The 50,525-nt window shown below is 70.2% G+C and carries 55 protein-coding genes and 1 riboswitch (1 of these 56 running past the window's edge); of the genes, 18 read left to right on the top strand and 37 right to left on the bottom strand.

The annotated features are described in order from the left end of the window. The 11 genes from AC1Q7O_RS23560 to AC1Q7O_RS23610 form a co-directional block, all read right to left on the bottom strand. Positions 1-126: the start of a PilN domain-containing protein gene (locus tag AC1Q7O_RS23560; protein ID WP_492661257.1), read on the bottom strand. Its footprint begins 561 nt before the window's first position; 126 of the gene's 687 nt are visible here — the first part of the coding sequence; the start codon lies at positions 124-126; its stop codon lies beyond the left edge, outside the window. After that, complete coding sequence (locus tag AC1Q7O_RS23565; RefSeq protein WP_492661256.1) at positions 126-1,121, bottom strand: hypothetical protein; 996 nt, start codon at positions 1,119-1,121, stop codon at positions 126-128. The genes AC1Q7O_RS23560 and AC1Q7O_RS23565 overlap by 1 nt, the downstream gene beginning before the upstream one ends. Beyond that, entirely contained in the window at positions 1,121-5,104 is a 3,984-nt protein-coding gene (locus AC1Q7O_RS23570) for a botulinum neurotoxin N-terminal receptor binding domain-containing protein (protein ID WP_492661255.1), read from the bottom strand. The genes AC1Q7O_RS23565 and AC1Q7O_RS23570 overlap by 1 nt, the downstream gene beginning before the upstream one ends. Beyond that, a complete protein-coding gene (locus AC1Q7O_RS23575) occupies positions 5,101-5,553 on the bottom strand; it encodes an agglutinin biogenesis protein MshP (RefSeq protein WP_492661254.1) in 453 nt (150 codons plus the stop codon). Before AC1Q7O_RS23575 ends, AC1Q7O_RS23570 begins: the two co-directional genes overlap by 4 nt. A 2-nt stretch (positions 5,554-5,555) precedes the next feature. Then, entirely contained in the window at positions 5,556-6,548 is a 993-nt protein-coding gene (locus AC1Q7O_RS23580) for a PulJ/GspJ family protein (RefSeq protein ID WP_492662755.1), read from the bottom strand. Beyond that, positions 6,526-7,098, bottom strand: coding sequence for a type IV pilus modification PilV family protein (locus AC1Q7O_RS23585; RefSeq protein ID WP_492661252.1), 573 nt, complete (start codon positions 7,096-7,098; stop codon positions 6,526-6,528). Before AC1Q7O_RS23585 ends, AC1Q7O_RS23580 begins: the two co-directional genes overlap by 23 nt. A gap of 38 nt (positions 7,099-7,136) precedes the next feature. After that, positions 7,137-7,595, bottom strand: a complete 459-nt coding sequence (locus AC1Q7O_RS23590) for a pilus assembly FimT family protein (protein WP_492661251.1) — start codon at positions 7,593-7,595, stop codon at positions 7,137-7,139. Continuing rightward, on the bottom strand, positions 7,595-7,987 hold the full coding sequence (locus tag AC1Q7O_RS23595; protein WP_492661250.1) for a prepilin-type N-terminal cleavage/methylation domain-containing protein: 393 nt from the start codon (positions 7,985-7,987) through the stop codon (positions 7,595-7,597). Before AC1Q7O_RS23595 ends, AC1Q7O_RS23590 begins: the two co-directional genes overlap by 1 nt. A gap of 153 nt (positions 7,988-8,140) precedes the next feature. After that, entirely contained in the window at positions 8,141-9,373 is a 1,233-nt protein-coding gene (locus AC1Q7O_RS23600) for a type II secretion system F family protein (RefSeq protein WP_492661249.1), read from the bottom strand. Further along, positions 9,370-11,094 (bottom strand): GspE/PulE family protein, encoded by a 1,725-nt coding sequence (locus AC1Q7O_RS23605; protein WP_492661248.1) that lies wholly within the window; start codon positions 11,092-11,094, stop codon positions 9,370-9,372. Before AC1Q7O_RS23605 ends, AC1Q7O_RS23600 begins: the two co-directional genes overlap by 4 nt. Beyond that, on the bottom strand, positions 11,091-13,613 hold the full coding sequence (locus AC1Q7O_RS23610; protein WP_492661247.1) for a GspE/PulE family protein: 2,523 nt from the start codon (positions 13,611-13,613) through the stop codon (positions 11,091-11,093). Before AC1Q7O_RS23610 ends, AC1Q7O_RS23605 begins: the two co-directional genes overlap by 4 nt. An 81-nt stretch (positions 13,614-13,694) precedes the next feature. On the opposite strand from AC1Q7O_RS23610, the gene pcp reads away from it, so the two are divergent. Then, positions 13,695-14,342, top strand: coding sequence for a pyroglutamyl-peptidase I (pcp, locus tag AC1Q7O_RS23615; RefSeq protein ID WP_492661246.1), 648 nt, complete (start codon positions 13,695-13,697; stop codon positions 14,340-14,342). Here the strand turns inward: pcp and AC1Q7O_RS23620 are convergent, their stop codons facing one another. Then, a complete protein-coding gene (locus tag AC1Q7O_RS23620) occupies positions 14,343-14,537 on the bottom strand; it encodes an anti-sigma factor family protein (RefSeq protein ID WP_492661245.1) in 195 nt (64 codons plus the stop codon). Continuing rightward, positions 14,534-15,109 carry a sigma-70 family RNA polymerase sigma factor gene (locus AC1Q7O_RS23625; protein WP_492661244.1) on the bottom strand — a complete coding sequence of 192 codons (576 nt, stop codon included), beginning with the start codon at positions 15,107-15,109 and terminating at the stop codon, positions 14,534-14,536. Before AC1Q7O_RS23625 ends, AC1Q7O_RS23620 begins: the two co-directional genes overlap by 4 nt. A gap of 101 nt (positions 15,110-15,210) precedes the next feature. On the opposite strand from AC1Q7O_RS23625, the gene AC1Q7O_RS23630 reads away from it, so the two are divergent. From AC1Q7O_RS23630 to AC1Q7O_RS23645, 4 genes are read left to right on the top strand one after another with little or no spacing between them, the layout of a single operon-like run. Next, positions 15,211-15,474: a BufA1 family periplasmic bufferin-type metallophore gene (locus AC1Q7O_RS23630; RefSeq protein WP_492661243.1), complete on the top strand. Its 264-nt coding sequence runs from the start codon at positions 15,211-15,213 to the stop codon at positions 15,472-15,474. 2 nt (positions 15,475-15,476) lie between these two features. Next, positions 15,477-16,316 (top strand): MNIO family bufferin maturase, encoded by an 840-nt coding sequence (gene bufB / locus AC1Q7O_RS23635; protein WP_492661242.1) that lies wholly within the window; start codon positions 15,477-15,479, stop codon positions 16,314-16,316. Beyond that, complete coding sequence (locus tag AC1Q7O_RS23640; protein WP_492661241.1) at positions 16,310-16,996, top strand: HvfC/BufC family peptide modification chaperone; 687 nt, start codon at positions 16,310-16,312, stop codon at positions 16,994-16,996. The genes bufB and AC1Q7O_RS23640 overlap by 7 nt, the downstream gene beginning before the upstream one ends. Beyond that, positions 16,993-17,481, top strand: coding sequence for a DoxX family protein (locus AC1Q7O_RS23645; protein WP_492661240.1), 489 nt, complete (start codon positions 16,993-16,995; stop codon positions 17,479-17,481). The genes AC1Q7O_RS23640 and AC1Q7O_RS23645 overlap by 4 nt, the downstream gene beginning before the upstream one ends. Here the strand turns inward: AC1Q7O_RS23645 and tolA are convergent. The 18 genes from tolA to AC1Q7O_RS23735 all read right to left on the bottom strand — a co-directional run bounded on the left by tolA (position 17,465) and on the right by AC1Q7O_RS23735 (position 32,186). Beyond that, positions 17,465-18,325, bottom strand: a complete 861-nt coding sequence (gene tolA, locus AC1Q7O_RS23650) for a cell envelope integrity protein TolA (protein WP_492661239.1) — start codon at positions 18,323-18,325, stop codon at positions 17,465-17,467. The two genes, AC1Q7O_RS23645 and tolA, sit on opposite strands and share 17 nt — an antisense overlap. Before the next feature lies 1 nt (position 18,326). Then, entirely contained in the window at positions 18,327-18,761 is a 435-nt protein-coding gene (tolR, locus tag AC1Q7O_RS23655) for a protein TolR (protein ID WP_492661238.1), read from the bottom strand. Beyond that, entirely contained in the window at positions 18,762-19,436 is a 675-nt protein-coding gene (gene tolQ / locus AC1Q7O_RS23660; protein ID WP_492661237.1) for a protein TolQ, read from the bottom strand. Then, on the bottom strand, positions 19,433-19,828 hold the full coding sequence (ybgC, locus tag AC1Q7O_RS23665; RefSeq protein ID WP_492661236.1) for a tol-pal system-associated acyl-CoA thioesterase: 396 nt from the start codon (positions 19,826-19,828) through the stop codon (positions 19,433-19,435). The genes tolQ and ybgC overlap by 4 nt, the downstream gene beginning before the upstream one ends. Then, positions 19,825-21,015, bottom strand: coding sequence for a pyridoxal phosphate-dependent aminotransferase (locus tag AC1Q7O_RS23670; protein WP_492661235.1), 1,191 nt, complete (start codon positions 21,013-21,015; stop codon positions 19,825-19,827). The genes ybgC and AC1Q7O_RS23670 overlap by 4 nt, the downstream gene beginning before the upstream one ends. Next, complete coding sequence (gene nusB / locus AC1Q7O_RS23675) at positions 21,015-21,518, bottom strand: transcription antitermination factor NusB (protein ID WP_394510015.1); 504 nt, start codon at positions 21,516-21,518, stop codon at positions 21,015-21,017. Before nusB ends, AC1Q7O_RS23670 begins: the two co-directional genes overlap by 1 nt. Further along, a complete protein-coding gene (ribH, locus tag AC1Q7O_RS23680) occupies positions 21,515-21,988 on the bottom strand; it encodes a 6,7-dimethyl-8-ribityllumazine synthase (RefSeq protein WP_492661234.1) in 474 nt (157 codons plus the stop codon). Before ribH ends, nusB begins: the two co-directional genes overlap by 4 nt. Before the next feature lie 16 nt (positions 21,989-22,004). Further along, positions 22,005-23,102 carry a bifunctional 3,4-dihydroxy-2-butanone-4-phosphate synthase/GTP cyclohydrolase II gene (gene ribBA, locus AC1Q7O_RS23685; RefSeq protein ID WP_492661233.1) on the bottom strand — a complete coding sequence of 366 codons (1,098 nt, stop codon included), beginning with the start codon at positions 23,100-23,102 and terminating at the stop codon, positions 22,005-22,007. 24 nt (positions 23,103-23,126) lie between these two features. Then, positions 23,127-24,158 (bottom strand): bifunctional diaminohydroxyphosphoribosylaminopyrimidine deaminase/5-amino-6-(5-phosphoribosylamino)uracil reductase RibD, encoded by a 1,032-nt coding sequence (gene ribD / locus AC1Q7O_RS23690; protein WP_492661232.1) that lies wholly within the window; start codon positions 24,156-24,158, stop codon positions 23,127-23,129. A gap of 25 nt (positions 24,159-24,183) precedes the next feature. Further along, on the bottom strand, positions 24,184-25,521 hold the full coding sequence (locus tag AC1Q7O_RS23695) for a type IV pilus modification PilV family protein (RefSeq protein ID WP_492661231.1): 1,338 nt from the start codon (positions 25,519-25,521) through the stop codon (positions 24,184-24,186). A 5-nt stretch (positions 25,522-25,526) separates the two neighbouring features. Then, positions 25,527-26,828 carry a PilX N-terminal domain-containing pilus assembly protein gene (locus tag AC1Q7O_RS23700; RefSeq protein ID WP_492661230.1) on the bottom strand — a complete coding sequence of 434 codons (1,302 nt, stop codon included), beginning with the start codon at positions 26,826-26,828 and terminating at the stop codon, positions 25,527-25,529. Beyond that, positions 26,825-27,559: a PilW family protein gene (locus AC1Q7O_RS23705; protein WP_492661229.1), complete on the bottom strand. Its 735-nt coding sequence runs from the start codon at positions 27,557-27,559 to the stop codon at positions 26,825-26,827. The genes AC1Q7O_RS23700 and AC1Q7O_RS23705 overlap by 4 nt, the downstream gene beginning before the upstream one ends. Next, complete coding sequence (locus AC1Q7O_RS23710) at positions 27,556-28,149, bottom strand: pilus assembly FimT family protein (RefSeq protein WP_492661228.1); 594 nt, start codon at positions 28,147-28,149, stop codon at positions 27,556-27,558. Before AC1Q7O_RS23710 ends, AC1Q7O_RS23705 begins: the two co-directional genes overlap by 4 nt. Before the next feature lie 2 nt (positions 28,150-28,151). Next, on the bottom strand, positions 28,152-28,628 hold the full coding sequence (locus tag AC1Q7O_RS23715; protein WP_492661227.1) for a type IV pilin protein: 477 nt from the start codon (positions 28,626-28,628) through the stop codon (positions 28,152-28,154). Positions 28,629-28,732: 104 nt separating this feature from the next. Further along, positions 28,733-29,278, bottom strand: coding sequence for a pilus assembly FimT family protein (locus tag AC1Q7O_RS23720; protein ID WP_492661226.1), 546 nt, complete (start codon positions 29,276-29,278; stop codon positions 28,733-28,735). Between the two features lie 156 nt (positions 29,279-29,434). Continuing rightward, positions 29,435-29,878, bottom strand: coding sequence for a transcriptional regulator NrdR (gene nrdR, locus AC1Q7O_RS23725; protein ID WP_492661225.1), 444 nt, complete (start codon positions 29,876-29,878; stop codon positions 29,435-29,437). A 9-nt stretch (positions 29,879-29,887) separates the two neighbouring features. Further along, entirely contained in the window at positions 29,888-31,141 is a 1,254-nt protein-coding gene (gene glyA, locus AC1Q7O_RS23730) for a serine hydroxymethyltransferase (protein WP_492661224.1), read from the bottom strand. Positions 31,142-31,199: 58 nt separating this feature from the next. After that, positions 31,200-31,320: riboswitch (ZMP/ZTP riboswitch) on the bottom strand. Between the two features lie 8 nt (positions 31,321-31,328). Further along, a complete protein-coding gene (locus AC1Q7O_RS23735; RefSeq protein WP_492661223.1) occupies positions 31,329-32,186 on the bottom strand; it encodes a lytic transglycosylase domain-containing protein in 858 nt (285 codons plus the stop codon). A 220-nt stretch (positions 32,187-32,406) separates the two neighbouring features. Between AC1Q7O_RS23735 and ubiD the strand changes: the two genes are divergently transcribed. After that, positions 32,407-33,945: a 4-hydroxy-3-polyprenylbenzoate decarboxylase gene (ubiD, locus tag AC1Q7O_RS23740; RefSeq protein WP_492661222.1), complete on the top strand. Its 1,539-nt coding sequence runs from the start codon at positions 32,407-32,409 to the stop codon at positions 33,943-33,945. A 152-nt stretch (positions 33,946-34,097) separates the two neighbouring features. On the opposite strand, the gene AC1Q7O_RS23745 is transcribed toward ubiD, so the two are convergent. Continuing rightward, the gene (locus tag AC1Q7O_RS23745; protein ID WP_492661221.1) at positions 34,098-34,892 is read right to left on the bottom strand and encodes a YdcF family protein; all 795 of its coding nucleotides are present in this window, start codon (positions 34,890-34,892) and stop codon (positions 34,098-34,100) included. A 39-nt stretch (positions 34,893-34,931) separates the two neighbouring features. Here AC1Q7O_RS23745 and AC1Q7O_RS23750 point away from each other — a divergent pair, with 39 nt between their 5' ends. Genes AC1Q7O_RS23750 through AC1Q7O_RS23765 form a run of 4 tightly spaced genes read left to right on the top strand, consistent with a single transcriptional unit; the run spans position 34,932 to position 40,846 of the window. Continuing rightward, on the top strand, positions 34,932-38,396 hold the full coding sequence (locus tag AC1Q7O_RS23750; protein ID WP_492661220.1) for a DUF748 domain-containing protein: 3,465 nt from the start codon (positions 34,932-34,934) through the stop codon (positions 38,394-38,396). 10 nt (positions 38,397-38,406) lie between these two features. Then, entirely contained in the window at positions 38,407-38,934 is a 528-nt protein-coding gene (gene msrA, locus AC1Q7O_RS23755; RefSeq protein ID WP_492661219.1) for a peptide-methionine (S)-S-oxide reductase MsrA, read from the top strand. After that, a complete protein-coding gene (locus AC1Q7O_RS23760) occupies positions 38,934-39,656 on the top strand; it encodes an ATP-binding cassette domain-containing protein (protein ID WP_492661218.1) in 723 nt (240 codons plus the stop codon). Before msrA ends, AC1Q7O_RS23760 begins: the two co-directional genes overlap by 1 nt. Then, positions 39,653-40,846 carry an ABC transporter permease gene (locus AC1Q7O_RS23765; RefSeq protein WP_492661217.1) on the top strand — a complete coding sequence of 398 codons (1,194 nt, stop codon included), beginning with the start codon at positions 39,653-39,655 and terminating at the stop codon, positions 40,844-40,846. The genes AC1Q7O_RS23760 and AC1Q7O_RS23765 overlap by 4 nt, the downstream gene beginning before the upstream one ends. On the opposite strand, the gene AC1Q7O_RS23770 is transcribed toward AC1Q7O_RS23765, so the two are convergent. Further along, entirely contained in the window at positions 40,818-41,246 is a 429-nt protein-coding gene (locus AC1Q7O_RS23770) for a VOC family protein (protein ID WP_492661216.1), read from the bottom strand. The genes AC1Q7O_RS23765 and AC1Q7O_RS23770 overlap by 29 nt on opposite strands. Before the next feature lie 126 nt (positions 41,247-41,372). Here AC1Q7O_RS23770 and AC1Q7O_RS23775 point away from each other — a divergent pair, with 126 nt between their 5' ends. Next, complete coding sequence (locus AC1Q7O_RS23775; protein ID WP_492661215.1) at positions 41,373-42,086, top strand: helix-turn-helix transcriptional regulator; 714 nt, start codon at positions 41,373-41,375, stop codon at positions 42,084-42,086. Between the two features lie 31 nt (positions 42,087-42,117). Then, positions 42,118-42,600: a DUF3299 domain-containing protein gene (locus tag AC1Q7O_RS23780; protein WP_492661214.1), complete on the top strand. Its 483-nt coding sequence runs from the start codon at positions 42,118-42,120 to the stop codon at positions 42,598-42,600. Here the strand turns inward: AC1Q7O_RS23780 and pdxH are convergent, their stop codons facing one another. Then, positions 42,601-43,236 carry a pyridoxamine 5'-phosphate oxidase gene (pdxH, locus tag AC1Q7O_RS23785; RefSeq protein WP_492661213.1) on the bottom strand — a complete coding sequence of 212 codons (636 nt, stop codon included), beginning with the start codon at positions 43,234-43,236 and terminating at the stop codon, positions 42,601-42,603. Positions 43,237-43,503: 267 nt separating this feature from the next. On the opposite strand from pdxH, the gene AC1Q7O_RS23790 reads away from it, so the two are divergent. Beyond that, positions 43,504-44,109, top strand: coding sequence for a nucleotidyltransferase family protein (locus AC1Q7O_RS23790; protein ID WP_492661212.1), 606 nt, complete (start codon positions 43,504-43,506; stop codon positions 44,107-44,109). A 1-nt stretch (position 44,110) separates the two neighbouring features. On the opposite strand, the gene AC1Q7O_RS23795 is transcribed toward AC1Q7O_RS23790, so the two are convergent. Then, positions 44,111-44,734, bottom strand: coding sequence for a gamma-glutamylcyclotransferase (locus AC1Q7O_RS23795; RefSeq protein ID WP_492661211.1), 624 nt, complete (start codon positions 44,732-44,734; stop codon positions 44,111-44,113). 133 nt (positions 44,735-44,867) lie between these two features. On the opposite strand from AC1Q7O_RS23795, the gene edd reads away from it, so the two are divergent. Both edd and eda read left to right on the top strand, forming a co-directional pair. Further along, on the top strand, positions 44,868-46,697 hold the full coding sequence (gene edd, locus AC1Q7O_RS23800) for a phosphogluconate dehydratase (RefSeq protein WP_492661210.1): 1,830 nt from the start codon (positions 44,868-44,870) through the stop codon (positions 46,695-46,697). A 62-nt stretch (positions 46,698-46,759) separates the two neighbouring features. Next, entirely contained in the window at positions 46,760-47,380 is a 621-nt protein-coding gene (eda, locus tag AC1Q7O_RS23805; protein WP_492661209.1) for a bifunctional 4-hydroxy-2-oxoglutarate aldolase/2-dehydro-3-deoxy-phosphogluconate aldolase, read from the top strand. Here eda and AC1Q7O_RS23810 read toward each other — a convergent pair. Both AC1Q7O_RS23810 and AC1Q7O_RS23815 read right to left on the bottom strand, forming a co-directional pair. Continuing rightward, on the bottom strand, positions 47,366-47,914 hold the full coding sequence (locus tag AC1Q7O_RS23810; protein WP_492661208.1) for a PaaI family thioesterase: 549 nt from the start codon (positions 47,912-47,914) through the stop codon (positions 47,366-47,368). The genes eda and AC1Q7O_RS23810 overlap by 15 nt on opposite strands. Before the next feature lie 66 nt (positions 47,915-47,980). Then, complete coding sequence (locus AC1Q7O_RS23815; RefSeq protein WP_492661207.1) at positions 47,981-48,400, bottom strand: DUF4902 domain-containing protein; 420 nt, start codon at positions 48,398-48,400, stop codon at positions 47,981-47,983. Between the two features lie 87 nt (positions 48,401-48,487). Between AC1Q7O_RS23815 and AC1Q7O_RS23820 the strand changes: the two genes are divergently transcribed. The 3 genes from AC1Q7O_RS23820 to AC1Q7O_RS23830 all read left to right on the top strand — a co-directional run bounded on the left by AC1Q7O_RS23820 (position 48,488) and on the right by AC1Q7O_RS23830 (position 50,452). Further along, the gene (locus AC1Q7O_RS23820) at positions 48,488-49,216 is read left to right on the top strand and encodes a LuxR C-terminal-related transcriptional regulator (protein WP_492661206.1); all 729 of its coding nucleotides are present in this window, start codon (positions 48,488-48,490) and stop codon (positions 49,214-49,216) included. Between the two features lie 184 nt (positions 49,217-49,400). Then, entirely contained in the window at positions 49,401-49,715 is a 315-nt protein-coding gene (locus tag AC1Q7O_RS23825) for a hypothetical protein (protein WP_492661205.1), read from the top strand. Between the two features lie 89 nt (positions 49,716-49,804). Continuing rightward, positions 49,805-50,452: a CatA-like O-acetyltransferase gene (locus AC1Q7O_RS23830; RefSeq protein WP_492661204.1), complete on the top strand. Its 648-nt coding sequence runs from the start codon at positions 49,805-49,807 to the stop codon at positions 50,450-50,452. Positions 50,453-50,525 lie beyond the last annotated feature (73 nt).

Genomic DNA, 50,525 nt, shown 5'->3' on the forward strand with positions numbered 1-50,525 from the left:
CAGCCACAGCGCGGCAGCCAGGCCGGCCAGTAGCAGCAGCGCCGTGGCCTGCAGCAGCGCCAGCGCCGAGAAGTGGCGCCTGGGGGCCAGCAGGATGGGCGTGAGGAGGTTGATCTGCTGGGCCATCAGAGCTTCCTGGTGTCCGTGCGCAGCGCCGCACCCAGCAGCGGCAGGCAGGCGGCCAGCGCCTGGGCGGCATCGCCCTCGGGCGCAGGCGCTGGGGCAGCAAAGGCGGCGAGCGCGTCCAGCGCCACGGTGCGCTGCCCCAGCTCGCGCTGGATCAGCAGCGCCAGCTCGGGGGCATGCGCGGCGGTGATGACGTACAGCCGCGCCAGCGGCAGGTCGGGCCAGCTGCGCTCCCACACGTCGATGGAGCGTTGCAGCTCCACGACCAGCGGCGACTCCTGCGCGTCGCCGCCATCGAAGGTGCCGCCGGGCTGGTACTCGAAGCCCAGCGGCAGCTCGGCGGCGGGCGCGTCGGCCTGGTCGCCACGGGCCCGCGCCAGCAGCTTGGGGTCGCCCTCCAGGCGGCGCGTGTAGAACAGCTCGTCGCCGGCGCAGACCACCAGCAGGCAGTGCTGCGCGTCGATGAGCACGGCCGCGCAGGCGCGCGCGGCGAGGTCGTCGGCACGCGCCTGGCGGGCCAGCAGGTTGCGCAGTGCCGTCTCCCAGATGTCGACGATGCCGATCTGCTCGCTGATGCCGGCGGCGCCGTCGGTCAGTGCCTTGATCGCGCGGTTGCGCGCCGCGACGACGAACAGCTGCCGCGCACTCGTGGCGTTGGGGCGCTCGACGTCGCCGCCCACGTGCATGACGTCCAGCGTCAGCTCGGCGGCGTCCACGTCCACCAGCTCCTTGACCTGCCAGCGCGCCGCGGCCTTGAGTTCGTCCTGCGGCACCTGCGGCGTGTCGACCTTCAGCACCTGGTAGTCGGCCGGGTCCAGCAGCGCGATGGCCTCGCCGGCGGCGACAGGTCTTGCCTCGGGTAGCAGGCCCCAGCGCAGCAGCCGGGCCGGGGCGTCGCCGGGTGGGCCGTCGGTCAGCACGAAAGCGTGCTGGCCGCCGACGCGGCGCAGCAGCAGGCGCTGGCCGCTGCGGCGGGGTTGCCAGGGCCAGCGCATCAGTAGTTCTCCCGCTGGTAGACCACGCCGTCGGCGCCGCGGTAGGCGCCCCAGGTCGCGCGGGCGCTGGGGTCGCGGGTGGCGCTGCTGCCGCACCAGGCGCCGCGCAGCGCGTCGAGGTTGGCGCCGGCGGTCGCCGCGATGGCCGGTGTCCAGCCCAGGCAGGACGCGTCGGTGCTGTTGGCGCCCAGCGCGAGCGCCACGTCCAGGCTGCCCGCACGCCCGCCGCCCGGCGCCGCCAGCGTGACGTAGGCCGGCTGCGTGGGGTTGACCGTCACGCTGGCGGGACTCATCACCGCATCGGCGGTCGTCAGCCCCTTGCGGAGGTTGCCAAAGCTCAGGTTGGCGGCGGTGATCCGGGTGCAGGAATCCAAGTCGTTGGTCTTGTAGGTGGAGGTGGCACTGTCCCAGTACTGGGCCGTCAGCGGCAGGCGCAGCACGCGGTTGGCGGCGCCTATCGCATTCTGCAGGCGCAGGCGGCCGTAGCGCAGCGGCACTTGCCCCAGTAAGGCGCGGTCCGCCCCGTCGGCGGGGGCGTCGGTGTCCAGGTTCAGCGTCAGCATGGCCACGTTGTCGCTGTCCACCGGCGCGATGCCGAACTGTGCATTCGGGTGGGGGCCGTCGGGTGCGCTGCCGCGCTCGGCGGTGGCGGTCAGGCTGATGTTGGCGACGCCGTTGCTCCAGCTGCCGCCGGCGGACTTCGTCGTCATGCGGCCACCGGGCTTCCACAGCGTGCTGCCGGAGATGCCGGCGACGTTGAAGCCGGCCGTGTTGGTGGGCGAGAGCTTGGCGAAGCTGCCGGTGTAGTTCTGCGTGGTGGCGCCGGGGGCGTTGCGGGCGGTCAGCGTGAACGCGAAGGTCATGGCCTCGCCCTCGTAGCTGAACGCGGAGGCCGGCGTGCAGGCCAGCGCGTTGCGGTGCGTGACGGTGAAGCCGCTCACGTCGAAGCCGGCGGGGATGAAGCGGCCCACGCGTGGCTGCTGCGAACCGGCGGCGTTGAAGACGAGGGCGTCCAGGTTGACGCCGGCTGTGCCCAGGTAATTGCCGACGACCGCCGACGTGTTGAGCAGGAAGCTGCCGACCTCGCTGTAGCTGACATTGGCGGCCGTGACGGTGCCGCTGCTGAAGCCGCTCAGCACGTTGTTGGCCAGCGTGCCCAGCACGCCGCCGGCCGGTGTCTGCGAGCCCGCCAGCGGCGTCAGCGACACGCTGGCGCTGAAGCCCGTCGCCGCGCCGCCGGCCGACACCTGCGCCAGCGTCACGCCGGTGTCGGGCACGCCGTCGTTGTTGGCGTCGGCGCCGCTGCTCCAGCGGTAGGCGGTGACGGTGGCAGAGAACGGCGCGCCGGCCTTGGCGAACACGCTGCCGGTGTCGACGCTGGCGCCGGGGTTGGCGGTGCCGCTGGCGGTCAGGCCGGTGATGGCCAGCGTGAACGGGCGCACCGTCAGGTCGGTGCTGCTGCCGCTGACGGTGGTGGCGGCGTAGGCCAGCGAGTCGTCGTCGAGGCTGAACGCGTACTTGCCGACGTTGGTGGTCGCGAGATTGAAGTTGGCCACGCCGCTCGTGAAGGCCAGCGTCAGGTTGTTGGCGCCTGGCTTGCCGGCCGGCACGCTGAGCGCGGGGCTGACGACGCTGGGCGCCGTCCAGGGGCCGCCGTTGTCGGTGCGCCAGAGCTTGAGGTTGCGGTTGCCGGTGTAGTCGGTGGCGACGCTGCAGTTGCCGGTGCTCGCGTCCTTCTTCCACAGCGACACCCGCATGTCGTGGCTGCGGCCAGCCACGGCGACGAAGCTGCCGGTGACGAGGTTGCCGGTGTCCTCGGTCCAGACGAAGGCGTTGTCGCGGTAGGTGATGGCGGCCGACGTGCTGCTGGTGGCCGGCACCACGCTGTCGACGGCCGTGACGGTGACGTTCTGCGCCAGGCTGTGCGTGAGCCTGAGCCGGACAACGCCGGCGTCGCCGGCCGCGAAGGTGTAGCTGGCCAGGCCGCTGTTGGCGCTGCCGGCCAGCAGCGTGCCCGAGGGCGCGGGACCGGTGCCGGCGCTCCAGTCGCCGCCGCCCGAGCTGGTGCTGAGGTTGATGGTGCCGGTGTAGCCCGTCAGCGTCGCGCCGTTGCTGTCCTTGGCCGTGATGGTCAGCGTCTGCGGCGAGCAGGTGGACGCGCTGCCGGTGCCGCTGATCGTGAAGCTAGTGATGGCCGGCACCGGGCAGCTGCGCGAGCGCGACAGCTGCGCGCTGATGGCGCTGCTGCTCAGCAGCCCGGTGTAGACCTGCAGCTCGTCGATGTTGCCCAGGAAGTGGAAGCCGCTGGTCTGCCCTTCGCTGGAGCTGGCCGACTCGCCGCCGATGGCCGTGCCGCCGCTGCCGGCCACCCAGCTGCCGGTGAAGGCCGACGAGGCGCTGGCCAGCAGCGTGCCGCTGGTGTTGTAGATGAAGGTCTGCACCTGCTTGTTGACGGTGTCGACGGTGGCGGCGACGTAGTACCAGGTGTTGGCCGCGATGATGGGCGCGCTGTCCAGACAGAAGGTGCCGCCGCTGCAGGCGGCGGTGCTGGCGCCGGCCCCGCTGCTGCCACCGATCGTGACGCTGCCGCTGGCGTTCAGGTTGCGGTTGAACAGGCGCAGCGACGCGCTGCCGGCATCGCCCAGGCTCAGTGCCCAGCCGTTCTGGTTGTCGTCGTTGACGAGGATGCGCTGGCCCGACTGCGCCGGCGACGTGCTGCGTATCCAGGCCAGCACGGTGAAGTTGCCGGTCATGGACGGGAAACCGCCCGGCAGCTGCACGTAGGTGTAGGCCGCGTTGACGGGCGTGCTGCGGCTGAACAGGCCGTAGCCGCAGCTGCCGTTGCTGGTCGTGCCGTAGGCCGGCGAGCCGCTGGCCGTGGTGGCCACCGGCGTGCCGGCCGACGCCGTTGCGGACTGGCCGTGATAGCCGTTGCCGCTGGCGTCCTTCACCTCGGCGGCCGTGCCGTTCCAGGCGGTCGTCTCATCCATGCGGTAGTCGGCCACCAGCGCCGTGGCGCCCGCGCAGGCCGGCGGCATCGCGTAGGTGGAGTTGTTGGCCACGCAGCTGGTGCTGCAGCTGGCGCCGCAGCAGACGCTGTTGATGTTGCTCTGGTAGCCCAGCGTGATGCTGGCGCTGCCGGTGGACTTGACGCAGGCCGAGGCGGTGGCGGCCTGCTCGAAGTTGATGGTGCCGCTGCTGGTCGTCAGCGTGCCGACGACGGTGGCCGCGTAGCCCACCGACACGTTGCCGGCGCCGCCGGTGATGCTGCCGCCCACGTAGGACTCCTGGCCCGTCGTGATCGCGCCGGTGGTGCCCAGGTTGCCGTTCACGCGCGAGCGAAAGCCCAGGCTGACGCTGCCCGCGCCGGCGGCCACGTTGCCGGAGACGACGGCGCTCTGCACGACGCTGATGCTGCCGCTGCCCGTCACGCTGCCGGCCACGGTGCCGGCCTCGCTGATGCTGATGGCGCCGCTGCCGCCCGTCACGTTGCCGCCGATGCTGCCGCTCTGCGGGGTCGTGATGGTGCCGGTGCCGCTGGTGCTGACGTTGCCAGACACGGTCGTCTGGTAGGCCAGCGCGATGTTGCCGTTGGCCTTGGCCGTCAGGTTGCCGGTGATGACGACGTTGCCGCCGCCGGCGTCGTTGACGGCGTTGGCCGTGATGTTGGCCTTGATGCGCGCCTGGTAGCCCAGCGTCAGCGTGCCGTTGACGATCAGCGTCAAGTCGCTGGCGGTGCCGGCCTGGTTGATCTGCGAGGTGTCGGTGCTGAAGTTGCCGGTGATGGTGACGGTGGCGGGCTTGGGCGCGCTGACGGTGACGGTGTCGCCATAGGCGAGGCTGCCCGCCGGGCAGGTGTAGTTGCTGTTGCTGCGGGTGCAGCCCGGCGGCATGTTGTTCGGCAGGTCGTAGGCGACGGCGCGGGCCGCCGTGGGCAGCGCCAGCGCGGCCAGCGTGAGGAGGGGGGCGAGCCAGCGTCTCATTTGCTCAGGCTGCGGCTCAGCTGCCGCTCGGCGTAGGTGGGCTCGGCCGTGCCGGTGTTGGGGCAGGCGCCGCCGGTGGGGAGGTTGCAGGCCGTGGCCACCAGTGTGTAGAAGGCCATCGCGATGCCGTCGTCGGTGACGGTGCCGGCGGCGGGTGTGCGCGTGCAGGCGACGGTGACGGTGAAGTCGGCGAGCTGGTCGGGCAGCGTGAACGAGCGCGTCGTGAACGGGCAGGCCGGCTGGCCGGCGGCGCGCAGGATCTGCTGGCTGCCCAGCTCCAGCCCGGCGAACGCCGCCTGGTAGGCCTTGGCCGCGGCCAGCTCGCCGGCCGAGCCCAGCTGCTGGCGCTGGCTCAGCGACGCCAGCGCCGTGCCCAGCGCGGCCAGCACCACCAGGATGAAGAGCATGGACATCATCGTGAAGCCGCGCTGCGGGGAAGGCGAGGGCATGGTCACGGCAGGTTGTCCAGATGGACGGTGTGGTACAGCGTGACCGACTCCTTGTCGGCGAAGTCCCTCGCATCGTTGATGCCCAGCTGGAGCCTCAGCGTCACCAGCGCGTAGCGCGCCGCGATGGCCGGCACGTCGTAGCTGAAGCTGCAGCTCTGCACATGCCGCGCCAGCACGGCCGCCGTGCCGCCGCTGGGTGGGTCGGGCTGCGTGGCCAGGAAGCCGTAGCCCGTGTAGCGCGTCAGCGTGTTGACGCCGGCCGTCGTGTCGCAGCGGTAGGTCACCGGCTGCTCGATGGCGTAGACGCGGTAGGGCGCCGCCTGCAGCGACACCGGCAGCGCCGCACCGGCGATGGTCACGCTGTTGACGCTGCCGGCGGCGGTGGAGGCCACGCGGACGTTGGCCTGCGTGTAGGCGTCGGCGTCGGGCACGCCGGGACCGAGGTTGTACCAGGCCAGCCGCTGATTGCCGGCCGACAGCTTCAGCGCCGGGCCGACGATGGCGAAGCTGGTGTCGGCGGTGCCGAACAGCAGCGGGTCGGCCGCGTCGGTGCCCACCGCATAGCGCGCGGCGGCGCTGACGGGGATGAGCTCCAGGCTCTGCCCCGTGATGCGCGCGCTGTTGGGCAGCGCGCCGGCCAGGTCGCGGGCGATGCGGCGCAGCGCGGTGTCCGCCTCGTCGGTGAGCTGGGCGCGGGTGGCGCTGGCGAAGTAGGCCTGCGTGGCCGGCGCGATGAAGATGGACACCATCGCGATGACGACACCGGTGATGGCGATCACCATGACCGCCTCGATCAGCGTGAAACCGCGCTGCAATGTTGTGCCCCTCGCCCAACCTCGCATCGCTGAACGCGAGCGAGTCTGGTCGGTCCCCCGAGGGGACGGCGATGCTTGCCGGGTGGACCGGCAAGCACATCGCCATGGCGGGCCGGCTCGGGAGCGGCCCAGCGCTCGGCCCGCAACCGGAGATCGCTCAGAACGGCGAGTTGGGCGCATAGCGGGTTCGCCAGCCTTGCAGCACGACGGCGTCGGCGGCGCGGTTGCCGGGCGGCGTCACGGTGACGGTGATCTTCAGCGCATCGCCGCTGGCAGCGGTCAGCGTGTCCAGCGCCGCGGCGGCCACCGTGACGCTGGCCGAGTAACCCGCCAGGCCGCTGACCGCGTTGCCGGCGATGTCGCTGATGCCGGCCATCGAGAAGCCGTGGTAGTCGTTGACGTTGTTGAAGTAGGTGGTGGGGCCGTAGCGGGTCTCGCCGGCTTCCGGGCCGAGGGCCTCGACCGTGCCGCCGCATTCGGTGCTGGTGGCGGCCGTGGCGGTCGCGACGTTGGGCGTCGACGGATCGCACCACGTGAACGGCATCAGCTGCACCTCGCGCAGCAGCGATTCGGCGATGGCCAGCTGCTGGCGGCGGATGGCGGGGTCGGCGCTGCCCGCGGTGGCGGTCGTGAAGACCCGCAGCATCGCCGCCAGCGCGATGCCGACGATGGCGATGAACAGCAGCAGCTCGATCAGCGTGAGGCCCTGGGCCCGGCGGGGGAGGTGCATGCGGGTCATGCTAGCCCAGGCAGCGTGCCGCCGAAGCGTCAAGGAAGGGCGTAGATCAGGCCCGTGTCGGTCTCGACACGGTAGGCCTGGCTGTAGCTGCCGGAGGCGACCGTGACGGTCAGGCTGGTGGCCGTGCTGGTGGCGGTGGCGCCGCTGTTGGCGCTGTTGAACGTGACGGTGCGGCTGCCGCCTTCGGCGATGCAGGGCGACTCGGTGGCAGGGCAGGGCAGGCTGCCGAGGCTGGCGCCGCCCGCGTAAGCCCAGCTGACGCCGCTGCCGGTGATCGTCGCCACGATGGGCCGGCGCTGCTGCAGCGCGAGCCGCAGCATGCCGTGGTGGCGGGCGACGAGGTCGTCGCCAAACGAACGCAGCCGCCACAGCGTCGTGTCCACCACCTTGGGAAGGGCGAACACCGCCAGGGCGGCTGTGATCACGAGGACGAGGATGAGCTCGATCAGCGTGAAGCCACGCGAGATGCGTGGCCGTGGCTCGCGCATCAGGAGATGCCGGTGGCCGTGAAGTTGGCTTGCTTGCCGTTGCCGTTCACGACGCAGGTGGTGACGGTGGACTCGGCGGTGATGGCGGCAGCGGTGATGGTGTAGCCGCTGGGCAGGCCGGTGCCGGCGGTGCCGGTGTAGCTCTGCTGCGTCTTCTCGACGTCGCTGCAGTTGGCAATGGCCACGCCCTTGGTGCCGTTGGCCTTGCGCGAGGCGTAGTTGATGGCCGAGCCGGAGCTCAGCGCGCCGGCCACGCCGTTGACGGCGGCCTGCTTGGCATCGTCGTCCACGTTGACGAACTTGGGCAGTGCGACGGCGGCCAGCACGCCCAGGATGACGATGACCATCACCAGCTCGATGAGCGTGAAACCAGCTTGTTGAGACTTGTTCATGGAGAGTCCTTCCTGCGCGGTGCGCTGTCGTCCGGGAGTGGGCGAACTATCGGCCAGCCGGCGCCACGCCGGAAGTGAATTGCGCACAGCGCGCTGCACCCCCGCCGACGCCGGCCTGCAAACCGTTGCAAGGTTCACACGCCGGGCGTGGCGTCAGCGCCCCATGGCCGCCTGGCCGAGGTTCCACAGCGGCAGGAAGACGCCCAGCGCCAGCACCAGCACCAGCGCGCCGATGATGGCCAGCAGGATGGGTTCGATGGCGGCGGACAGGCCCTTGATGGCGTAGTCGGTCTCGCGCTCGTACATCTGCGCGATCTCGGTCATCAGCGTGTCCAGCTCGCCGGTCTCCTCGCCCACCGCAATCATTTGCAGCACGATGGGCGTGAAGACACCGGTGCCGGTCGCGCAGCGCGAGATGCTCTCACCGCGCTCCACGCCGTCGCGCATCTGCTCGATGCGGGCGCCGATGTAGGCGTTGTCCACCGTCTGCGCCACCACGGTCATGGCCTGGCTGATGGGCACGCCGGAGCTGCTGGCCAGCGCGAAGCTGCGCGCGAAGCGGGCCAGCGTGGCCTTCAGCACGATGTCGCCGGCGATGGGCAGGCGCAGCTTGAAGCGGTCCCAGGTGTAGCGGCCGCTGGCGGTGGCCAGCCAGTTGCGCCAGGCGAACACGGTGCCGATGCCCGCGGCCAGCACCAGGGGCCACCACTTGACGGTCCAGCCCGAGAAGCCCAGCAGGATGCGCGTCATCAGCGGCAGCTCGCTCCTGAAGTGCGCGAAGACCTCGGCGAACTTGGGCAGCACGAAGAGGTTGATGATGATCAGCGCGATGGCCATCGCGACGATCACCATCAGCGGGTAGCGCAGCGCCTGCTTGATGCGGGCGCGGATGTCCAGCTCGAACTCCAGGTGCTCGGACAGGCGCTGGAACACCTCGGTCAGCCGGCCCGTCAGCTCGCCCACGCGCGTCATCGCGATGTAGAAGGCGCTGAACACGGCCGGGTGGCGGGCGAAGGCGGTGGCCAGCTCGCGGCCCTGGTCCAGGCTCGCGCGCACGTCCTGCAGCAGGCTGATGATGCCGGGGTGGCTGGTGGACGCCTCCAGCCCGGCCAGCGCGCGCAGGATGGGCACGCCGGCCTTCTGCAGCGTGTAGAGCTGGCGCGTCAGCACCAGCGTGTCCTCGCCGGTGATGGGCCGGGCCAGCAGCGCCTGCAGCCAGCCGCCGCCGGTGGCCGCGCTGACGGCGTCCTGCGTCGGCTCGATGCTGACCGGCACGACACCGCCGGCCATCAGCTGCGCGGCGACGGCGTCGCTGCTGACGGCATCGACGATGCCTTCGACCAGCTCGCCGCGGCCGTTGCGGCCCTTGAACGCGAAGTTGCTCATTCAGGGTCGACGCTGATGCGAACGGCTTCGGCCAGCGACGTCTTGCCCTCGCGCACCAGCGCCAGGCTGCGGTCGGCCAGCGTCTTGCCCTTCAGCGACCGGCGCGCCGCGGCCAGGAAGGCGCCGGCGTCGCTCTTCTGGATGGCCAGCGCCATGTCGGGGTCCAGCTCCAGCATCTCGTAGATGCCGCGCCGGCCCTGGGTGCCGGTGCCGTGGCATTCCGCACAGCCGCGCCCCTTGACGCTGGCCACCGGCGCCGGCGCCTCGCCGTTGAGCGACAGCACCTCGTTGACCCAGGCCTGCTCCTGCGGCGTGGCGTGGTGCGGCTCGGCGCAGTGCTTGCAGACGCCGCGCAGCAGCCGCTGCGCCAGCACCGCCTGCAGCGAGGTGGCCACCATGAAGGGCGGCGCCGCCATGTCCAGCAGCCGGAACGGCGTGGAGACGGTGTCCTTGGTGTGCAGCGTGCTCAGCAGCAGGTGGCCGGTGATGGCGGCGCGCAGGCCGATCTCGGCGGTCTCGGCGTCGCGCATCTCGCCGACGAGGATGACGTCGGGGTCCTGCCGCAGCGCGGCGCGCAGCACCTTGGCGAAGTCCAGGTCGATCTTGTCGTTGACCTGCACCTGCGTGAGGCCCGGCAGCCGGTACTCGATGGGGTCCTCGGCCGTGATGATCTTGAGCTTTTCGGCGTCCAGCTCGGCCAGCGCGGCGTACAGCGTCGACGTCTTGCCTGAGCCCGTGGGACCGGTGACGAGGATCATCCCGGAGTCGCGCGCCAGCAGCTCGCGGAAGCGCTTGAGCATGTCGTCGGGCATGCCGATCTGGTCCAGCCGGCGCAGTGCCGAGCCCTGGCCCAGCAGCCGCATGACGACCGACTCGCCGTACTGGCTGGGCATGGTGGACAGGCGCACGTCCAGCGTGCGGTCGGAGAGGCGCAGCGTGAAGCGGCCGTCCTGCGGCAGGCGTTTCTCGGAGATGTCCAGGCCGGCCATCAGCTTGAGCCGCTGCGCCAGCGCCGGGGCGATGCGCTTGTCGGCCTGCGTCAGCGTCTGCAGGATGCCGTCAACGCGGGTGCGGATCAGCAGCTCGCCTTCCTGCGGCTCGATGTGCACGTCGGACGCGCCGGCACGCGTGGCGTCCTCGAACACGCTCTGCAGCAGCCGCACGACCGGCGCGCCCTCCTGGCCCACGCTGGCCTGCAGCGTGCCGAAGTCCACCGCGTCGCCGATGTCCTTCTCCAGCGCCTTGGCCAGGCCGGAGATCTCATCGCTGCGGCGGTAGTGCTTGTCGAAGACGGCGGCGAGCTGGCTGTCGGCCACCACCGCCATCGCGAGGCGGCGCTTCAGGATCTTGGCCAGTTCGTCAAAGCCGAACAGGTCCAGCGGGTCGGCCATGGCCACCAGCAGCGTGTCGCCGCGCTCCTCCAGCACCAGCGCGCGGAAGCGCCGTGCGGGCGTCTCGGGCAGCAGCCGCACCAGCTCGGTCTTCAGCGGGAAGGTCTTCAGGTTGACGAACGGCGCGCGCAACTGGCGGGCCAGCACGTGGGCCAGCGCCTCCTCGGTGATGAGGTTGGCCTCGATGAGGAGGCGGCCCAGCTTCTTGCCGGTGGCACGCTGCAGCTCCAGCGCCTGCGTCAGCTGGTCGGCCGAGATCAGCTGCTGCTCGACGAGGACGTCGCCCAGGCGCAGCTTGGGGCGGGGGGCGGCGGCGGCTTCTTCGGTCATGTGTTGCTGGTGGCGTGGACTTCAGCCAGGGTGGTCACGCCGTGCAGCACCTTGACGATGCCGTCCTGCCGCAGCGAGCGCATGCCCTCGGCCAGCGCGGCGTGGAAGAGTTCCTCGGCGCGGGCACCGGTCTGCACCATGCGGCGCAGGTTCTTGGAAACGGTCAGCAGTTCGTGCAGGCCGGCGCGGCCCTTGAAGCCGCTGTGGCCGCAGGCCGCGCAGCCGGGGCTGTGGAACTTCATCAGCCGGCCGTCCTTGCCGTGCTCGCGCGTCCACGCGGCGGCCAGCGCCGCGCGGTCGGGGCGCGCATCGGCAGGGAAGACGTGCAGGAAGTCGTCCAGCAGCTCGCCCAGCTCGGCCTCGCTCATGGGCTCGGCGACCTGGCACGCCGCGCAGCTGCGCCGCACCAGCCGCTGCGCCAGCACGGCCAGCAGCGAGTCGGCGAAGTTGAACGGGTCCATGCCCATGTCCAGCAGCCGCGTGATGGTCTCGGCGGCGCTGTTGGTGTGCAGCGTGGACAGCACCAGGTGGCCCGTCAGCGACGCCTCGATGGCGATCTCGGCGGTTTCCTGGTCGCGGATCTCGCCGACCATGATGACGTCGGGGTCGGCGCGCAGGAAGGCGCGCAGCGCCTTCGCGAAGGTCCAGTCGATGCGCGGGTTGACCTGCACCTGGCGCAGCCCGGCCTGGGTGATCTCGATGGGGTCCTCGGCCGTCCAGATCTTGCGTTCGGCGGTGTTGATGTGGCTGAGCGCCGAGTGCAGCGTCGTCGTCTTGCCCGAACCCGTGGGGCCCACGCACAGCACCATGCCGTAGGGGCGCGACACGGCCGTCTCCAGCGCCCGGCGGTTGGCCGGCGTGAGGCCGATGCGGTCCAGCGGGATGGGCCGGCTGGAGGCCAGCAGCCGCATGACGACGTCTTCCAGCCCGTTGTTGGTCGGGATGGTGGCCACGCGCAGCTCCAGCCGGTGCTGCGACGAGAAGCGGGCGAAGTTGATCTTGCCGTCCTGCGGCTTGCGGCGCTCGGAGATGTCCAGGTCGCACATGATCTTGATGCGCGCGATCATCGCGTTGCGGTAGGTGTGCGGCAGCTCCAGGTAGGGCTGCAGCTGGCCGTCGCGGCGGAAGCGGATCTTGAGCTTCTCGCGGCCCGGGTAGGTCTCGATGTGGATGTCGGACACGCCTTGGTTGTGCGCCTCGCTGATCATCGTGTTGATGAGGCGCACCAGCGAGTTGTCGCTCTGCTCGATGGCCGGCTCGTCCTCGCGGGCCGAGCGCTCGCTGCTGTCGCGCTCCAGGCTCTCGATGAGCTTGTTGGAACTCTCCAGCGTGAAGTCGGGCGTGAGGTCGGGCAGCGGGTCGATGCTGCTGCGCGACACGGCCTCGCTGCCGAAGCGGTCGAAGGTGGTCGGGATGGCGAACTGCAGCGTGCCCAGCCGGGTCAGCGTGGGCACGACCTTGAGCTGCGTGATGAACTCCACCTCGTCGATGGCGTCGCGGCGCGTCGGGTCTTCCATCGCGATGATGAGGCGGCCCTCGCGAAGCACCAGCGGCAGCATCTCCAGCCGCTTGGCGACGGCGAACGGCAGCTTGCGCACGGCGTCGGGCTCGATGGCGAAGTTCTCCACATCGACGACCGGGTAGCCCATCTTGCGGGCCAGCGCCGACTGCAGCTGCGCCCGGCTGATGACGCCCTTGCGCACCAGCAGCTCGCCCAGCGGCACGGAGCGGTCGTCGCGCTGCTGCACCAGCGCCGTCTCCAGCTGCTCGGGCGTCACCAGCTCCAGCGCCAGCAGCGCCTCGCCGATGCGCACCATGGGCATGCGCGCCTGCTGCTCGATGGCTCGCAGCAGCTGTTCGGCCGTGACGATCTGCTGCTCGACGAGGATGTCTCCGACGCGCTTCTGGCGCAGGCCGGTCTGCTCGACGGCGGCGGCCGCGAGCTGCTCCTGCGTGACGAGCTGGTCCTTGAGCAGCAGGTCGCCGATGCGCTCGCCGACCTCGAAATGCGCCAGCACCTCGCGCGGGATGAAGACGCGGCGCACCGAGTCATCGCTGTCGGACAGCGGCGGGAACAGGAACAGGCCCAGCTTGTCGTGCTGGTGGCCGATGGTGACGCCCTTGAGCTCGTCGCCGCCGTTGAAGACGAGGCGGAAGTCGCTGCGCGGGCGCTGGTCGACGCTGAGCGGCGCGGCCAGATCGCTGTCGTCGCGCGGCGGCACGGCGATGGCTCGCAGCAGCTTGATGGCGCGGAACTGGCTGAACTTCAGCGGCATGCTGTTGCGCGCCGGTGGCACGTTGATGCGCACGGTGCGCTCGACGGCGTCCAGCGCCAGCAGCTGGCCGTTGCTGCGGCTGTTGTTCAGGCCCAGGATCTCGCAGGCCTCGGGGCCTTGCTGAACCTGCGGCTGAGGGTAGGCCGCGTAAGGAGGGCTGGGCCAGAGGAAGCCCGGTGGCGGCTCGGCGCTGGCCGCGGCGTCGCCATGGGGCCAGGGCAGTGGCTCGGACGGGTCGGTCATGGCCGCTGATTATGGAGGCCCGGCGTTGCGGCGCCGGGCTCAAAAACGCCACGGTCGGGCGGCATTCCCGACAATGGTCGCATGAACATCCTGCTCACCGGCTTCGAGCCTTTCGGCGGCGAGGCGATCAATCCGTCCTGGGAAGTGGCGCGCGCGCTGCACGGCCAGCTCATCGCCGGCGCCACGGTGCAGGCACGCTGCCTGCCCACCACGTTTGCCGGCGCGCCCGAGGTGCTGGCGCGGGCGCTGGACGAACTGCGGCCCGTGATGGTGATCGCGCTGGGCCAGGCCAGCGGCCGCAGCGAGGTGTCGATCGAACGCGTGGCCGTCAACCTCATCGACGCGCGCATCGCCGACAACGCCGGCCAGCGCCCGCAGGACGTGCCGGTGCGCGCCGGCGCGCCCGCGGCCTACTTCTCGACGCTGCCCATCAAGCCCATGCGCGACGCGTTGCGGGCGGCGGGGCTGCCGGCGGGGCTGTCGCTGTCGGCTGGCGCCTTCGTCTGCAACCAGCTGTTCTTCGAGCTGCAGCACCAACTGGCGGGGCAGGGCGTGCCCAGCGGCTTCATCCACCTGCCGGCGCTGCCGGAGCAGGCGGCGCGCGCCTTGCCGTCGGTGCCCAGCATGGGGCTGGCGGCGCAGGTGGACGCTATCCGGCTGGCGCTGGCCGTCGCGCTGGCGCCGGGGGCGGCTGCGCAGACGCCCGACGAGGGCGCGCCCACGAGCTGATCAGTCTTCGCTGTAATGGCGCCAGCGCGCGCTGGCCTGGCGCATCAACGCCACCTGGCACGCAAAGCGCCGGCAGTTGCCGCATGCGCGCTGGTGCAGCCGCAACGACAGCCGCTCGGCCAGCGGCAGCACGCGGTCCTCGCCGCCCAACAGGATCTTGGTCGCCTCGCGGCAGGTGATCATCAGCTTGATCAAGTGGTGCTCCGCGTCGTGCCGAACCAGCCCATCTGCAGGCATTCCCGCAGCCTCAGGCGGGCGCGGTGCAGCATGACCCACAGGTTGGTCGGCGTGATCGCCAATTCCTTACAGATCTCGTCCGACTCCAGCTCCAGCCACTCGCGCATCATGAAGAGGCGCCCCTGCTGGCCCGGCAGCTTGTCCACGCAGGCCTCCAGCACCTTCATGAAGTCCAGCTGCCGCAGCGCATCCTCGGGGTTGCCCCAGTCGTGCTGGGTCTCGCGCCAGTGGCCGTCGGCGGCGAACAGCAGGTCGTCCAGGTCCTCGCCGTCGTCGCTGCTCGCTGTCGTCGACAGCTCGCGGCTGTTCTTGCGGATCTGGTCGATGAGCTTGTGCTTGAGGATGCCGATGAGCCAGGTCTTGAGCTGGCTCCCGCCCGCGAAGGCCTGCGGCTTCTCGAGCGCGGCGAGCACGGCCTCCGACACCGCGTCCTCGGCCCAGGCCGGGTTGCGCAGCTGCAGCCGCGCGTACTTCAGCAGCACGGGGCGCAGGGCTTCGATCTGGCTGCAGTAATCCGGCGTGGCGGTCATGGCGGCGCGCAGTGTAAGGAATCAACAGTGTCTTGCGACTTCAACCTCGCCGCCGCATCATCGGCCGCCTTTCACCCCCCAACCTTTTGGAGACCTGTCCCATGAAGAACCCCGCCCTCGTGTCCTCCGCCCTGGCCGCCGCACTGTCGCTGGGCCTCGTCGCCCACGCCCAGGCCGCCGACGCCGCCAAGGAAAAGTGCTACGGCATCGCCAAGGCCGGCCAGAACGACTGCGCCGCAGCCAACGGCAGCCACTCCTGCGCCGGCCAGGCCAAGACCGACAAGGACGCCAACGAATGGAAGTACGTCGCCAAGGGCACGTGCGAGAAGGAAGGCGGCTCGACCAAGCCGGCCGCCAAGAAGTAAGCATGGGCATGGCGCCAGAAGCCTGCGTCGGCATCGGCTGGCGCCAGCCCCACTACGAGACCTTGCTGGCCCGGCGCCCCGCGCTGGGCTTCATCGAGGTTCATTCGGAGAACTTCTTCGCCGACGGCGGCCTCACGCTGGCCGTGCTGGACGCCGGCCGCGCGGCCTACGACGTCAGCCTGCACGGCGTGGGCCTGGCGCTGGGCTCGGCCGCCGGGCTGGACGAGCGCCATCTGGCGCAGCTGGCCCGGCTCGTCGAGCGCGTGCAGCCGCGCTGGGTGTCGGACCATGCCTGCTTCGCGCGCGTCGGCTCGGGGTTGCACGCGGCGGACCTGCTGCCCATCCCGTTCAACGACGAATCACTGGCACTGATGGTTCGCCACGTCGAGCAGGTGCAGCAGCGCCTGCGCCGGCCCGTGCTGGTGGAGAACATCAGCGCCTATGCCGGCTGGGCGGGAGACACGCTGGCCGAGCCCGAGTTCTTCAACCTGCTGACGCAGCGCAGCGGCTGCGGCCTGCTGCTGGACGTCAACAACCTGTTCGTCAACGCGCGCAACGACGGGCTGGCTCCCGAGGCCGCCGCACGCGAGGCGATGCGCTGGGTGGATGCGATCCGGCCCGGCAGCGTCGGCGAGATCCACGTGGCCGGGCACTGCGAGCAGACCGACGGACTCGTCATCGACGACCACGGCAGCCGCGTGCGCGACGAGGTCTGGCAGGTCTACGCGCACGCGATCCGGCGCTTCGGCCCCACGCCGACGCTCATTGAATGGGACACGGCGGTGCCGGAGCTGGACGTGCTGCTGGACGAAGCTGGCCGGGCGAGGGCGGCGGCATGCTGACGCAGCAGCAGGCCTTCGTCGACGCGCTGCTGGGCCGTGGCGACGCGCCGGCCGGGCTGACCGGCGCCGAACGCGGCCTCGCGGCCTACCGCAACAACCTGAGGGCCTTGTCGGCCCAGGCGCTGGCCGTGGCCTTCGGCCGCCTGCACGACGCGCTGGGCGAGGACGAATTCGCGTCGCTGGCCTGGACGTTCTGGCGCCACCATCCGCCCGAGAGTGGCGACCTGGCGCAGTGGGGCGGGGCACTGGCGGCCTTCCTCATCGAACGCGCCGGCGAAGACTCGGGCCTGCCCGACCTGGCCCGGCTGGACTGGGCGTCGCACCGGGCCGAACGCGCGGCCGATGCGACGCTGGACGCCGAGTCCCTCGCGCTGCTGGGCACGACGCCGCCCGAGCAGCTGTGGCTGCAACTGCGGCCCGGTGTCGCGCTGCTGGCGCAGCACAGCGGGCCGGTGCTGGTGTGGCGCCAGGGCTGGCGCTCGGTGTCGCAGCCGCTGCCGCCGGCGGAGGCCGCGTTCATGCAGGCGCTGCTGGACGGCGTGAATCTTGCCGACGCGCTGGTGAAAGGTTCGGCGCCCGAGACCGACTTCGACTTCGGCGCCTGGCTGCAAGCCGCGCTGCAGAACGCCTGGCTGCAAGAGGTCAGGGCTGCCACCCCGAACCGGACACCCCCGCCATGAATGCTCTGATCTCCGCCGCGCTGCGCACCTTCACCGACCCGGGCGTGCCGCCCAGCCGCCTGCCGGCGCCGCTGGACACGGCCGTCAGCCACCTGCAGTCCGTCGCGCTGCTGGCGGCGCGGCTGTACGTGGCGCAGGTGTTCTTCCTGTCGGGCCTGACCAAGCTGCGCGACTGGTCGTCGACGCTGGCCTTGTTCAACGACATCTACCAGGTGCCGCTGCTGCCACCGGCGCTGGCCGCCTACCTGGGCACGGCCGGCGAGCTCGTGCTGCCGGTGCTGCTGGTGCTGGGCCTGGCCGGGCGCTTCGCCGGCGCGGGGCTGTTCGTCGTCAACCTGATGGCGGCGCTGTCGCTGATGGCCGACGACTTCACGCCGGCCGCCGAGGCACAGCACACGCTGTGGGGTGTGCTGGCCGTCGTCATCGCGCTGTGGGGCTCGGGGCGCTGGTCGGTCGACCGCTGGCTGGCTACTCGCGCGGCCTGAAGTTCAGGATGATGACCGGCGGCACGCGGCCGTCGGTATCGCGCGGCAGCGTCTCGGCCTTCTCGACGGCACGCAGCACGGCGCGGTCCCACTCGGGGTCGTTGCTGGACTTCAGGATCTTGCTGCCCAGGATGCGACCGTCCGGAGCCAGCGCCACCTGCACCTCCGCCGTCGGGTTGGCCGCACCATCGTCGGAGTAGATGATCAGCGGGCGGATCCTGCCCTTCACGCGGCCCACCCAGCCGGCCGACGGCGCGGCGTTCTGCGCCGCGTTGCCCGTGGACCCCGGCGTGCCGCCGGCCATGCCCTGGATGCGGCGCAGGAACTCCTGGCGCTGCGCCTCGCGCTTGGCGTCGGCGTCCTTGGCTTCCTTCGCCTCTTTGGCGTCCTTGGACGCCTTGTCCTTCTTGCGGTCGGCCTCTTCCTTGGCGGCCTTGTCCTTCGCCAGCTTGTCCTTGGCTTCCTTCTCCTTGACCGCCTTCTCGCGCTCGAGCTTGGCCGCGGCTTCTTCGCGGGCCTTCTCGTCCTTGCGCTTCTTCTCCTTGGCGATGGCGATCTCGGCCTCGCGTTGCTCGGCGGCGGCTTCCTCGGCCGCCTGCTGCTGGGCCTTCAGGTCGCGCTTGGGCGCCTCGGGCTCGGGCTCCGGCGGCACTTCCTCGCGCGGCGCGGCGATCTGCGGAATGGACGACCACAGCTCGGCCTCGAAGGCCGGCTCCGAGTCGCTGCGCCAGTGCAGGCCGTAGCTGAGCGCGAAGATCAGCAGGCCGTGCGCGATCAGCGCGAACAGCAGGCCGCGGCCGATGCCGGCGACCTCGGGGGGACGCAACGTCGCGGCAGCCGTCATGTCACTTCGCGGCGGCGCCGCTCTTCACGGCTAGGCCCACGCGCTGCACGCCGGCGCGCTGCAGCGTGTCCATCACCTGCACGACGGCCTCGTACTTGACGTTCTTGTCGGCGGAGATGACGACCGGGTTGCTGGCGTTGCTGCCCTGCGCCTTCTTCACGCGCTCGGCCAGCCGGTTGACCGGGATGCTCTCGGGCTCCAGCTGGTCGACCTTGATCTTCAGCCGCTCGTCGGTGCCGACGATGACCTGGATGACGTGCTCGGGCTGCTGCTTGCTCTTGCCCACGCTGGGCAGGTCCACGAGGCCGGTGGTGATCAGCGGCGCGCTGACCATGAAGATGATGAGCAGCACCAGCATCACGTCGATGAACGGGACCATGTTGATCTCGTTCATCGTGCGGCGCCGGCGGCCGCCGCGGGCGGAGACGGCGGCCATTTAGTTTTGCGTGGCGTTGCGTTGCAGGATGTTGGAGAACTCTTCGATGAAGGTCTCCAGCGTGATCGCGCTGCGGTCGATCTGGCGCGCGAAGCGGTTGTAGGCCAGCACGGCCGGGATGGCCGCGAACAGGCCGATGGCCGTCGCGACCAGCGCCTCGGCGATGCCCGGTGCCACCGTGGCCAGCGTCACCTGCGTCAGGTTGGACAGGCCGACGAACGCATGCATGATCCCCCAGATGGTGCCGAAAAGGCCCACGTACGGCGACACGGAGCCGACCGAGGCGAGGAAGGACAGGTTGCTCTCCATCGCGTCCAGCTCGCGCTGGAAGCTGGCGCGCATCGCGCGTCGGGCGGCGTCCAGCAGCGCGCCGGAGTCGGTCACGCGCTTCTCGCGCAGCTTCAGGAACTCGCGCATGCCGGACGCGAAGATGCGCTCCAGCGGCGCGCCGTCCTTGCGGTTGCCAACGGCCTGGTAGAGGTCGTTGAGGTTCTTGCCGCTCCAGAACTCGGCCTCGAAGGCATCGTTGCGGCGCTTGATCTGGCCCAGCCCGATGAGCTTGCCGAAGATGACGCTCCAGCTCGCGAGCGACACGAGCAGCAGGCCCGCGATGACGAGCTGCACGGCCAGGCTGGCGTGCAGGATCAGGGAGACGATGGAGAGGTCTTGGTTCATGAAGCGATCGCTGCGACAACAGCGTCAGGGAGGCGTTGGGGTTTCAGGTCAACGGCGCGCACGCAGCCGATGCGGATTTCGCCCTCGGCCAGCAGCGTGTCGCCCCGCAGCGCGCGCTGGCGCACGACGAGGCTGGCACGGCCCGCCGGCTCGGGTTGGACGGTGATGGTGAGCAGGTCGTCCAGCCGCGCCGGCGCCGCGTAGCGCAGGCTGGTGGCGGCGACGACGAACATGATGCCGGTGTCCTCGCGCAGCTGGTGCTGTTCGACACCGGCCGCGCGCAGCCACTCGGTGCGGGCGCGCTCGAAGAACTTCAGGTAGTTGGCGTAGAACACGATGCCGCCAGCATCGGTGTCTTCCCAGTACACGCGCACCGGCCACTGGAAACTCATGCGAGCACCTCGCGCAGGCGTGCAACGGCTTCCTGCAGATCGTCGAGTGACGACGCGAAGGACAGCCGCATCCAGCGCTGCGGGTCGGCCAGGCCGAAGTCGCGGCCGGGCGTCAGCGCGACCTGGGCGCTCTGCAGCAGCTCGTGCGCGAAGCCCCAGCTGTCGGCATGGAAGCGCGACACGTCCATCCACGCATAGAACGCGCCGTCGGGCGCGACGGGCACCGTCAGGCCCAGCGCGTTGAGCGCCGGCACGATGTAGTCCCGGCGTTCGCGCAACACGGCGCGGCGGCGTTCGAACTCGGCGATGGTCGCCGGCTCGAAGCAGGCCAGCGCCGCCTTCTGCGCCAGCGTGGACGGGCAGATGTAGAGGTTCTGCGCGAGCCGCTCGACGGCGGGCACGAGGGCCGGGGGCAGCACCAGCCAGCCCAGCCGCCAGCCGGTCATGCCGAAGTACTTGGAGAAGCTGTTGACGGAGACGATGTCGTCGCCCAGCCCATCCGGCAGCCCGAGCGCGCTGTGGCCGAAATGGTCTTCGTAGCTCAGCGGCAGGTAGATCTCGTCGACGACGGTGACGCCGCCGTGCTCGCGCACGAAGCCGGCCATTGTCGCCAGCACCTCGGGCGCGATGGACGTGCCGGTGGGGTTGCTTGGCGACGCCAGCAGCACGCCGCGCGTGGCTGGCGTCCAGGCGTCGCGCACTTGATCGGCATCCAGCTGGAAACGCCCGGCAGCGCTGGTGGGCAGCAACCGCGGCGTCGCGTCCGCGGCCGTCACGAAGTGGCGGTTGCACGGGTAGCAGGGGTCCGGCATCAGCACCTCGTCGCCGCGCTCGAAGAGCGCCAGGCAGGCGAGCTGCAAGCCGGCCGAGGCGCCGGCGGTGATGGCAATGCGCTCGGGCGCAATGGCCAGGCCGAAGCGCAGACCGTACCAGCGCGAGATGGCCTCACGCAGCGCCGGCAGCCCCAGCGCGTCGGTGTAGGGCGTGTCGCCCTGCGCGATGCGCGCGACGGCCTCGCGCACGGCGGGCGCGGCGCCGAAGTCGGGCTCGCCAATGTTGAGCCGGATCATGCGCCGGCCGCCCCGGACCGGGTCGCACAGCGGGCCAGCCGCGAGCTGCGCCGCGGTCTTGGCCAGCTCCATCACATAGAAGGGCTCGATGCGGTCCAGCCGCGCTGCCAGTCTCATCAGCGCTTGGCGGTGACCTCGAGGGGGCGCAAATCCACGGCCGCGCGGTCCAGCACGCCGTTGACGTACTTGTGGCCGTCGGTGCCGCCGAAGGACTTGGCCAGCTCCACCGCCTCGTTGATGGCGACCTTGTACGGAATGTCCAGGCAGTGCTTGAGCTCGTAGGCGCCGATCATCAGGATGCCGTGCTCGATGGGCGACAGCTCCGTCGTCTTGCGGTCCACGTGGCGGGACAGGATGGCGTCCAGGTCGGCCGCCTCGTGCACACAGCCGCCCAGCAGCGCCTCGTAGTGCTTGAGGTCGAGCTTGGCATAGCCTTCCTGCTCGCGGCCCAGCGCGACGATGACGCCGATGTCTTCGCCGGTCAGCAGCCACTGGTAGAGGCCTTGCAGCGCGGCCTCGCGCGAACGGCGGCGGGCCGACTTGACGGGCGCCTTCTTGCCGGCGGGCTTGTTGGCCGTCGTGTTGGCCGTCTTGGGGGCGGTCTTGTTGGGCGTGTTCACTCGATCTCTTTCAGCAGGTTGGCCATCTCGACGGCCACGCGGGCGGCGTCGCGGCCCTTGGGCTCGGCGCGGGCCCAGGCCTGGGCCTCGTTTTCGACGGTCAGGATGGCGTTGGCAATCGGGATGCCGTGGTCCAGCCCGACGCGCGTGACGGCCGAGCCGCTCTCGTTGGCGACCAGCTCGAAGTGGTAGGTCTCGCCGCGGATGATGCAGCCCAGCGCGATGAGGGCGTCGTAGTCGTTGGTCTCGGCCAGCGCCTGCAGCGCCAGCGGCACCTCCAGCGCACCGGGCACCGTCACGTGGCGGATGGCCTCCGCGGGCACGCCCAGCACCGACAGCTCGGCCAGACAGGCGCTGGCCAGCGCGGAGGTGAGGGCGTCGTTGAAGCGGGCCTGCACGATGGCGACGCTCAGGTCGCTGCCGTCGAGGGCGCCTTCGAAGCCGGGCAGGCCTTGGTCGGAGTCTTGCATCGCGGGTCTCTCGGGTTCAGCAGGAAGGGGGAGCGACGAAGCCAGTCACTTCCAGCCCGTAGCCGGTCATGCTGGGCATGCGGCGCGGGCTGCCGAGCAGCTTCATGTGGTGCACGCCCAGCGCCTTCAGGATCTGGGCGCCGACGCCGTAGGTGCGCAGGTCCATCGCGCTGCGGACGGGCGCGGCAGGCTTTGCGTCGCGGGCGCGGGACAGCACGCCGGCGGCGTCTTCGCCGCAGTTCAGCAGCACGACGACCCCGGCCGGGCTGGCCTTGACGGCCGCCAGCGAGGCGGGCAGACCCCAGGAGTGGCCGCAGGAACCGGCTTCCAGCAGGTCCATGACCGACAGCGGCTCGTGCACGCGTACCAGCACCTCGTCGCTGCCGCTCCAGGCGCCGTGTGTCAGCGCGAGGTGGGTGCCGCCGGTACGGTCGGTGAAGACATGGCAGTCGAACTCGCCCTGGGCCGTCGCCAGCGGACGCTCGGCGACGCGGTTGACCAGGCTCTCGTTGCGGCTGCGGTACTCGATGAGGTCGGCGATGGTGCCGATCTTCAGGCCGTGTTCGGCGGCGAAGATCTCCAGGTCCGGCAGGCGCGCCATCGTGCCGTCGTCCTTCATGATCTCGCAGATCACCGACGTGGCCGACAGCCCGGCCATGCGGGCCAGGTCGCAGCCGGCCTCGGTATGGCCGGCGCGCATCAGCACGCCGCCGTCCTGGGCCTGCAGCGGGAAGATGTGGCCGGGCTGGACGAGATCCTTCGCGGTCGCATCCGGCGCGACGGCGGCCTGCACGGTGCGGGCGCGGTCGGCGGCGGAGATGCCTGTCGTGACGCCGGTGGCGGCCTCGATGGACACCGTGAACGCCGTACCGTGCTGTGTGCCGTTGCGGCGCGTCATCGGCGGCAGCTGCAGGCGCTCGCAATGCTCGCGCGGCAGCGTCAGGCAGATCAGGCCGCGGCCATGCTTGGCCATGAAGTTGATGGCCTCGGGCGTGACGAGGTCGGCGGCGAGGACGAGATCGCCCTCGTTCTCACGATCTTCTTCGTCGACGAGGATGACCATGCGGCCGGCCGCCAGCTCGGCGACCAGCTCGGGGATGGGGGAGATGGGCATAGCCGGCGATTGTAGGTGGCGACCCTAGGTTGGGCGCAGCCGAAGGCGAAGATCTGCACCGATGGGCAGGGCTTCGAGGAGGCGCCAGCGGCGGGCCTGGTCCAGCCCGGCCAGCGGTTGCAGCGCCGCCAGCGGTCGCCCCTCGCCGATCAGCAGAGGGGCCTGATAGATCAGCAGCTCGTCGACCAGGCCCGCATCGAGGAAGGCGCCGGACAGCGTCGGGCCGGCTTCCACGTGCAGCTCGTTGATGCCTTCGCGGCCCAACTCGGCCAGCAGCGCCGGCAGGTCGGCACGGCCGGGGCCGATGGTGCGGGCCTCGCCAGGCGGCTGCAGGATGCGCGCGCCGGGCGGCAGGCGGCCCTGCGGATCCAGCACCAGGCGCAGCGGCTGCCTTGCGGTCGGCACGAGCCTGACGTCCAGCCGCGGGTTGTCCGCGAGTACCGTGCCGATGCCGGTCAGCACCGCACCGGCGCGCCGCCGCCAGGCATGGCCGTCGGCGCGGGCCGCCTCGCCAGTGATCCACTGGCTGCGCCCGTCGGGCAGCGCGGTGCGGCCGTCCAGCGAGACGGCCGACTTCAGCCGCACGAAGGGGCGGCCGCGTTGCATGCGGGAGAAGAAGCCGATGTTCAATTCCCGGGCGACATCGGCCGTGGCGGCGTCGGCCAGTTCCACCGCGATGCCGGCTGCCCGCAGCCGGGTGATGCCCTGGCCGGCCACCTGCGGGTTGGGGTCCTGCACGGCGACGACGACGCGCGCGATGCCGGCAGCAATGAGGGCGTCGCAGCAGGGTGGCGTGCGGCCGTGGTGGGAGCAGGGTTCCAGCGTGACGATGGCGATGGCGCCGCGCACGTCGTGGCCGCGTGCGGCTGCATCGCGCAGCGCCATGACCTCGGCATGGGCCTGGCCCGCAGGCTGGGTGTGCCCCGCGCCGAGCTCGCGGCCGTCAGCGGCCAGCAGCACGCAGCCTACGCGCGGGTTGGGGTCGGTCAAGCCGATGGCCTCGGCGGCCAGGGCAAGGGCGCGCGTCAGCGCGGCGGCAATGTCGGGAGCGGGCATGCGCCCAGTCTAGCCAGCCACCGGATCAGGGCTGGATCTGCACCGTGGAGTAGTCCAGGAAGATGCCGTTGGCCGGGTCCGGCGCGGGCGCCGTCGGGCAGGACACATCCCCCCGCACGACGAGGAAGTTCTGCCGCGCCAGCGAGTAGGTCACGCGCTGGTAGGTCGCGGGATGCTCTTCGTTGTCGATCTTGTCGAGTTCGTCGACCTTCGTGGCGGGGACGTAGGTGTAGCCGTTGCCGTTGTAGTCGGCGCTGTAACGGCAGACCTTGTGATCGGTGGCGGATTTGCCGATGTCCAGCCCCGTCAGCAGCAACTGGCCCCACCAGTTGCGCGGCGTTTGCGTGTTGGGGAACACGATGCAGTAGTAGTTGACCGAAGTGCGGGTGGTGAGGCCCGGCTGCGGCGCGTCGCTGAAGCAGATGTGGTTGGGCGACTCCGGGTAGTCGCCGCCCGGTGCCAGCGAGTAGGCACCTTCGCTGTCGCGGACCTTGAACTGGCTGGGCGTCAGGTTCAGATAGGCGGTCAGCGGGTAGGGCAGGGCCGTCGCCTCGGGCCGTGCCGGGTCGGGCGCGTCCGCGTTCGAGAAGCGGATGCTGCCGCTCACCAGATAGCCCACCGTGTTGTTCTTGCAGGAATCGACCGCGTCGGCCGTCAACGTCGTGCCCTCGGCGATCTCGCACTTGCCGGTGATGACGCCGGTGAGGTTGTTGAACACCCACACCGCCCCGTCGCCGTTGGGCGGGCGGAACGCGCTGCGGCCGTTGCCCAGGTCTTGCGCCGTGGGCGGGATGACTGGGTTGCGGTTGTTCGGCAGCCGCACACCATCACTGCCCGGCGTGACACCCAACGCGAGGGTGAAGACCGGATCGGCGCGGGAGATGATGGTGTTCAACGTCAGGCTCTGCCCGGTGCCGCTGCGGTCCTTCCAGTCAACCGTCACGCTGACGGTCTGAGCCCGGATCGTCTGCGGTTCGATCTCGCTGGTGGCCAGCGTCGCACCGCGGATCAGTGGCCTGACGACCCGCGTCAATGTGAACGTCGTGTTGGAGTTCTCGCCACTGATATCCTGGGACGGCACGTCTGCAAGCAGATCCGTCTCGTAGTCCCTGATCGCGGACGCTGCGCCTGCCGGCTTCTTCAGCATCGAGTAGGCGCGCAGCTTCTCGATCTCGGTCTGGGCCAGGTGCATGGCCTCGCTGCGCTGCTTGGCGACGTCGCCGCTGTAGCGCAGGTTGCTCAGCAGGCCCACCAGCGCCACCATGCCGAACGACATGACGACGAGCGCCACCAGCGCCTCGATCAGCGTGACGCCACGCTGGGCAGTGCCACGTGGGCGAAGGGGGAGGCGATGCGACTTCATGGTCGTCATTGATTCACGTAGGTCCAACTGCCGGGCACACGGACATAGCTGCCCATGCGGTTTCGCAACTGATCGGCCACTTGCTGTTGGTAGACGATGTCCACGCGTCCGGTGGTCGTCATGGAACCACCCACCAGCACGATGCCGTTCACGAGCGAAGGCATGGCGCTGCCGTTTGTCCAGCCCAGGCTGCCCGTCGTGACGAGCATGCCGTTGAGCTGGAAGGGGCCGGTCAGCTGGGCCGCGCCGTTGACGACGATCAGCATCGGGTCGTTCACGGCGCCCAGCGTCTTGTTGGTGGACAGGGCGAGGTTGCCATTCACCCAGACGATGCGCTGGCCGGCGTCGTAGGCGGCCTCCAGGGCCGAACTGCAGTCTCCGCTGCAGGTGAGCTTGCGCGCGGCCGGATGGTCCGGGTACTTGGACACGCTGGTGCCCATGAACATCCTGAACACCGCGCCGGCATCGGCGCGCGACAGGGTGTCGTCCGTTTCGGTCACGGTCTGGCTGGCGCCGCTACCGGGCACGCTTTCCAGTCGTTCATCCACGAGACCCGAGGCGCTGCCACCCAGGACCGCCAGCATGCCGGCCGAGCGGGGGTCGGTGTTGTGCAGGCCGAGGCGGTCGCTGCCGCTGGCTTGCAGATTGCCCTTGACGACCAGCGGGGCAGCCGGCGGGTTACGAACTGCGCTGACCAGGCTCAGCAGCACCGACAAACGCGACCTCGCCAGTTGTGCTTTGCTGATGTCGGCCAGTTCCCCGGGCTTGCTGCACGCACCCGGCTGGCTGCCGCTGCAGCCAGTGGCGCTCAGAGTGAGCGTTCCCGCGCGTGGGCCACCGCCCAGAGCGACGCTGAAACTCGGGATCACGTCCGTTCCGGCGACTCCTTCGCGGTCCGCATAGGCGGCGTCTGCGGCGGGGCAGCGGCAGGACCACCCCTGGTTGGAAGCATCGCGGACGCAGTCCACCAGGTCGCCGTCCGCCACGACCTTGCTCGTGAAGACGCGCTCCGTCGCGTTGACCTGCAGGTACTTGTCCGCAAAGCGCTGCCCGCCGGTGTCCCGCGGCTTGCAGGCCGCATCCACCGCGGTGCCGTTCAGTTGCGCCAGCGTCCATTCGATGCTGGCTTCGGCGGCTTCCTGCGACAGGTTGCCGCGGAAGTAACTTGACGCCACGCGCTGCTCGAACAGCATGCTGCGGTTGGCGTAGGCCGCCAGCAAGGCCATGACGAGGAACAACACCATGACGACGACAAGCGTCGCCGCGCCTCGCTCGCGCTGCGCAAAACGGTAGGGCGTGTGCGTCATGCCGGGCAGCTTCCGATGATGGCATCCGAGCGCAGGCGCTCGACCCCTGACAACGTGCGCTTGACCAGGGGGTCGTGCTTGGCCTCACCGACGATGGTGAAGCGCACCTCGCGCACCTCGTGCTTGGGGCAGGCCGACAGCGGGGCGGCCCCGCAAGGTTTGTCGCAGAAGTCGCCGACGTCGGTGGCCTGCACGGTCACCTCGACGGGAAAGTCCGTGATCTTGACGAGGTCCGGGTCGGTGATGGGCTGCCAGTTATCACGCCCGTTGACGATGCCGACGCGCGCGTACAGGACCTTGCTGCTCTTGTCCCACTTGAAGCCGAACCGCTCGCCATCGCGAGGCGCCGAGGCCCCCAACTTGCCACCGATCGGGCGCGCATAGGTGTAGGTGATGGAGCGCTGCGAGCCGTCATCCGTCCGCACCATCTCGCTGTAGGGGTTGGCTGTGGCAACCTGGGCCGCTGTTTCCGACGCCGTGCCCACGCCCGTCGGAGGCGCCCATACGCCCAGTTCTGCCTGCCCGCGGTATCCCGCACGGCGCAGGTCCTGCTGCAGCAGGTCGGCCGCCACGCGCAGGTCCTGCTGGAGCTGGGTTTCCAGCATCAGCCGGCGGTGCTCATTGATCTGGTTGACGGCCACCATGGAGGCTCCGGCAGCAACGATCAGGCCGACGGTGATGCCCACCATCAGCTCGACCAAACCCAGACCGCGCTGGTGGAAAGACTTCATCCGCATGCCGGGAACCCGCCGATGCTGCCGTCGGGAGAGCAGGTGCGCACCCGTCCGGCGGTGTTGAATTCGACGCGAAGCTCAGCGTTCGTCTTCACGCCCTTCACGATGATCTTCACGCCCTTCACGTCCGTCGGGTAAGTGCCTCGCTTGAAGGTCACCACGTACTTGTCGAAGGCCCATTGGGCGGTAGGGTCGACGTCGAAGCGCACGGAACTGCTGCGGGGCAGCAGGAACTCGCGCAGCAGACGCGCCTCGCCGACGGAGCACAAATCGTTGCCCTTGCGGCTGCAGGTGCAGGTGTCGACGTCGTCGTGGGTACTTAGGCGCAGGCAGCTGTAGTCACCGACAGACGCTTTGACGGGCTCCATGTGCAGCGACACCTTGTAGTCGGTGATGGCTGACTCGGTGCGCGCCTGCGCAAAGAAACTGGCAATCTCGCCCGCGGCGGCCACAACGCGGCGCCGCTCCATCATGGCCGTCAGCGACGGCACGGCCACGGCGAGAAGCACCCCCAGCACGGCGACGCCGATCAGCATCTCGACCAGGGTCACGCCGGAGCGCTGCTTGTAGAGGGTGGCGCGCAGCATGGTCAGCGGCCCCAGCAGTTTTGGTCGGCAGTGGTGTCGGTGCCCGAACCGTCCGCGGACATGTACTTGAACATCGCGCCTTCCAGCTTCACACGCAGGATCTGGCAGTTCTTGTCGTTGTTTTGCGGGCTGCCGCGCTTGGGCGTGGCGCTGACGACATATCCGTTCGTGAAACTGAGCGACTCACCAACGCCTTCAAGGCTCAAGTCGTAATACTTTGAAACCGCGGCGAGCTGCTCTTCCATCTTGAGCCCGTCCGAGCCCAGAGAGTCTGCATAACTCGTCCGGTTGGAGCGATACCGCTCCTGCGCTTGCACGACGCTGGTCAGTGCCGCCATCGCATCGGCCCGGCGGCCGCGGGCGATGAAGGACGTCATGGAGGGGTAGGCCACCGCCGCCAGGATGCCGGCCACGACGACGGCAATCATCAGCTCCATGAGCGTGAACCCGCGGGAGCTGTGGCAGGCGGAAGGACTCATGGCGTGAATTCTGAACAGTGGCATGAAGACAAAAGGTTACAGGATGACCGCTCATCCCCGGAGCCTGACCGCCGGTCGCCAGCCACCATGAACAAGGGATCAGGTCACGCGCACTTGGGAATGCCGCTGAGCTTGGCACCCGTGTAGCAGTTGCGGACACGGCCGGTGATGGCGATGACCTGGCGGATGCCGGTGCCGCTCTGCAGCGCCACGTCGATGCTGCCGGTCTGCGTGACCAGGCCCTGGCGGTGCTGGAACTCCAGCGTCTCGGCGTTGCTGCGCAATTGCAGGCCCTTGGCTGCGGGCAGCCATTCGGCCTTGATGACGTAGCTGCCCGGCGCCTTGCAGACGGCCTGGCCGCCGGCGCAGTCACAGTCGTTGCGGGTGCCGGCGTACAGCACATAGCAGGCGTTGGCGCCCTTGCCACTGACGCGGAAGTAGACCGAATCGCTCATGCGCGCCGCCTCCGCGCGGGCGAAGCGCAGGTCATCGGCCAGCGCCCCGGAGGCTGCACGCAGCGCCCGTTCCTGGCGCATCTTGCTGAGGTTGGGCACGGCCTGGCTCAGCAGCGTGGCGCCGACGCTCACGCAGACGCACATTTCGACCAGCGTGAAACCGAGGCTGAGGCGGCGGGTGGCGGTGCGGTTCATGGCGGCTCCGAGAGGTTCGTTGGCGATGAACGAACTCTAGAAACCAGCCCCGCGGACGTCTTTCCCCCTTAAGGCGGAACGGAGGGGGAGATAGGGGGAGATGGAGGAGGGGCATCCCCCGGCACCCCCTCCGAAGAGGGACAGGGAAAGCCCGGATTAAATTTCTCGAATCAGCTGACGGAACTCGTCGACATCTTCGAAGCTGCGGTAGACCGACGCGAAGCGCACGTAGGCGACCTTGTCGATGCGCTTCAACTCGCGCATGACCAGTTCGCCCAACCGCGTGGACGCGATCTCGCGGGCGCCGCTGGCGAGCAGCTTTTCCTCGATGCGGTTGATGGCCGCGTCGATCTGCTCGACGCTGACCGGCCGCTTGCGCAGTGCGAGCTGCATGGAGGCGCGCAGCTTGGTGGCGTCGAAATCGGCGCGCCGCCCGTCCTTCTTGACGACCGACGGCAGCGCGATGTCCGGCCGCTCATAGGTCGTGAAGCGCTTGTCGCAGGACAGGCAGCGGCGCCGGCGCCGGACGACGTCGCCCTCATCCGATTCCCGGGTCTCGGCAACCTGGGTCTCGGCGTGAGAGCAGAACGGGCAGCGCATTCGGTCGCTTTAGCCGCGGTAGACCGGGAAGGCAGCCGTCAGCGCGGCGACCTTCTCGCGCACGGCGGCCAGGTTGGCCTCGTCGTGCGGCTTGTCCAGCACGTCGGCGATCAGGTGGGCCGTGGCGCGCACCTGTTCTTCCTTGAAGCCGCGCGTCGTCATGGCCGGCGTGCCCAGGCGGATGCCGCTGGTCACCATGGGCTTCTGCGGGTCGTTGGGGATGCCGTTCTTGTTGCAGGTCATGTGGGCGGCGCCCAGGATGGCCTCGGCTTCCTTGCCGGTCAGGTTCTTGGGGCGCAGGTCCACCAGCATGACGTGGCTTTCCGTGCCGCCGGAGACGATGCGCAGGCCGCGCTCGATCAGCGTCTCGGCCAGCACCTTGGCGTTCTTGACGACCTGCTCCTGGTAGGCCTTGAACTCGGGCGACAGCGCTTCCTTGAAGGCCACGGCCTTGCCGGCGATGACGTGCATCAGCGGGCCGCCCTGGATGCCGGGGAAGATCGCCGAGTTGATCTTCTTGGCGATGTCTTCCTTGTTCGTCAGGATGATGCCGCCGCGCGGGCCGCGCAGGCTCTTGTGCGTGGTGGACGTGACGACGTCGGCATGCGGCAGCGGGTTCGGGTAGACGCCCGCAGCGATCAGGCCGGCGTAATGGGCCATGTCGACCATGAAGTACGCGCCGATTTCCTTGGCGATCTTGCCAAAGCGCTCGAAGTCGATGCGCAGCGAGTACGCCGACGCACCGGCAATGATGAGCTTGGGCTTCTTCTCGCGGGCCAGGGCTTCCATCGCGTCGTAGTCGATGGCTTCGTTCGCGTCCAGGCCATAGCTGATGACGTTGAACCACTTGCCGCTCATGTTCAGCGGCATGCCGTGCGTCAGGTGGCCGCCCTCGGCCAGGCTCATGCCCATGATGGTGTCGCCGGGCTGCAGCAGCGCGAAGAACACGCCCTGGTTGGCCTGCGAACCGGAGTTGGGCTGCACGTTGGCGAACTCGGCGCCGAACAGCTGCTTCAGGCGATCGATGGCCAGTTGCTCGGCCACGTCGACGTACTCGCAGCCACCGTAGTAGCGCTTGCCGGGGTAGCCCTCGGCGTACTTGTTGGTCAGCTGGCTGCCCTGGGCTTCCATGACGGCCGGCGAGGTGTAGTTCTCGCTGGCGATCAGCTCGATGTGGTCTTCCTGGCGGCGCGTCTCGTTCTGGACGGCGGTCCAGAGCTCGGGGTCGACCAGGGCGAGGGTGGAGGTGGTGCGGTCAAACATGGCAGGTGTTCCGAAGGTCAGGCGGTGAATCCCCGGCGGTCACGGAGGACGTGAAGCTCAGGGCTGCCCAGGCGAACGGCTGAAAGCGGTGAGGCATCAACCTCGGCCGCCTCACGCTCCCCGGTGGTGTCCCACCTCAGGGCAGCTCGTGCCCCTGATCGCCAGTCGCGTGAGCGGCCAGTGTAATTCAGCGCAGCAGCGCAATCTGGGCGGAATCGCCACCCGTGGACGGCGCCGACGCCGCCTCACGCAGCGGGCGCAGCGCCGGGGCGGTGTTGGGCGCCACGGTGCGGCCCGAGATGACGGCCTTCAGCAGGTCGTGCTCGGCCAGCACGCGCGCCGTGTAGCCGGTGTCCTCGGCCAGGTTGGCGGCGCCCACGTAGTAGCGCAGGCCCTCTTCCAGGCTGCCGGCGCGCAGGATGCATTCCTTGAGCACCTGCACGCCGACGCGCAGGTTGGTCACCGGGTCGAACGCGGCCAGCGTGCCGCCGAAGGCTTCGTACTTGTCGTCGTGCACGCGGGTCATGACCTGCATCAGGCCCTGCGCGCCGACGGCGCTCTGCGCGAACGGGTTGAAGCGCGACTCGATGGCCATGATGGCCAGGATCAGCGTCGGCTCGACCTTGGCGCGGTTGCCCACGGCCCAGGCTTCCTGCACGAGGCGGCTGATTGGCTCCGGCGCCACGCTGTAGCGGCGCGCCAGCCAGTGGGCCACGGCAGCCTGCTGGCGGCTCAGCTCCTTGGGGTCGGTGGCGGTGGCGCGGGCGATGGCGTCCGGCTCGGCGGCGGCCAGCAGCGTGTTGCCCTCAGCCTCGGCGCGCGCTTCCTGGCGGGCGCTCAGCCAGCCCAACGCGGACGATTCCAGCTTCTCGCGCAGGCCGGCCTGGCTGGAAAACACCATCAGCACGGCCACCACCGCCAGGCCCACCAGGGCCAGCGTGTTGTGGCTCACCACGAGCAGGCCGTTGCCGATGTCCTTCACGAACAGCGACGCCGAATCCCGCGTCAGGCGAGCCAGGCTGATGAGATCTTGACGTGTCGTCATGCGACTCCTTGGTGTCGCGGCCCGCCACAGGCTGCCGGGGGAGCGGCGGTCTGGGTGAGGCGACGGTGATAATTTCCCGGCCGTTGAAGCTTGGTCTGTGGCATCTGCGTGCCCGGTGGACCTGGCCGGTTGGGTTCCGTAGAAACCCGAAGCGGGCGAATTCTAGGGTTTGAAGATAACCCGTCAAGGCTGTTTTGGCCGATCAAAACTACTTTCAGTTATGAAATACAGCGACCTGCGGGACTTCATCGCCGGCTTGGAGGGCTTGGGCGAACTCAAGCGCGTGCGTGAAAAAGTCTCGCCCGTGCTGGAGATGACAGCCCTCAGCGACCGCGTGCTGCGGGCCGGCGGACCGGCCCTGTTGTTCGAGAACCCGGCGGGGCATGCCACCCCCGCCTTGACCAATCTTTTCGGGACAACGCGTCGCGTCGCATTGGGCATGGGCGCTGACTCTCTGGCCGATTTGAGGGATGTGGGGCGGGTGTTGGCCAGCCTCAAGGAACCCGAGCCGCCCAAGGGGTTGAAGGACGCCGGAAAACTGCTGCAGATGGCCAAGGCGCTGTGGGACATGAAGCCCGCCGTGCAGCGCAAGGCGCCGTGCCAGGAGGAGGTGTTCGAAGGCGCCGACATCGACCTCGGCCGCCTGCCCATCCAGCATTGCTGGCCGGACGACGCAGCCCCCCTGATCACGTGGGGTCTGGTCATCACGCGCGGCCCGACGCGCACGCGCCAGAACCTCGGCATCTACCGCCAGCAGCTCATCGGGCCGCGCCAGGTGATCATGCGCTGGCTCGCGCACCGAGGTGGTGCGCTGGACTTCCGCGACTTCGCGCTGGCGAACCCGGGCCAGCCGTTTCCCATCGCCGTGGCGCTGGGCGCGGACCCGGCCACCATCCTCGGCGCCGTCACGCCGGTGCCGGACAGCCTGTCCGAGTACCAGTTCGCCGGCCTGCTGCGCGGCTCACGGACGGAACTGGTCAACACAGGCGTCGGCGGCGACAAGCCGTTGCAGGCGCCGGCGTCGGCCGAAATCGTGCTGGAAGGCCACATCCCGCCCGCGCCCCCCGGCTACACCGGTGTCAGCGAGCGCGGCGTGCCGCTGAAAGAGAAGGGCGGCTACCTGCACGCGCTGGAAGGCCCGTTCGGCGACCACACCGGCTATTACAACGAGCAGGACTGGTTCCCCGTCTTCGAGATCTCGCGCCAGACCCAGCGCGCCAACCCGATCTACCACTCCACCTACACTGGCAAGCCGCCGGACGAACCGGCCATCCTGGGCGTGGCGCTGAACGAAGTCTTCGTCCCCATCCTGCAGAAGCAGTTCCCGGAGATCGTCGACTTCTACCTGCCGCCCGAGGGCTGCAGCTACCGCATGGCCGTCGTCTCCATCAAGAAGAGCTACCCCGGCCACGCCAAGCGGCTGATGTTCGGCATCTGGAGCTTCCTGCGCCAGTTCATGTACACGAAGTTCATCGTCGTCGTGGACGATGACATCGACACGCGCAACTGGCAGGAGGTGATCTGGGCCATCACGACCCGCATGGACCCGGTGCGCGACACGACGCTGGTGGACAACACGCCCATCGACTACCTGGACTTCGCGTCGCCCGTCAGCGGCCTGGGCGGCAAGATGGGGCTGGACGCCACCAACAAGTGGCCCGGCGAGACGGACCGCGAATGGGGCCGTTGCATCACGCTGCCGCCCGAGGTCACCGCGCGGGCCGAAGCGCTATTCGGGCAACTCTTCTTGAAGGCCTGACGCCGCTCGCCTACTGTTGTCAGGCCTTTTCAGGCAAACCCTCTGGCGCAATCTTTGCGCGCCAGGAGCCCAGTGGCAGATCGCCTCTGAGCCCCAAGGTGGCCTCGCCACCCCACCCCGCCCGGCCTTCAAGCCCGGCGGGGTTTCTATTTCTAGCGACCGCCAGCGCGGGCCATGGCCTCGTAGACGACATAGCGCACCCGCTCGAAGCCGCTGCGGCTGGGGCACCAGTCGTCGAACGACGTCTCTCCGTTGTCGGCGCGCAGGCCCACCGGCGCGGGCACGATGCGCATTCCCAGCGGCCCGGCCTGGGCCTCGAAGGCCCGCAGCGCACGCGTCATGTGCTCCTCGTGCGTGACGAGCAACACCTGCTTGATGCCGGCCTGCGCCAGCAGCGGCAGCGTATTGGCGGCGTTCTCGCGCGTGTCCCGCGAGTTGCCCTCGGCCCAGCGCAGCGGCAGGCCATAGTCCTGCGCCGCCACGCGGCCGATGATGCTGGCCTCGGACTGATGCAGCTCCCTGGCCGTCCAGCCGATGCCGCCCGAGAACCCCAGCGGCCAGCCGGTCCGGCGCGCCAGCCAGACGCCGTAGGCCAGGCGCTCGGCGGTGATGTCGTTGGGTGTGCCGCCGCCGTACTCCGGCGCGTGGCGGCGCACGCCGCCGCCCAGCACCAGCACGGCGCCGTCGGCTTGCCCCTTCAGCGCGTCGACCTGGGCCGGCGCCAGCAGCGGTGGCTGGCCGGCCAGCCGGCTCAAGGCCTCGCCCGCCACTTCGGTCGCCGACAGCCACGCCAGGGCCAGCGCCACGCCCAGCACCCAGCCGCCGCCACGTCGGCGCCGCCGCAGCCGCCAGCCGCCCCAGGCGGCCAGCAGCAGCAACGGGGCCGGCGGCAGTGCAAGCGCCAGCAGCAGGGTCTTGAAACCTGAATAGTCGAGGGGGAAGCTCACGAAGCCATCATCGTCGACATCAATAATGCGTCCGCCGTGATGACCGCTCCCCGTTCCCAACTTCGTATCGCCCTCTGGACCCTGGTCGCGCTGTCGGCCCTGGTCTCGCTGGTCCTGTTGATCGTCACGCTCGCGCTGCCGGGCTGGATGGCCGGCCGCGGCATGGCGCTGGCCAGCGATGCGCTGGGCCGCCCGGTCAGCCTGCAGCAGGCGCATTTCCAGCCGTGGCGCCTGGCCATCGTGCTGGACGGCCTGCAGATCGACGCCGCCGCGCCGGGCCAGCCGCCACTGTTCAAGCTCGCCAAGCTCGACGCCGCGCTGTCGCTGCGCTCGCTGCTGCGCGGGCATCTCGTCGTCGAATCGCTGGCGCTGACCCAGCCGGAGCTGCGCATCGCCCGCACGGCCGAGGGCCGCTACGACATCGATGACCTGATCACTCGCTTTGCCGCCAAGCCCGGCGCGCCGCCGAGCGATGACCCCGAGTTCGCCGTCTACAACATCGAGCTCAGCGACGGCCGCGTCGTGTTCGACGACCGCCCGGTGCAACGCACGCACGAACTGGCCGCCTTGCACCTGGCGCTGCCGTTCGTGTCGACGCTGGCCTCCGATGTCAAGGTCAAGGTGCTGCCGCACCTGAGCGGTCAGCTGGACGGCGTTGCCTTCGACAGCCGTGCCGAGGCACTGCCCTTTGAAGATGACGCCAGCGGGCGCCTGTCGTTCAAGCTGGCCGGGCTGGACCTGGCACCGCTGGCCGCCTACCTGCCGGCCAGCCTGCCGTTGCGCCTCACCACGGGGCGCCTGGACGTGGACCTGGCGCTGGACTTCGCCGAGCGCCCCAGGCAGCCGCCGGGCGTCAAACTCAGCGGCGGCGTGCAACTGCACGAGCTGGCGCTGACGATGCCTGATGGCCAGCCGCTGCTGGGCTTCAAGCGCCTGAGCGTGCCACTGGCCGACGTGCAGCCGCTGCGCCGCCAGCTTGGCTTCGGCCGGATCGTGCTGGAGTCACCCCATGCCTGGGTGCGGCCGTTGCCCGCGTCGACCAGCGGCAGCGGCGGGACGGCAGCGCCGTGGCAGGTCAGCGTGGCGGGGCTGGAGGTCACGGACGGCCAGCTGACGGTGCGCGACCTGGCGCTGGACGCGATCCAGCTGAAGCTGGGCGCCGCCGCCTGGCCGCTGAAGGCGCCGGCCCAGCTCGACGCCAGCCTGCAGCTGGGCGAAGGCCGGTTGAGCGCCAGCGCCAGGCTGGCGCCCGAATGGCTGGACGCGCAGGCCGAGCTCAACGACCTCGCCGTCGAACGGCTGGCCGCATGGCTGCCGCCGCCGACGGGTGCCCGGCTGGTGGCCGGCGTGTCGGCCAAGGCGGCGCTCGGCGTCAAGGACCCGCTTGCCGACGGCGCGGCCGATCGCGCCCAGCTGACCTTGCGCGAGGTCCAACTGGCGGACGCGCGCCTCAGCCTCGCGGCCAAGCCGGTGCTGTCGCTGGCCGCGGCGCGGCTGGACCAGGCCGACATCGACCCCGCCAGGCGCACGCTGCGCCTGGGCACCCTCAAGCTCGACGCGCCCCGCGCGCTCCTGGCCCGTGATGCGCAGGGCCAGCTCAACATCGCGGCGCTGCTGCCGCCCGAGCCTGCCGCGCCGGCCAACGGCCCGGCGTGGACGCTGCAGCTGGCCGGCCTGCAGGTGGAGCGCGGCGCGCTGCGCTGGCGCGATGCCGCCGTGCCTGCCGGCGTGGCGCCGGTGGCGCTGACCGTCGAGCCGTTGCGGCTGCAGCTCGGCGCGCTGGCCTGGCCGGCAGCCGCGCCGGTGCAGACGCAGCTGAGCACGCAGCTCGCCGCGCTGGGTGCCAACGACCAGCCCGTGGCCGCCAGCGCCGGCAGCCTGCAATGGCAGGGCCGTGTGGGCCTGGCGCCGCTGTCCGCGGCCGGCAGCCTGCAGGCCCAGGCCTTGCCGCTGCGCCTGCTGGACGCCTACCTCGACCCCGCCTGGGGCGTGCAGATCGAGCGCGCCGAAATGGGCCTGAAGACCACGCTGGAGGCCGCGCAGCAGGGCGACGGCGCCTGGCGGGCCGCGCTGGCGGGCGACGTGCGCATCGGGCCGCTGGCGCTGGCGCAGACGCGGATCGTCGACGGCCAGCGTGTCAGCGGCGAGGACCTGCTCAGCTGGCAGCTGCTGCAGCTGGACGGCGTCCAGCTGGCGCTGGCGCCCGGCGCGCCGCCGCGGCTGGCGGTGCGCGACGCGCTGCTGGACGACGCCTATGCCCGCCTCATCGTCAGCGAGCAGGGGCGCTTCAACCTGCGCGACCTGGGCCCCGCGGGAGCGGCCCCGGCAGCGGCATCGGCGCCTGCCTCCGCGCCGGCACCGGCCCCCGCCGCGTCGGCGCCCGAGATCGCCGTCGAGCGCATCGTCGTGAACCGCGCCACGGTGGACTTCAACGACCGCTTCGTGAAGCCCAGCTACAGCGCGCGGCTGACCGAGCTGCAGGGCTCGCTGGGCGCTTTCTCCACGGCCGGCACGGCAATGGCGCCGCTGACGCTGCGCGGCAAGGTGGCCGGCACCGGCGTGCTGGACATTGCCGGCCAGCTCAAGCCCGGCAGCCCGCCGGCCATGGACATCCAGGCCAACGCGACGGACATCGAGCTGGCGCCGCTGTCCACCTACGCCGGCAAGTACGCGGGCTACGCCATCGAGCGCGGCAAGCTGTCGGCGCGGCTGGCCTACAAGGTGGACGCGGGCGGCCAGCTCGTCGCCACCAACCAGATCATCCTGAACCAGCTGACCTTTGGCGACCGCGTGGACAGCCCCGACGCGACCTCGCTGCCGGTGCGCTTCGCCGTGGCGCTGCTGAAGGACAGCAACGGCGTCATCGACGTGAACCTGCCGGTCAGCGGCTCGCTGACCGACCCGGAGTTCAGCGTCGGCGGGCTGGTGTGGAAGCTGCTGCTCAATCTGGTCGGCAAGGCGCTGACGTCGCCGTTCTCGCTGTTCACCGGCAGCGATGCGCCCGAGGAGGCCGAGATCGCCTTCGCGCCGGCCAGCGCCGAGCCGGCCGCCACCGACAAGCTGGACCGCATCGCCCGGCTGCTGGCCGACAAGCCCGGCGTGCAGCTCACGCTGACCGGCTGGGCCGACGCCGAGAGCGAGATTCCCGCGTTGCGCGAGCAGCGCCTGGACGCCGCACTGAAGGCCGAGAACGCCGCCACGCCCGACGCCGCGCTGAAGCGCCTGTACACCGCCACCAAGCTGCCCAACAAACCGCGCAACGTGCTGGGCCTGGCCCAGGACCTGCCGCCCGCGCAGATGCGCGGCCTGCTGATGGCCAGCTACGCGGTGGACGACGAGGCGCTGCGCCAGCTGGCCGTCGCCCGCGCGGTGGCCGTGCGGGACGCGCTGCTGGCCCGCGGCGCGCCCAATGCCCGCGTCTTCCTGGCCGCGCCCAAGCTCTGCGACGGGGCTTGTGCGAGCGGCTGGCGCCCCCATGTCGAGCTGTCGCTCGCAGCCCATTGAAAGTCACGTCATGACCCACGAACGAATCACGCTGGCCGGCGGTTGCTTCTGGTGCACGGAGGCCGTCTACGAACAGGTGCGCGGTGTGCACCGCGTCGAGAGCGGCTACAGCAACGGCCAGCACCCCAGCCCCAACTACGAACAGGTCTGCAGCGGCACCACCGGCCATGCCGAGGTCGTGCGGCTGGACTTCGACCCCGCCGTCGTGTCGCTGCGCGAGCTGCTGGAGGTGTTCTTCACCATCCACGACCCGACGACGCTGAACCGCCAGGGCGCCGACGTCGGCACGCAGTACCGCTCGGCCGTCTACTGGCACACCGAGGCGCAGCGTGAGCTGGCGGCCGAGGTCATCCGCGAGGCCAACGAGCACCACGGCGGCCGCGTCGTCACGGAGCTGCTGCCCGAGACCAACTACCACCCGGCCGAGGCCTACCACCAGCACTACTACGCCCGCAACCCGGAGCAGGGCTATTGCGCGTTCGTCGTGGCCGGCAAGGTGGACAAGTTCCTCGCCAGCTTCAAGCGCCTCGTCAAGTGATGCTGGCGTGGGGCGGGCTGCGCCACCGCTACGCGGGCGGCGCCGAGATGGCCTATGCGGACTTCATGCTGCCCGGCGGCCGGCACCTGCTGCTGCGCGGCGCGTCGGGCTCGGGCAAGTCGACGCTGCTGGCGCTGCTGGCCGGCCTGCTGCGCGTGCAGCAGGGCCTGCTCAGCGTGGCCGGCACCGAGCTGCAGGCCATGCCCCCCCGCGCGCTGGACGCGTGGCGCGGCGCGACGCTGGGCGTCGTGCCGCAGCGGCTGCATCTGAGTGACGCGCTGACCGTGGCCGAGAACCTGGCGCTGCCCGCGCTGGCGGCGGGGCAGGGCGCCGACACGGCCCGCGCCGCGGAGCTGCTGGCGGCGCTGGACATCGCCGACCTGGCCGGCCGCCGGCCGCACCAGCTCAGCGTGGGCCAGGCGCAGCGCGTGGCACTGGCCCGCGCGTTGATGCGCCGCCCGCGGCTGCTGCTGGCTGACGAGCCCAGCGCCAGCCTGGACGACGAGCACGCGCTGCACATGCTGGCGCTGCTGCTGAGCACGGCCGAGCGCGAGGGCTGCACGCTGATCGTCGCCAGCCACGACAGCCGCGTCATCGATGCGCTCGGCGAGCGGGATGACGTGACGGAGCTGGTGCTGCCGGGCCGTTCGGCCGACAGGCATGGCGGCGCGAACGCGTCGTCGGACCGCACGACGTTCTGGTCCAGCGGGGTGACGCGATGATCCGCCTGGCCTGGCGCTATCTCTGGTCCAGCCCGTTGACGACGGCGCTGAACCTGCTGCTGCTGACCCTGGGCCTCGCGGCCGTGACCTTCGTGCTGCGCGCCAGCGCCCAGGTGGAGGCCGGGCTGCGGCGCGACCTGGCCGGCATCGACCTCGTCGTCGGCGCCAAGGGCAGCCCGATGCAGATCATGCTGGCCGGCGTGTTCCACCTCGATGCGCCCACCGGCAACATCCCGCTGGCCACGCTGGAGCTGCTGAAGCGCCAGCCGCTGGTGGCCCAGGCGGTGCCGCTGTCGCTGGGCGATTCGTTCCGCGGCTTTCGCGTCGTCGGCACGACGCCCGACTACCTCGACCTCTACGGCACGAAGCTGGGGCAGGGCGCCTTGTGGACCAAGCCCATGCAGGCGGTGCTGGGCGCCGAGGTGGCGCGCGCCAGCGGGCTGAAGCCGGGCGACCATTTCGCCGGCAGCCATGGCCTGGCCGGCGGCGATGCCCATGCTGACCACCAGTTCGAGGTCGTCGGCGTGCTGGCCGATTCGGGCAGCGTGCTGGACCGGCTGGTGCTGACCGACCTCGCCTCGGTCTGGGAAGTGCATGGCGACCATCACGACGCGAACGACGCCCATGACGGCGACGACGCTGCCCGGGAGATCACGCTGGCGCTGGTGCGCTACCGCAGCCCGCTGGGCGCCGCGATGCTGCCGCGCTGGGTCAATGCGCAGGAGGGCCTGCAGTCCGCCGCGCCGGCGCTGGAGACGGCCCGGCTGATGCGGCTGGTGGGGGCGGGCACCGAGGTGCTGCGCGGCTTCGGCATCGTGCTGCTGATCGCCGCGGGGCTGTCCGTCTGGGTTGCCTTGCTGCACGCGGTGCGCGCCCGCCAGGGCGACCTGGCCATGCTGCGCATGCTGGGTGCGCCGGCCCGGCGCATCGCCACACTCATCGCGCTGGAAGCGCTGCTGCTGGCCGGCCTGGCCACGGTGCTGGGGCTGGCGGCGGGGCATGGCCTCGTCGCCGGGCTGGAGCACCTGCTGGCCGAGCGGCAGTCGCTGCGGCTGGGCCCGCTGGGCGTCAGCGAGGCCGAATGGCTGGTGCCGCTGCTGGCCGGCGGCCTGGCCCTGCTGGCTGCGGCGTGGCCGGCGTGGCGGGCCTACCGGCTGGACGTCACGACGCTGCTGCAGGCGCCGCGCTGACGTTGATGACCCAGGTCACGCCGAACCTGTCCTTCAGCATGCCGTAGAGCGGCGCCCACGGCGCCGGTGCCAGAGGCTGCACGACGGTGGCGCCGTCGGCCAGCCCGGCCCAGCGCTGGGCGGCCTGCTGCGCGGTGCCGCAGCCCACGCAGATGAAGTAGGCGTTCTCGCCGGGCTGCCAGGCGGTGCCGGTGGGCACGTCGTAGGCCATCACCTGGAAGCCATCGGCGGCGCGCACTTGGCCCCACATGAGGCGGTCGGCGTCCTGCGGGTCGCGCACGCTGCGGGCGTCCTGGTAGGTCATCAGCGTGATGTCACCGCCGAAGGCGGCTTGGTAGAACTGCAAGGCCTCGCGGGCCTGGCCGCACAGGTTGATGTGAGGGACGACGGAGACGGTCATGGGTGGTTTTCGTGAGAGTGGAGGAGGCGTCGTCATCGCCCCGGAGGAGGGCGCCCGGCAATGAACCGACGACTGCTACTCTAGGCAGGCCTCCTGCCAGTTTTCGTCAGTTGCAGATTGCCCGCCATGTCCCGCCCCGAACGCCTGTTCCGGCTGCTCCAAGCCCTGCGCACGCTGCCGTTGCCCGTCACGGCGCAGCAGCTGGCGGCCGAGACCGGCGTGTCGGTGCGCTCCATCTACCGCGACATCGAGAGCCTGCGCATGTCCGGCGCCGAGATCGGCGGCGAGCGCGGCCTGGGCTACTGCCTGATCGAGGACGGCACGCTGCCGCCGCAGACCTTCACGCGGCTGGAGATCGAGGCGCTGGTGCTGGGGCTGGCCGAGGTGCGCCACCTCGGCGACCCGGCGCTGGCCCAGGCCGCGGCGTCGGTGCTGGGCAAGGTGGTGGCCACGCTGCCGTCAGTGGGGCAGCAGCACATCCAGCATGCGGTATCGCAGGTGCACCGCTTCTCCGCGCGCCCGCCGCTGGCGACCGACATGCAGCAGATCCGCGAGGCCTGCTGGCGCGAGGAGGCGCTGCAGCTGGACTATGTCGACCGCGACGGCGCGGCGACCGCCCGCAAGGTCTGGCCGCTGGGCATCGTCTACGTCGACCGGCTGCTGGTGCTGCTGGCCTGGTGCTGCCTGCGGCAGGACTTCCGCATGTTCCGCCCGGAGCGCATCCAGCAGGTCGAGCGCCTCGGCGAGAGCTTTCGCCCACGGCGCGCGGCGCTGCTGCGCCAGTACCTGCAGCAGCTGAAGCCCTTGTCAGAGGTGCGCCATGCCGCGGCGGCACAATGACGCCCTTGCCCGCCAGCGTCTCGCCGTCACCATGAAGTTCCTCCTCGCCGCAGCCCTGTTTGCCGCCACCGCCGCGTTCGCACAGACCGCGCCCACGATGGGCCAGGGCCCGGGCTATCACGACCCGCGCAGCCCCTTCAAGCCGCTGGAAGAGCGCGCCGACATCGTGTCGTGGAAGCTGCTGTCCCAGGTCACCGCCAAGGCCGAGAAGAAGAAGCTCGTGCCGACCTTCCCGGCCGCCGTGCAGGCGCTGGACCGCAAGACGGTGAAGGTGCAGGGCTTCATGACGCCGCTGGAGGCGGGCGACAAGCAGCAGCACTTCCTGCTGTCGTCGGTGCCGACGAGCTGCTCCTTCTGCGTGCCGGCCGGCCCCGAGGGCATGGTGGAGGTGCGCACCAGGAAGCCCGTGCGCTACACGCTGGAGCCGGTCGTCGTCGAGGGCACGCTAGCCGTGCTGATGGACGACCCCTACGGCCTGTACTACCGCGTCGAAGACGGCGCTGCCGTCAACTGATCACGGCGCGAGCCGGTCGCGGCGCCAAGCGCCGTCGTCCAGCGTGAACACCAGCCGGTCGTGCAGCCTCGAGCGGCGGCCCTGCCAGAACTCGTAGCGCTCCGGCACCAGCCGGTAGCCACCCCAGTGCGGCGGGCGCTCCGGGTTGAGCCCGTGCTGCACGGCGGCCTTGGCTGCGTTGGTGACCAGCACCGCCCGCGAGCTGATGACGCGGCTCTGCGGCGACGCCCAGGCACCCAGGCGTGAGTCCAGCGGGCGGCTCTTGAAGTAGTCGTCCGACTCCTGCGCCGACGTCTTCTCGACACGGCCCTCGATGCGCACGACACGCTCCATCTCCACCCAGTGGAACTGCAGCGCCGCGAACGGGTTGAGGGCTAACTCCTCACCTTTGCGGCTTTCGTAGTTCGTGAACCAGACCATGCCGCGCGCGTCCGCCCCCTTCAGAAGCACCACGCGCGTGGACGGGCGGCCATTGGCGCCGACGGTGGCCACCGTCATCGCGGTGGGCTCCGACACGTCGTGCGCGATGGCCTCGTCCATCCAGCGGTTGAACAGCGCCAGCGGGCCGTCGGCGGCCTCGGCCTCGTCCAGCTCCCCTAGTTCGTAGCTCTTTCGGAAGTCACTGAGTTTGCTCATGGCGGGAAGTCATCGGGCTTCGGCTTGGGCCCGCTTTGGATCGGAAAGGCTGCCCAGTCTAGGCGCAAGGCACAGCGATGCCCGGAGGCATCGCGAGCACTTGCAACAACGACGGGGTAGCCTTTCCGATCCAACCCGAAGGGCCGGGGCCGAAGCCCGATGACCTCCCAAGTATGCAGACCTTCCCTTAGGTGAACGTCCCAGTTGGTCAATATCGAACACGCCCGGCATGCTTGTGGCACTGCAGCAATGAACTCACCTCCGATGATGAAACGACGCCCCGCCGTCGTCGTGCTCGCAGCAGGACGCGGTTCACGCTTTCGCGGCCCGGGACACAAGCTGGAACAGCGGCTGGGCGGCGCGCCCGGTGCCGACACCTTGCTGACGCGCACGCTGCGGCACGCCATCTCCACGCAGCTGCCCGTGGTCGTCGTGACGACCGCCAGCTTCGCCGCCACCGCGCACCGCTTCGTAGCGGCCCGCGACGTCGTGACGCTGCCCGAGCACGATGCCGACGGCCGGCCGCACCCCATCGGCATGGGGCATTCCATCGTGGCCGGCGTCAGCGCCACGGGGGACGCCGACGGCTGGCTCATCCTGCCGGCCGACATGCCGCTGGTGCAGCCCGCCACCATCATGGCCGTGGCGCAGGGGCTGGAGCGCTACCCCGTCTGCTTCGCGCAGTACCGCGGCATGCAGGGGCATCCGGTGGGCTTCGGCACGGAGCTCTACTCGGAGCTGATGGCCCTGCATGGCGACGAGGGCGCGCGGCGCATCGTCGCGCGCTACGCGGCCCAGCCCATCGCCGTCGACGACCCCGGCGTGCACGTCGACGTGGACACCGCCGAAGACCTCGCCCGCCTGCTCGGGTGACTCACAGCGGCGCGCACAGCCCGTGCCGCGCCGCCAGGTGAGCCTGCCGCTCCAGTTCCATGTCCCGGATGCCGTGCTCACGCAAACCCTGCACGGTGCGCAGCAGGTAGTCCAGCGTCGTGCCGTAGCGGCCGCTGGCGTGCCGGAAGATGTGCAGCAGCTCGGGCTCGTGCAGCGGCCCGGTCCAGTTGGGGCTTTGGCGCGAGAGCGTGAACGCCAGCGCGCGCAACCGGCCGGCATCCGTGTCGCAGTTCAGCCAGCGCGGCTCGTAGACGCCGTTGGGCATCTCGCGCGCCCACAGCCGGGTCAGCACCGCCTCGCCGGCTTCGCGCGGGATGCGGTAGACCAGGCCGCGGCAACTGCCGCCGGACAGCAGCGCCAGCACCAGCCCGGGCTCCTGCGGCGAGCCGCGGTTCACGCGCGAGCGCATGCGCAGCACGCGGTGAAAGCCCAGCACGCGCGCGGGCAGGGCCTGCGTGAAGTCAAATTCGGGCCGCCAGATCAGTGAGCCGTAGGCGAACAGCAGCAGGTCGTCGCCGCTGGCGCGCCATTCGGCCGCCGTGCGCTGCAGCAGATGCTGGCTGCGTTCGGGGCCATGAGGAATGTGGATTGCCTGTGACGCCATCGCCCGCCATCTTGTCACGGCGGAAAGCCGAAGGTACCCAGCCCGTAACCCGCAAGTCCTCGTGGGCAAGTAATATGGTTACCTAAATTCTCAACGTCCGGTTACGAAGCCGAGGCGCAAGGAGACCCCAGAGATGAACACCACCCTGAACGAAGTCACCGCCCGCATCCGCGAGCGCAGCGCCAAGCTGCGCGGTGACTACCTGGCCCGCATCGCCCAGCTGAACAACCGCCAGCGCGGTTTCGAACGCATGGGCTGCGCCAACGTGGCGCACGCCGTGGCGGCGCTGCCGGCCAACGACAAGCTGCGCATCGTGGCCGAGAAGGCGCCGCACCTCGGCGTCGTCACGGCCTACAACGACATGCTGTCGGCCCACCAGCCCTACGAGGACTACCCGGCGCAGATCCGCGCCGAGGCCCATCGCCTGGGCGCCACGGTGCAGGTGGCCGGCGGCGTGCCGGCCATGTGCGACGGCGTCACGCAGGGCCTGCCGGGCATGGAGCTGAGCCTGTTCTCGCGCGACACCATCGCGATGAGCACCGCCATCGCGCTGACGCACGACGTGTTCGACGCGGCGCTGCTGCTGGGCATCTGCGACAAGATCGTGCCGGGCCTGCTGATCGGCGCGCTGCACTTCGGCCACCTGCCCACCGTGTTCGTGCCGGCCGGCCCCATGGGTACCGGCATTTCCAACAGCGACAAGGCCAAGGTGCGCGAGCTGTACGCGCAGGGCAAGGTCGGCCGCGACGAGCTGCTGAAGAGCGAGTCCGCCGCGTATCACAGCGCCGGCACCTGCACGTTCTACGGCACCGCCAACAGCAACCAGATGCTGCTGGAAGCGATGGGCCTGCACGTGCCCGGCAGCGCCTTCGTGCATCCGCACGACGACCTGCGCACCGCGCTGACGCGTGAGGCCGTCGCCACGGCGTTGAATATCTCCGGCCGCGTGGCCGGCAAGGCCGCCAAGCCCATCGGCCATGTCGTCGACGAGCGCTGCATCGTCAACGCGATGGTGGCGCTGCTGGCCACCGGTGGCTCCACCAATCACCTGATCCACTGGGTCGCCGTCGCGCGCTCGGCCGGCATCCTGATCAACTGGACGGATTTCTCCGACCTGTCGGGCGTCGTGCCGCTGCTGGCCCGCGTCTACCCCAACGGCAGCGCCGACGTGAACCAGTTCCAGGCCGCGGGCGGCCCGAGCTTCGTCATCCGTGAGCTGCTGGACGCCGGCCTGATGCACGAGGACGTGCTGAGCGTCGGCGGCGACAACCTGCGCCCCTACACCACCGTGCCGCGCGCGGTGGGGCAGGGCGGCGAGGTCGTTCGCGAGGCGCTGCCGGCCGCTCCCATCGACGACAGCGTCGTGCGCACCGCCGCCGCGCCGTTCAGCGCCAGCGGCGGCCTGAAGCTGCTGGACGGCAACCTGGGCCGCGCCGTCATCAAGTCCTCCGCCGTGCCGGAAGACCGCCACACCATCGAGGCACCCTGCCGCATCTTCACGACGCAGGAGGCCATGCTGGCCGCGTTCAAGAACGGCGAGCTGGAGAAGGACGTCGTCGTCGTCGTGCGCTTCCAGGGCCCGCACGCCAATGGCATGCCCGAGCTGCACAAGCTGACGCCGCCGCTGGCCGTGCTGCAGGGCAAGGGCTTCCGCGTTGCGCTGGTCACCGACGGCCGCATGAGCGGCGCGTCGGGCAAGGTGCCTGCGGCCATCCACGTCAGCCCCGAGGCGCTGGCCGGCGGCCCGCTGGCCAAGCTGCGCGACGGCGACGTCGTGCGCGTCTGCGCCGTCAACGGCGTGCTGGCCGCACTGGTCGACGAGGCCGACTGGGCCGCTCGCGAGAACGTGAAGCTGGCGCCCGCCGAGGCCGACGTCAACGCGCACGGCCTGGGCCGCGAACTCTTCGCGGGTCTGCGACGCAACGTGCTGAGTGCCGAAGAGGGCGCTGTCACCTGGTTATGAACAATTGCGTGCCAGACCGATCGAGCGAAGCGAGTAGCTCTGGCACCACTGACTAAAGAAAAATGCTTGAAACCCTGAGCCTGGCCAGCCACGGCCCCGTCATCCCCGTCATCGTCATCCAGCGCCTGGAGGACGCCGTTCCGCTCGCCGAGGCGCTGGTCGCCGGCGGCGTGCGTGTGCTCGAAGTGACGCTGCGCACGCCCGTCGCACTGCAGGCCATGGAAGCCATGGCCAAGGTGCCCGGCGCCATCGTCGGCGCCGGCACGCTGCGCACGCCGCAAGACGTCACCAACGCGAAGAACGCCGGCTGCGTGTTCGGTGTCAGCCCCGGCTACACCGACGCGCTGGCGTCCGCCTGCAAGGCCGAGGGCCTGCCGCTGCTGCCCGGCGTGTCCACCGCGTCGGAAGTGATGCAGGCCAACTCGGCCGGCTTCAACTTCCTGAAGCTGTTCCCGGCCACGGCCGTGGGCGGCGTCAACCTGCTGAAGGCGCTGGCCGGCCCGTTCGCGGACGTCGCCTTCTGCCCCACCGGCGGCATCTCGCTGCAGACCGCGCCCGACTTCCTGAAGCTGCCCAACGTCAAGGTCTGCGGCGGCTCCTGGCTGACGCCGCAGGACGCGGTGGACGCCAAGGACTGGGCGCGCATCACGAAACTGGCTGCAGAGGCGTCAGCGCTGCGGTAAGTCGAACAGCAGGCAGGTTGTGCTCGCATGCGCGTACAACTTGCCATCGTGGCCGACGAGTTCGGCCTCCGACGTCGTCACCTGCCGGCCGCGGTGCACCACGCGGCCGATGGCGCGCACCAGCGGCACACGGTCGGTCAGCGCGCGCACCAGGTTCACCTTGAACTCCAGCGTCGTGTAGGCCCGGCCGATCGGCAGCGTCGTGTGCACGGAGCAACCCAGCGCCGAATCCAGCAGCGTCGCGAACCAGCCGCCATGCACGCTGCCCAGCGGGTTGTAGTGCTTGAACTGCGGCCGCCCCTGGAACACGGCTTCGCCGTCCGCGACCGAGATCAGCGTGAAGTCCAGCGTGTCGCTGATGGGCGGGCGCGGCGCCAGGCCGTCCAGCATGGCCTGCATCTGCTGCAGCCCGGTCTTGCCGGCCAGCATGGCGGGTGACGCCAGGCCGACCTCCTGTTGCACACGGGCCAGCACGGCCGCCTCATCGGCGCGCCACTGGGCGAGCAGGTCGTCGGGAGAAGGATCAGCAGTCATGTCGGCGGCCCGGAAGTTGAGCCGCCGATTCTGCGCAAGCGCGCCCGAAGCCGCTGTCGCCTGGGTTCAGGCCGCCAGCCGCATGGGCGCCTGGGCCGGCGCGCGCCGCTGCGGCTCCACCAGCCGCAGCTCGTCCAGCACGGCGCCCTGCCACGGCAGCAGGTAGACCAGCGTCGCCAGCGTCGTGCGGCGGCGCGACGACAGCAGCGGGCGGCCGCGGTCGTCCAGCAGCAGCACGTTGGAGCGCACGTTCAGCGGGTCCGCCTGTACAACGGTGCCTTCGTCGATCTCCACCCAGTCCCATTCCAGCCAGGCGCTGACGTCGGCATAGCGGCGCTCCCAGCGGGTCGTGCCGCCCACGGAGCGCTCCGCGGAAGGGGCGCGCAGCACGCGGGTGTGGGCGTGGCGGACGTCCGCGGCGGCGCTCGACAGCGCGGCGGCGGGCCAGCAGACGCTGCCCTCGGGCAGCCGGATCAAGGTGGACATGAGCAATACCTCACGGTCGTGGAATTCGAACGAGGGGCAGTCTCTGGTCACCAAGGGGGTGGCAACAAGCTGGCAGACTTGGCAGGTATGGTCACCCCGGAAATGAACTATCAGCAGCTGATCGACGTCGGCATGAGCGAGGACTTCGAGAGCTTCGAGCGTCGGCTTGTGTCCACGGCACATGCCATGGGCTTCTCGCTCATCTCCGGGGGGCTGATGCGCGGCACGCTGAAGGAGTCAGGCGTGCAAGGGCGCAGTTTTGGCAACAGGCCCGATGCCTACGTCGATGCGCACAACGACATTACCGACGCCATGCGAGACCCGGTTCTTGAGCGGCTGATGTCCCAGCCGCTCCCGGTGATCTACGACCGGCAGACCTACATCGACGCTGGCGTCGGGGAGCTCTGGGAACTGCAGGCGCCCCATGGCTACAAGACCGGCATCGGCATGAAGCTTCACCTGCCGGGGGACAAGCTGTTCCTGCTGGGAGTCGACCGCGAGGAAGCGCTGCCCGAACCCGGCGCCGACCTGATGCGGCTGATTGCCGGCCTGCAGCTGCTGGGCGCCCACGCCATGACCGCCGCGGACAGGCTGCTCGGCCCCGACCTCGATCTGGGTGACATGCCCAAGTTCACCAAGCGGGAGATGGACGTTTTGAGGTGGACCGGCCAGGGCAAGACCGCCTGGGAGGTCAGCGTCATTCTCGGCATGAGCGAGAAGACCGTGAACTTCCATCTGGGCAACGTGATGCGCAAGTTGGAGGTCAATTCCAAGCATCAGGCAGTCTTGAAATGCGTCGCCGCGGGCATTCTTTGAGGCGGACAACCTAGCAGACTTGCCAGGTTTCTAGGGGGGCGAAAACGGGGACAGTCCGGGTCAGCGATTTCCCGCCACACCCCTCTGGAGCCCCACATGAGCCTCATCGACATCTTCTTCGAAGTTCTCGGCCTTCCCCGTACGGGCTTCTGATCGATACGCGCAGCGAGGCTCTTTCCCAACGATGCTGCGCCCCTCCGAATTCAGCCAAGAGTTCCGCAGTACTGGCAATGGCCAGCTTGAACTCGACGACACCGTGTCCATCTCCTCTGAAACCTATGCCCGGCTGCTGAGCCTCGCCGACCAGGCCCCGCTCGAATGCCTGCCGCTGACCGAGCGCACGCTGGAACGGGCCAAGACACTGGGCTACAACCAGATCGGCCAGATCCGCACGACGCCGGCAAGCCGGCTGGTGGGCGACCTGGGCGAGGATCGCGCCGAGGAACTGCATCGCGCGCTCGACGACTTCGGCATGCGGCAGACGAGCACCGCCGACTGACGGCCCGGCTCGAACACCGCGTTTGCGCAACCCAGGCGCCGCCAGGCGGCCTGGGTTTTTTTGAGGCGTCGGCGTGCGAGCATGTCGGCATGCAAGACCGCGACATTCCCCTGGACGCCTGGCCGCGCCGCGCGGCGCTGGCCCATTTCCGCCACATGGCCCAGCCGGCCTTCAGCGTCACCGTGCCGGTGGACGTGACCGGCCTGCGCGAACGCGCCGCCGCCCACGGCGCCACACCCTGGCTGGCCTACCACCACGCCGCGCTGGAGGCGGCCAACACGGTGGACGGCATGCGCCAGACGCTGCTGGCCGAGGGCCTCGGCGTGCGCGAGTTCGCCGCCATCCATGCCAGCACCACGGTGCTGCGCGATGACGGCAGCTTCGGCTTCGTCACGCTGCCACGCGACCCGTCGCTGGAAGCGTTTGCGGCGCGGGCCCGCCCCCATGTGGAGCGCGTGCGCCGCGCCAGCGGCGACCTGTTCGCCGCCGACGAGCCCGGCGACGTACGCGAGGAAACGCTGGTGCACATGACCGCGCTGCCCTGGCTGGCCTTCACCGCCTTCACGCATGCCCGCGGCCAGGGCGACGACCGGCCCAAGATCGCCTTCGGCCGCTTCAAGGAAGAAGGCGGCCGGCTGCTGATGCCGGTGGCCGTGGACGTGCACCACGCGCTGTGCGACGGCGTGCATGTGGGGCGCTTCTTCGAGCGCCTGCAGGCCGGGCTCGACGCCATCTAGCTGTGACGTTCCGATAGGTTGTTCATCCGTCCCTGATTTGGGAAGCTGGGGTTGTCGAGACCTCCCGCAACCC

This window comes from Roseateles sp. GW823-FHT07B05 (genome assembly GCF_058794515.1).

What these genes read in the sequence shown, in the direction of transcription:
- AC1Q7O_RS23565 (WP_492661256.1), bottom strand. Translation starts at nt 1,121, where the DNA reads ATGCGCTGGCCCTGGCAACCCCGCCGCAGCGGCCAGCGCCTGCTGCTG.
- AC1Q7O_RS23570 (WP_492661255.1), bottom strand. Translation starts at nt 5,104, where the DNA reads ATGAGACGCTGGCTCGCCCCCCTCCTCACGCTGGCCGCGCTGGCGCTG.
- AC1Q7O_RS23575 (WP_492661254.1), bottom strand. Translation starts at nt 5,553, where the DNA reads ATGCCCTCGCCTTCCCCGCAGCGCGGCTTCACGATGATGTCCATGCTC.
- AC1Q7O_RS23580 (WP_492662755.1), bottom strand. Translation starts at nt 6,548, where the DNA reads ATGCGCCCAACTCGCCGTTCTGAGCGATCTCCGGTTGCGGGCCGAGCG.
- AC1Q7O_RS23585 (WP_492661252.1), bottom strand. Translation starts at nt 7,098, where the DNA reads ATGCACCTCCCCCGCCGGGCCCAGGGCCTCACGCTGATCGAGCTGCTG.
- AC1Q7O_RS23590 (WP_492661251.1), bottom strand. Translation starts at nt 7,595, where the DNA reads ATGCGCGAGCCACGGCCACGCATCTCGCGTGGCTTCACGCTGATCGAG.
- AC1Q7O_RS23595 (WP_492661250.1), bottom strand. Translation starts at nt 7,987, where the DNA reads ATGAACAAGTCTCAACAAGCTGGTTTCACGCTCATCGAGCTGGTGATG.
- AC1Q7O_RS23600 (WP_492661249.1), bottom strand. Translation starts at nt 9,373, where the DNA reads ATGAGCAACTTCGCGTTCAAGGGCCGCAACGGCCGCGGCGAGCTGGTC.
- AC1Q7O_RS23605 (WP_492661248.1), bottom strand. Translation starts at nt 11,094, where the DNA reads ATGACCGAAGAAGCCGCCGCCGCCCCCCGCCCCAAGCTGCGCCTGGGC.
- AC1Q7O_RS23610 (WP_492661247.1), bottom strand. Translation starts at nt 13,613, where the DNA reads ATGACCGACCCGTCCGAGCCACTGCCCTGGCCCCATGGCGACGCCGCG.
- pcp (WP_492661246.1), top strand. Translation starts at nt 13,695, where the DNA reads ATGAACATCCTGCTCACCGGCTTCGAGCCTTTCGGCGGCGAGGCGATC.
- AC1Q7O_RS23625 (WP_492661244.1), bottom strand. Translation starts at nt 15,109, where the DNA reads ATGACCGCCACGCCGGATTACTGCAGCCAGATCGAAGCCCTGCGCCCC.
- AC1Q7O_RS23630 (WP_492661243.1), top strand. Translation starts at nt 15,211, where the DNA reads ATGAAGAACCCCGCCCTCGTGTCCTCCGCCCTGGCCGCCGCACTGTCG.
- bufB (WP_492661242.1), top strand. Translation starts at nt 15,477, where the DNA reads ATGGGCATGGCGCCAGAAGCCTGCGTCGGCATCGGCTGGCGCCAGCCC.
- AC1Q7O_RS23640 (WP_492661241.1), top strand. Translation starts at nt 16,310, where the DNA reads ATGCTGACGCAGCAGCAGGCCTTCGTCGACGCGCTGCTGGGCCGTGGC.
- AC1Q7O_RS23645 (WP_492661240.1), top strand. Translation starts at nt 16,993, where the DNA reads ATGAATGCTCTGATCTCCGCCGCGCTGCGCACCTTCACCGACCCGGGC.
- tolA (WP_492661239.1), bottom strand. Translation starts at nt 18,325, where the DNA reads ATGACGGCTGCCGCGACGTTGCGTCCCCCCGAGGTCGCCGGCATCGGC.
- tolR (WP_492661238.1), bottom strand. Translation starts at nt 18,761, where the DNA reads ATGGCCGCCGTCTCCGCCCGCGGCGGCCGCCGGCGCCGCACGATGAAC.
- tolQ (WP_492661237.1), bottom strand. Translation starts at nt 19,436, where the DNA reads ATGAACCAAGACCTCTCCATCGTCTCCCTGATCCTGCACGCCAGCCTG.
- ybgC (WP_492661236.1), bottom strand. Translation starts at nt 19,828, where the DNA reads ATGAGTTTCCAGTGGCCGGTGCGCGTGTACTGGGAAGACACCGATGCT.
- AC1Q7O_RS23670 (WP_492661235.1), bottom strand. Translation starts at nt 21,015, where the DNA reads ATGAGACTGGCAGCGCGGCTGGACCGCATCGAGCCCTTCTATGTGATG.
- ribH (WP_492661234.1), bottom strand. Translation starts at nt 21,988, where the DNA reads ATGCAAGACTCCGACCAAGGCCTGCCCGGCTTCGAAGGCGCCCTCGAC.
- ribBA (WP_492661233.1), bottom strand. Translation starts at nt 23,102, where the DNA reads ATGCCCATCTCCCCCATCCCCGAGCTGGTCGCCGAGCTGGCGGCCGGC.
- ribD (WP_492661232.1), bottom strand. Translation starts at nt 24,158, where the DNA reads ATGCCCGCTCCCGACATTGCCGCCGCGCTGACGCGCGCCCTTGCCCTG.
- AC1Q7O_RS23695 (WP_492661231.1), bottom strand. Translation starts at nt 25,521, where the DNA reads ATGAAGTCGCATCGCCTCCCCCTTCGCCCACGTGGCACTGCCCAGCGT.
- AC1Q7O_RS23700 (WP_492661230.1), bottom strand. Translation starts at nt 26,828, where the DNA reads ATGACGCACACGCCCTACCGTTTTGCGCAGCGCGAGCGAGGCGCGGCG.
- AC1Q7O_RS23705 (WP_492661229.1), bottom strand. Translation starts at nt 27,559, where the DNA reads ATGAAGTCTTTCCACCAGCGCGGTCTGGGTTTGGTCGAGCTGATGGTG.
- AC1Q7O_RS23710 (WP_492661228.1), bottom strand. Translation starts at nt 28,149, where the DNA reads ATGCTGCGCGCCACCCTCTACAAGCAGCGCTCCGGCGTGACCCTGGTC.
- AC1Q7O_RS23715 (WP_492661227.1), bottom strand. Translation starts at nt 28,628, where the DNA reads ATGAGTCCTTCCGCCTGCCACAGCTCCCGCGGGTTCACGCTCATGGAG.
- AC1Q7O_RS23720 (WP_492661226.1), bottom strand. Translation starts at nt 29,278, where the DNA reads ATGAACCGCACCGCCACCCGCCGCCTCAGCCTCGGTTTCACGCTGGTC.
- nrdR (WP_492661225.1), bottom strand. Translation starts at nt 29,878, where the DNA reads ATGCGCTGCCCGTTCTGCTCTCACGCCGAGACCCAGGTTGCCGAGACC.
- glyA (WP_492661224.1), bottom strand. Translation starts at nt 31,141, where the DNA reads ATGTTTGACCGCACCACCTCCACCCTCGCCCTGGTCGACCCCGAGCTC.
- AC1Q7O_RS23735 (WP_492661223.1), bottom strand. Translation starts at nt 32,186, where the DNA reads ATGACGACACGTCAAGATCTCATCAGCCTGGCTCGCCTGACGCGGGAT.
- ubiD (WP_492661222.1), top strand. Translation starts at nt 32,407, where the DNA reads ATGAAATACAGCGACCTGCGGGACTTCATCGCCGGCTTGGAGGGCTTG.
- AC1Q7O_RS23750 (WP_492661220.1), top strand. Translation starts at nt 34,932, where the DNA reads ATGACCGCTCCCCGTTCCCAACTTCGTATCGCCCTCTGGACCCTGGTC.
- msrA (WP_492661219.1), top strand. Translation starts at nt 38,407, where the DNA reads ATGACCCACGAACGAATCACGCTGGCCGGCGGTTGCTTCTGGTGCACG.
- AC1Q7O_RS23760 (WP_492661218.1), top strand. Translation starts at nt 38,934, where the DNA reads ATGCTGGCGTGGGGCGGGCTGCGCCACCGCTACGCGGGCGGCGCCGAG.
- AC1Q7O_RS23765 (WP_492661217.1), top strand. Translation starts at nt 39,653, where the DNA reads ATGATCCGCCTGGCCTGGCGCTATCTCTGGTCCAGCCCGTTGACGACG.
- AC1Q7O_RS23770 (WP_492661216.1), bottom strand. Translation starts at nt 41,246, where the DNA reads ATGACCGTCTCCGTCGTCCCTCACATCAACCTGTGCGGCCAGGCCCGC.
- AC1Q7O_RS23775 (WP_492661215.1), top strand. Translation starts at nt 41,373, where the DNA reads ATGTCCCGCCCCGAACGCCTGTTCCGGCTGCTCCAAGCCCTGCGCACG.
- AC1Q7O_RS23780 (WP_492661214.1), top strand. Translation starts at nt 42,118, where the DNA reads ATGAAGTTCCTCCTCGCCGCAGCCCTGTTTGCCGCCACCGCCGCGTTC.
- pdxH (WP_492661213.1), bottom strand. Translation starts at nt 43,236, where the DNA reads ATGAGCAAACTCAGTGACTTCCGAAAGAGCTACGAACTAGGGGAGCTG.
- AC1Q7O_RS23790 (WP_492661212.1), top strand. Translation starts at nt 43,504, where the DNA reads ATGAAACGACGCCCCGCCGTCGTCGTGCTCGCAGCAGGACGCGGTTCA.
- AC1Q7O_RS23795 (WP_492661211.1), bottom strand. Translation starts at nt 44,734, where the DNA reads ATGGCGTCACAGGCAATCCACATTCCTCATGGCCCCGAACGCAGCCAG.
- edd (WP_492661210.1), top strand. Translation starts at nt 44,868, where the DNA reads ATGAACACCACCCTGAACGAAGTCACCGCCCGCATCCGCGAGCGCAGC.
- eda (WP_492661209.1), top strand. Translation starts at nt 46,760, where the DNA reads ATGCTTGAAACCCTGAGCCTGGCCAGCCACGGCCCCGTCATCCCCGTC.
- AC1Q7O_RS23810 (WP_492661208.1), bottom strand. Translation starts at nt 47,914, where the DNA reads ATGACTGCTGATCCTTCTCCCGACGACCTGCTCGCCCAGTGGCGCGCC.
- AC1Q7O_RS23815 (WP_492661207.1), bottom strand. Translation starts at nt 48,400, where the DNA reads ATGTCCACCTTGATCCGGCTGCCCGAGGGCAGCGTCTGCTGGCCCGCC.
- AC1Q7O_RS23820 (WP_492661206.1), top strand. Translation starts at nt 48,488, where the DNA reads ATGGTCACCCCGGAAATGAACTATCAGCAGCTGATCGACGTCGGCATG.
- AC1Q7O_RS23825 (WP_492661205.1), top strand. Translation starts at nt 49,401, where the DNA reads ATGCTGCGCCCCTCCGAATTCAGCCAAGAGTTCCGCAGTACTGGCAAT.
- AC1Q7O_RS23830 (WP_492661204.1), top strand. Translation starts at nt 49,805, where the DNA reads ATGCAAGACCGCGACATTCCCCTGGACGCCTGGCCGCGCCGCGCGGCG.